Source organism: Rhizobium mongolense subsp. loessense (genome assembly GCF_900099775.1).
Classification (GTDB): domain Bacteria; phylum Pseudomonadota; class Alphaproteobacteria; order Rhizobiales; family Rhizobiaceae; genus Rhizobium; species Rhizobium loessense.
The window spans coordinates 686,664-742,423 of the sequence record NZ_FMTM01000002.1; the positions used below are offsets into that span (position 1 = coordinate 686,664).

Annotated in this window: 58 protein-coding genes and 2 pseudogenes (2 of these 60 cut by a window edge); 30 read left to right on the plus strand and 30 right to left on the minus strand. The window is 60.3% G+C overall.

Going from position 1 to position 55,760, the window contains the following annotated elements; all coding sequences use genetic code 11:
- From BLP23_RS10890 to BLP23_RS10910, 5 genes are all read left to right on the plus strand, one after another.
- Nucleotides 1-778, plus strand: partial view of a carbohydrate ABC transporter permease gene (locus tag BLP23_RS10890; RefSeq protein ID WP_092584867.1) — the 3' portion only. It extends 107 nt beyond the left edge of the window; only the last 778 of its 885 coding nucleotides appear in the window; the start codon falls outside the window, past its left edge; it ends in the stop codon at nt 776-778.
- 4 nt (nt 779-782) lie between these two features.
- Nucleotides 783-1,865: an ABC transporter ATP-binding protein gene (locus tag BLP23_RS10895; RefSeq protein WP_092584868.1), complete on the plus strand. Its 1,083-nt coding sequence runs from the start codon at nt 783-785 to the stop codon at nt 1,863-1,865.
- Nucleotides 1,866-1,895: 30 nt separating this feature from the next.
- Nucleotides 1,896-3,548, plus strand: coding sequence for a GMC oxidoreductase (locus BLP23_RS10900; RefSeq protein ID WP_092584869.1), 1,653 nt, complete (start codon nt 1,896-1,898; stop codon nt 3,546-3,548).
- A 287-nt stretch (nt 3,549-3,835) separates the two neighbouring features.
- Nucleotides 3,836-4,117 (plus strand): type II toxin-antitoxin system RelE/ParE family toxin, encoded by a 282-nt coding sequence (locus BLP23_RS10905; RefSeq protein WP_092584870.1) that lies wholly within the window; start codon nt 3,836-3,838, stop codon nt 4,115-4,117.
- A gap of 30 nt (nt 4,118-4,147) precedes the next feature.
- Nucleotides 4,148-4,447 carry a HigA family addiction module antitoxin gene (locus BLP23_RS10910; protein ID WP_058328813.1) on the plus strand — a complete coding sequence of 100 codons (300 nt, stop codon included), beginning with the start codon at nt 4,148-4,150 and terminating at the stop codon, nt 4,445-4,447.
- A gap of 564 nt (nt 4,448-5,011) precedes the next feature.
- Here the strand turns inward: BLP23_RS10910 and BLP23_RS35235 are convergent.
- The 3 genes from BLP23_RS35235 to BLP23_RS10925 form a co-directional block, all read right to left on the minus strand.
- Nucleotides 5,012-5,500: an alpha/beta fold hydrolase gene (locus BLP23_RS35235; protein WP_092584871.1), complete on the minus strand. Its 489-nt coding sequence runs from the start codon at nt 5,498-5,500 to the stop codon at nt 5,012-5,014.
- Nucleotides 5,501-5,556: 56 nt separating this feature from the next.
- Nucleotides 5,557-6,111 (minus strand): DUF2087 domain-containing protein, encoded by a 555-nt coding sequence (locus tag BLP23_RS10920; protein WP_092584872.1) that lies wholly within the window; start codon nt 6,109-6,111, stop codon nt 5,557-5,559.
- Nucleotides 6,112-6,509: 398 nt separating this feature from the next.
- On the minus strand, nt 6,510-7,019 hold the full coding sequence (locus BLP23_RS10925) for a DEAD/DEAH box helicase family protein (RefSeq protein ID WP_092584873.1): 510 nt from the start codon (nt 7,017-7,019) through the stop codon (nt 6,510-6,512).
- Between the two features lie 542 nt (nt 7,020-7,561).
- Here BLP23_RS10925 and BLP23_RS10930 point away from each other — a divergent pair.
- Nucleotides 7,562-8,098 carry a dihydrofolate reductase family protein gene (locus BLP23_RS10930; RefSeq protein WP_092584874.1) on the plus strand — a complete coding sequence of 179 codons (537 nt, stop codon included), beginning with the start codon at nt 7,562-7,564 and terminating at the stop codon, nt 8,096-8,098.
- Entirely contained in the window at nt 8,095-8,691 is a 597-nt protein-coding gene (locus BLP23_RS10935) for a TetR/AcrR family transcriptional regulator (RefSeq protein ID WP_092584875.1), read from the plus strand. Before BLP23_RS10930 ends, BLP23_RS10935 begins: the two co-directional genes overlap by 4 nt.
- A 343-nt stretch (nt 8,692-9,034) precedes the next feature.
- Here BLP23_RS10935 and BLP23_RS10940 read toward each other — a convergent pair whose 3' ends face one another.
- The 13 genes from BLP23_RS10940 to tam form a co-directional block, all read right to left on the minus strand.
- Nucleotides 9,035-9,454 (minus strand): cupin domain-containing protein, encoded by a 420-nt coding sequence (locus BLP23_RS10940; RefSeq protein ID WP_092584876.1) that lies wholly within the window; start codon nt 9,452-9,454, stop codon nt 9,035-9,037.
- Between the two features lie 9 nt (nt 9,455-9,463).
- Entirely contained in the window at nt 9,464-10,843 is a 1,380-nt protein-coding gene (locus BLP23_RS10945) for an NAD-dependent succinate-semialdehyde dehydrogenase (RefSeq protein WP_092584877.1), read from the minus strand.
- 33 nt (nt 10,844-10,876) lie between these two features.
- A complete protein-coding gene (locus BLP23_RS10950) occupies nt 10,877-11,992 on the minus strand; it encodes an AbrB family transcriptional regulator (RefSeq protein ID WP_167363869.1) in 1,116 nt (371 codons plus the stop codon).
- A gap of 22 nt (nt 11,993-12,014) precedes the next feature.
- Complete coding sequence (rraA, locus tag BLP23_RS10955) at nt 12,015-12,491, minus strand: ribonuclease E activity regulator RraA (RefSeq protein ID WP_092584879.1); 477 nt, start codon at nt 12,489-12,491, stop codon at nt 12,015-12,017.
- A 9-nt stretch (nt 12,492-12,500) separates the two neighbouring features.
- Nucleotides 12,501-13,139 carry a 3-oxo-tetronate 4-phosphate decarboxylase gene (gene otnC, locus BLP23_RS10960; protein WP_092584880.1) on the minus strand — a complete coding sequence of 213 codons (639 nt, stop codon included), beginning with the start codon at nt 13,137-13,139 and terminating at the stop codon, nt 12,501-12,503.
- Nucleotides 13,136-14,407, minus strand: coding sequence for a 3-oxo-tetronate kinase (otnK, locus tag BLP23_RS10965; RefSeq protein WP_092584881.1), 1,272 nt, complete (start codon nt 14,405-14,407; stop codon nt 13,136-13,138). The genes otnC and otnK overlap by 4 nt, the downstream gene beginning before the upstream one ends.
- Nucleotides 14,407-15,069, minus strand: a complete 663-nt coding sequence (locus BLP23_RS10970; RefSeq protein ID WP_233426668.1) for an aspartate/glutamate racemase family protein — start codon at nt 15,067-15,069, stop codon at nt 14,407-14,409. The genes otnK and BLP23_RS10970 overlap by 1 nt, the downstream gene beginning before the upstream one ends.
- A gap of 72 nt (nt 15,070-15,141) precedes the next feature.
- Entirely contained in the window at nt 15,142-16,212 is a 1,071-nt protein-coding gene (locus tag BLP23_RS10975) for an ABC transporter ATP-binding protein (RefSeq protein ID WP_092584883.1), read from the minus strand.
- A complete protein-coding gene (locus BLP23_RS10980) occupies nt 16,205-17,965 on the minus strand; it encodes an ABC transporter permease (protein ID WP_092584884.1) in 1,761 nt (586 codons plus the stop codon). The genes BLP23_RS10975 and BLP23_RS10980 overlap by 8 nt, the downstream gene beginning before the upstream one ends.
- Nucleotides 17,966-18,032: 67 nt before the next feature.
- Nucleotides 18,033-19,145: an ABC transporter substrate-binding protein gene (locus tag BLP23_RS10985; RefSeq protein WP_092584885.1), complete on the minus strand. Its 1,113-nt coding sequence runs from the start codon at nt 19,143-19,145 to the stop codon at nt 18,033-18,035.
- Nucleotides 19,146-19,290: 145 nt separating this feature from the next.
- Nucleotides 19,291-20,388 carry an isocitrate/isopropylmalate dehydrogenase family protein gene (locus tag BLP23_RS10990; protein WP_092584886.1) on the minus strand — a complete coding sequence of 366 codons (1,098 nt, stop codon included), beginning with the start codon at nt 20,386-20,388 and terminating at the stop codon, nt 19,291-19,293.
- A 101-nt stretch (nt 20,389-20,489) separates the two neighbouring features.
- Nucleotides 20,490-21,407, minus strand: a complete 918-nt coding sequence (locus BLP23_RS10995) for a GntR family transcriptional regulator (protein ID WP_092584887.1) — start codon at nt 21,405-21,407, stop codon at nt 20,490-20,492.
- Nucleotides 21,408-21,518: 111 nt separating this feature from the next.
- Nucleotides 21,519-22,295, minus strand: coding sequence for a trans-aconitate 2-methyltransferase (tam, locus tag BLP23_RS11000; RefSeq protein ID WP_092584888.1), 777 nt, complete (start codon nt 22,293-22,295; stop codon nt 21,519-21,521).
- A 56-nt stretch (nt 22,296-22,351) separates the two neighbouring features.
- On the opposite strand from tam, the gene acnA reads away from it, so the two are divergent.
- From acnA to BLP23_RS11015, 3 genes are all read left to right on the plus strand, one after another.
- Entirely contained in the window at nt 22,352-24,949 is a 2,598-nt protein-coding gene (gene acnA, locus BLP23_RS11005; protein ID WP_092584889.1) for an aconitate hydratase AcnA, read from the plus strand.
- A 391-nt stretch (nt 24,950-25,340) separates the two neighbouring features.
- Nucleotides 25,341-25,595 (plus strand): type II toxin-antitoxin system ParD family antitoxin, encoded by a 255-nt coding sequence (locus BLP23_RS11010; RefSeq protein WP_092584890.1) that lies wholly within the window; start codon nt 25,341-25,343, stop codon nt 25,593-25,595.
- A complete protein-coding gene (locus BLP23_RS11015) occupies nt 25,595-25,888 on the plus strand; it encodes a type II toxin-antitoxin system RelE/ParE family toxin (RefSeq protein WP_092584891.1) in 294 nt (97 codons plus the stop codon). Before BLP23_RS11010 ends, BLP23_RS11015 begins: the two co-directional genes overlap by 1 nt.
- 57 nt (nt 25,889-25,945) lie before the next feature.
- On the opposite strand, the gene BLP23_RS34440 is transcribed toward BLP23_RS11015, so the two are convergent.
- From BLP23_RS34440 to BLP23_RS11030, 4 genes are read right to left on the minus strand one after another with little or no spacing between them, the layout of a single operon-like run.
- Nucleotides 25,946-26,380: an HAD hydrolase-like protein gene (locus tag BLP23_RS34440; protein ID WP_267890081.1), complete on the minus strand. Its 435-nt coding sequence runs from the start codon at nt 26,378-26,380 to the stop codon at nt 25,946-25,948.
- Nucleotides 26,381-26,395: 15 nt separating this feature from the next.
- Nucleotides 26,396-26,821 carry a Rossmann-fold NAD(P)-binding domain-containing protein gene (locus tag BLP23_RS35240; protein ID WP_233426670.1) on the minus strand — a complete coding sequence of 142 codons (426 nt, stop codon included), beginning with the start codon at nt 26,819-26,821 and terminating at the stop codon, nt 26,396-26,398.
- On the minus strand, nt 26,818-28,122 hold the full coding sequence (gene fabF / locus BLP23_RS11025) for a beta-ketoacyl-ACP synthase II (RefSeq protein ID WP_092584892.1): 1,305 nt from the start codon (nt 28,120-28,122) through the stop codon (nt 26,818-26,820). Before fabF ends, BLP23_RS35240 begins: the two co-directional genes overlap by 4 nt.
- A gap of 46 nt (nt 28,123-28,168) precedes the next feature.
- The gene (locus tag BLP23_RS11030) at nt 28,169-28,747 is read right to left on the minus strand and encodes a TetR/AcrR family transcriptional regulator (RefSeq protein WP_092584893.1); all 579 of its coding nucleotides are present in this window, start codon (nt 28,745-28,747) and stop codon (nt 28,169-28,171) included.
- A 79-nt stretch (nt 28,748-28,826) separates the two neighbouring features.
- Between BLP23_RS11030 and BLP23_RS11035 the strand changes: the two genes are divergently transcribed.
- The 3 genes and pseudogenes from BLP23_RS11035 to BLP23_RS35245 form a co-directional block, all read left to right on the plus strand.
- Nucleotides 28,827-29,189 carry a hypothetical protein gene (locus tag BLP23_RS11035; protein ID WP_092584894.1) on the plus strand — a complete coding sequence of 121 codons (363 nt, stop codon included), beginning with the start codon at nt 28,827-28,829 and terminating at the stop codon, nt 29,187-29,189.
- 110 nt (nt 29,190-29,299) lie between these two features.
- On the plus strand, nt 29,300-29,758 hold the full coding sequence (locus tag BLP23_RS11040) for a nuclear transport factor 2 family protein (protein WP_092584895.1): 459 nt from the start codon (nt 29,300-29,302) through the stop codon (nt 29,756-29,758).
- A gap of 51 nt (nt 29,759-29,809) precedes the next feature.
- Nucleotides 29,810-30,004, plus strand: a pseudogene (locus tag BLP23_RS35245) (hypothetical protein); the annotation flags it as partial.
- Between the two features lie 235 nt (nt 30,005-30,239).
- Here BLP23_RS35245 and BLP23_RS11050 read toward each other — a convergent pair.
- From BLP23_RS11050 to BLP23_RS11070, 5 genes and pseudogenes are all read right to left on the minus strand, one after another.
- A complete protein-coding gene (locus BLP23_RS11050) occupies nt 30,240-31,070 on the minus strand; it encodes an alpha/beta fold hydrolase (RefSeq protein ID WP_092584975.1) in 831 nt (276 codons plus the stop codon).
- Nucleotides 31,071-31,378: 308 nt separating this feature from the next.
- Nucleotides 31,379-32,316: pseudogene (locus tag BLP23_RS11055) on the minus strand (MBL fold metallo-hydrolase).
- 123 nt (nt 32,317-32,439) lie between these two features.
- The gene (locus BLP23_RS11060) at nt 32,440-32,982 is read right to left on the minus strand and encodes a type 1 glutamine amidotransferase family protein (RefSeq protein WP_092584897.1); all 543 of its coding nucleotides are present in this window, start codon (nt 32,980-32,982) and stop codon (nt 32,440-32,442) included.
- A gap of 88 nt (nt 32,983-33,070) precedes the next feature.
- Nucleotides 33,071-35,758: an ATP-binding protein gene (locus tag BLP23_RS11065; RefSeq protein ID WP_092584976.1), complete on the minus strand. Its 2,688-nt coding sequence runs from the start codon at nt 35,756-35,758 to the stop codon at nt 33,071-33,073.
- Between the two features lie 270 nt (nt 35,759-36,028).
- The gene (locus tag BLP23_RS11070; RefSeq protein WP_092584898.1) at nt 36,029-36,397 is read right to left on the minus strand and encodes a helix-turn-helix domain-containing protein; all 369 of its coding nucleotides are present in this window, start codon (nt 36,395-36,397) and stop codon (nt 36,029-36,031) included.
- 47 nt (nt 36,398-36,444) lie between these two features.
- On the opposite strand from BLP23_RS11070, the gene BLP23_RS11075 reads away from it, so the two are divergent.
- Entirely contained in the window at nt 36,445-37,026 is a 582-nt protein-coding gene (locus tag BLP23_RS11075; RefSeq protein ID WP_092584899.1) for a glutathione S-transferase N-terminal domain-containing protein, read from the plus strand.
- Nucleotides 37,023-37,880 carry an alpha/beta fold hydrolase gene (locus BLP23_RS11080; RefSeq protein WP_092584900.1) on the plus strand — a complete coding sequence of 286 codons (858 nt, stop codon included), beginning with the start codon at nt 37,023-37,025 and terminating at the stop codon, nt 37,878-37,880. Before BLP23_RS11075 ends, BLP23_RS11080 begins: the two co-directional genes overlap by 4 nt.
- Before the next feature lie 207 nt (nt 37,881-38,087).
- Here the strand turns inward: BLP23_RS11080 and BLP23_RS11085 are convergent, their stop codons facing one another.
- A complete protein-coding gene (locus BLP23_RS11085) occupies nt 38,088-38,987 on the minus strand; it encodes a LysR family transcriptional regulator (protein WP_092584901.1) in 900 nt (299 codons plus the stop codon).
- Nucleotides 38,988-39,083: 96 nt separating this feature from the next.
- Between BLP23_RS11085 and BLP23_RS11090 the strand changes: the two genes are divergently transcribed.
- The 4 genes from BLP23_RS11090 to BLP23_RS11105 are packed head-to-tail and all read left to right on the plus strand — an operon-like array spanning nt 39,084 to nt 42,007.
- On the plus strand, nt 39,084-40,286 hold the full coding sequence (locus BLP23_RS11090) for an MFS transporter (RefSeq protein ID WP_092584902.1): 1,203 nt from the start codon (nt 39,084-39,086) through the stop codon (nt 40,284-40,286).
- A 13-nt stretch (nt 40,287-40,299) separates the two neighbouring features.
- The gene (locus tag BLP23_RS11095) at nt 40,300-41,046 is read left to right on the plus strand and encodes an SDR family oxidoreductase (RefSeq protein ID WP_092584903.1); all 747 of its coding nucleotides are present in this window, start codon (nt 40,300-40,302) and stop codon (nt 41,044-41,046) included.
- A gap of 12 nt (nt 41,047-41,058) precedes the next feature.
- Complete coding sequence (locus tag BLP23_RS11100; RefSeq protein WP_092584904.1) at nt 41,059-41,526, plus strand: cyclophilin-like fold protein; 468 nt, start codon at nt 41,059-41,061, stop codon at nt 41,524-41,526.
- Between the two features lie 40 nt (nt 41,527-41,566).
- Nucleotides 41,567-42,007 (plus strand): lipocalin-like domain-containing protein, encoded by a 441-nt coding sequence (locus BLP23_RS11105; RefSeq protein ID WP_092584905.1) that lies wholly within the window; start codon nt 41,567-41,569, stop codon nt 42,005-42,007.
- Between the two features lie 83 nt (nt 42,008-42,090).
- Here BLP23_RS11105 and BLP23_RS11110 read toward each other — a convergent pair whose 3' ends face one another.
- Nucleotides 42,091-42,471 (minus strand): winged helix-turn-helix transcriptional regulator, encoded by a 381-nt coding sequence (locus tag BLP23_RS11110; protein WP_092584906.1) that lies wholly within the window; start codon nt 42,469-42,471, stop codon nt 42,091-42,093.
- 144 nt (nt 42,472-42,615) lie between these two features.
- On the opposite strand from BLP23_RS11110, the gene BLP23_RS11115 reads away from it, so the two are divergent.
- Nucleotides 42,616-43,008 (plus strand): DoxX family protein, encoded by a 393-nt coding sequence (locus tag BLP23_RS11115; protein WP_092584907.1) that lies wholly within the window; start codon nt 42,616-42,618, stop codon nt 43,006-43,008.
- Between the two features lie 72 nt (nt 43,009-43,080).
- On the opposite strand, the gene BLP23_RS11120 is transcribed toward BLP23_RS11115, so the two are convergent.
- Nucleotides 43,081-43,977: a LysR substrate-binding domain-containing protein gene (locus BLP23_RS11120; RefSeq protein WP_092584908.1), complete on the minus strand. Its 897-nt coding sequence runs from the start codon at nt 43,975-43,977 to the stop codon at nt 43,081-43,083.
- A gap of 141 nt (nt 43,978-44,118) precedes the next feature.
- Here BLP23_RS11120 and BLP23_RS11125 point away from each other — a divergent pair, with 141 nt between their 5' ends.
- The 10 genes from BLP23_RS11125 (at nt 44,119) to BLP23_RS11170 (ending at nt 54,149) form a co-directional block, all read left to right on the plus strand.
- Nucleotides 44,119-44,880 carry an SDR family NAD(P)-dependent oxidoreductase gene (locus tag BLP23_RS11125; RefSeq protein WP_092584909.1) on the plus strand — a complete coding sequence of 254 codons (762 nt, stop codon included), beginning with the start codon at nt 44,119-44,121 and terminating at the stop codon, nt 44,878-44,880.
- Nucleotides 44,881-44,916: 36 nt separating this feature from the next.
- Nucleotides 44,917-45,756, plus strand: coding sequence for a transketolase (locus tag BLP23_RS11130; protein WP_092584910.1), 840 nt, complete (start codon nt 44,917-44,919; stop codon nt 45,754-45,756).
- Nucleotides 45,753-46,790, plus strand: a complete 1,038-nt coding sequence (locus tag BLP23_RS11135) for a transketolase family protein (protein ID WP_092584911.1) — start codon at nt 45,753-45,755, stop codon at nt 46,788-46,790. Before BLP23_RS11130 ends, BLP23_RS11135 begins: the two co-directional genes overlap by 4 nt.
- Before the next feature lie 63 nt (nt 46,791-46,853).
- Nucleotides 46,854-47,858 (plus strand): TRAP transporter substrate-binding protein, encoded by a 1,005-nt coding sequence (locus tag BLP23_RS11140; protein ID WP_092584912.1) that lies wholly within the window; start codon nt 46,854-46,856, stop codon nt 47,856-47,858.
- Nucleotides 47,859-47,882: 24 nt separating this feature from the next.
- Nucleotides 47,883-48,413 carry a TRAP transporter small permease gene (locus BLP23_RS11145; RefSeq protein WP_092584913.1) on the plus strand — a complete coding sequence of 177 codons (531 nt, stop codon included), beginning with the start codon at nt 47,883-47,885 and terminating at the stop codon, nt 48,411-48,413.
- Entirely contained in the window at nt 48,410-49,669 is a 1,260-nt protein-coding gene (locus BLP23_RS11150) for a TRAP transporter large permease subunit (RefSeq protein WP_092584914.1), read from the plus strand. Before BLP23_RS11145 ends, BLP23_RS11150 begins: the two co-directional genes overlap by 4 nt.
- A gap of 12 nt (nt 49,670-49,681) precedes the next feature.
- Nucleotides 49,682-51,172, plus strand: a complete 1,491-nt coding sequence (locus BLP23_RS11155; RefSeq protein ID WP_092584915.1) for a sugar ABC transporter ATP-binding protein — start codon at nt 49,682-49,684, stop codon at nt 51,170-51,172.
- Nucleotides 51,169-52,182, plus strand: coding sequence for an ABC transporter permease (locus tag BLP23_RS11160; RefSeq protein ID WP_092584916.1), 1,014 nt, complete (start codon nt 51,169-51,171; stop codon nt 52,180-52,182). Before BLP23_RS11155 ends, BLP23_RS11160 begins: the two co-directional genes overlap by 4 nt.
- Nucleotides 52,183-52,224: 42 nt before the next feature.
- Nucleotides 52,225-53,199, plus strand: coding sequence for a substrate-binding domain-containing protein (locus BLP23_RS11165; RefSeq protein ID WP_092584917.1), 975 nt, complete (start codon nt 52,225-52,227; stop codon nt 53,197-53,199).
- A gap of 56 nt (nt 53,200-53,255) precedes the next feature.
- Nucleotides 53,256-54,149: an amidohydrolase family protein gene (locus tag BLP23_RS11170; RefSeq protein WP_092584918.1), complete on the plus strand. Its 894-nt coding sequence runs from the start codon at nt 53,256-53,258 to the stop codon at nt 54,147-54,149.
- 231 nt (nt 54,150-54,380) lie between these two features.
- On the opposite strand, the gene gfa is transcribed toward BLP23_RS11170, so the two are convergent.
- Nucleotides 54,381-54,953 carry an S-(hydroxymethyl)glutathione synthase gene (gene gfa / locus BLP23_RS11175; RefSeq protein WP_092584919.1) on the minus strand — a complete coding sequence of 191 codons (573 nt, stop codon included), beginning with the start codon at nt 54,951-54,953 and terminating at the stop codon, nt 54,381-54,383.
- 87 nt (nt 54,954-55,040) lie between these two features.
- Nucleotides 55,041-55,760: the 3' portion of an alcohol dehydrogenase catalytic domain-containing protein gene (locus tag BLP23_RS11180; protein WP_092584920.1), read on the minus strand. 387 nt of this gene lie beyond the right edge of the window; the window shows 720 of its 1,107 coding nt (coding positions 388-1,107); the start codon falls outside the window, past its right edge; the stop codon is at nt 55,041-55,043.

Here is a 55,760-nt window from a genome sequence, read left to right on the forward strand (position 1 = left end):
CTACACGATGCTCGTCACCTCCTTGAAGACGATGGAGGAAATCCGTCAGGGTCGCATCTTCGCACTGCCGGATACCGTGAATCTCGACGCCTGGAAAACCGCCTGGTCCGGGGCCTGCATGGGCACGCAATGCCTGGGCGTGCGCGTCGGTTTCTGGAACTCGGTAAAAATCACCGTGCCCGCGGTTGTCATTTCTGTCTTCATCGGCGCGATCAACGGCTATGCTCTTTCCTTCTGGCGGCCGAAAGGCTCGGGCCTGCTGTTCGCGCTTCTGATGGCCGGCGGCCTGATCCCCTATCAGATCTTCCTTTATCCGCTGGTGCGGCTGCTCGCCAATGTCAGCCTCTACAATTCGGTGGCCGGCGTCGTCCTCGTCCATGTCATTTTCGGTTTGCCCTTGGTCACGCTGCTCTTCCGCAACTATTTCGTGGCGATCCCCGAAGAACTCTGCAAGGCCGCTCGCGTCGACGGCGCCGGCTTCTGGCGCATCTTCCTCGAGATCATGCTGCCCATGTCGGCTCCGATGGTCGTCGTCGCCTCCATCTTCCAGTTCACCGGCATCTGGAACGACTTCCTGATCGGGCTGGTCTTTGCCGGGAGGGACAATCTGCCGATGACGGTTCAGCTCAACAACATCGTCAACACGACCATGGGCGAGCGCGCCTACAATGTGAATATGGCCGCCACCATCCTCACCGCCCTTATCCCGCTCGCCATCTATTTTTTCTCCGGCCGCTGGTTCGTGCGCGGCGTCGCCGCCGGTGCAGTCAAGGGATAATGCCATGCAGTCCGCCGTTTCCGTAAAGGACCTCAAGATCGCCTATGGCGATCACACGGTCATCGAAAAACTGTCCATCGACATCGCGCCACGCGAATTCCTCGTGCTGCTTGGGCCGTCCGGTTGCGGAAAATCGACGCTGCTGAACGCCATCGCGGGTCTGCAGGACATTACCGACGGCGAGATGTGGATTTCCGGCAAGAACGTCACATGGGACGAGCCGAAGGATCGGGGCATCGGCATGGTCTTTCAGTCCTATGCACTTTATCCCCGCATGACGGTCCGCAAGAACCTGTCCTTCGGCCTGCGTGTCGCGGGCTTGCCCAAAACCGAAATCGAAGCGCGCATCGCCCGCACCGCATCGCTTCTGCATCTCGACAAGCTGCTCGAGCGAAGACCATCGGAGCTGTCCGGCGGCCAGCGCCAGCGCGTCGCGATCGGCCGCGCCCTGGTGCGGGAGGTGGACGTCTTCCTCTTTGACGAGCCACTCTCCAACCTTGACGCCAAGTTGCGCAACGAATTGCGCGTGGAGATCAAGAAGCTGCATCAGAGCCTTGGCAATACGATGATCTATGTGACGCACGATCAGGTCGAGGCGCTCACTCTCGCTGATCGCATCGCGATCATGAAGGACGGCGTGATCCAGCAGCTCGCCACTCCATCCGAGATCTACCATCACCCGGCCAATCTCTTCGTCGCGGGCTTCATCGGCGCGCCGGCGATGAATTTCATCGAGGGCAGGATCGCCGTCGAGACCAGCACACCGATCTTCGAAGGCGACGGACTGCAGATCGATCTTTCCGGCTATCCTTTTCTGACCTCCATCAAGGCCGGTCCGGCCACGCTCGGCATCCGGCCGGAACATCTCGCGCCCGACGGAGCGGCAAGGGGTTGGCCCACCATTTTGGGCACTGTCTCCGTTGTCGAGCCAATGGGCGCAGACACAGTGATCTGGTTCGATTGGGGCGGCGAAACCTTTTCCTGCCGGACGATGGGCGATGCAGCTTTTACACCGGGCTCACGGATCACGGCCGGGCTCGATAGCGCCAAGATCTCCCTTTTCGACGCCCATGGCGCCCGCCTTTAACACTGCTTTCAGTTCATACGGAAATTGTTCATGTCTCAGACTGTCTACGATGCGTTGGTGATCGGTTCCGGCGCGGCAGGCTCCTTCGCCGCCAAGGAACTGACAGCACAAGGGCTTTCAGTGCTGCTGCTCGAGGCAGGGCGTGCCGTGACGCAAGATGACTTCGATCCCGCCCGAAAGAAGGCGCCGGCCAGCAGCATCAATATCTGGGAGCGGGCGCGCGCGACAATCAAGGGGCAACCCGTCCAAGCGCGCGCGGCCTTCTTTACTGAACGCTTCAGCCATTTTTTCGTCAACGACCGGAAGAACCCCTACACGACGCCGAAGGATGCTCCATTCCTGTGGATTCGCGGCCGTCAGGCAGGCGGACGTCTACACAGCTTCGGCCGTGTCTTGCTGCGCTGGACCGACGATGATTTCAAGATCAAGTCGCGAACCGGCAAGGGCGTTGACTGGCCCCTCTCGTACGCAGAGCTTGAACCCTATTACAGCGAGGTCGAATCCTGCCTCGGGCTCTATGGCAATAAAGACGGCGTGGAGAGTTTGCCGGACGGTGTCTATACGCATCCGGCCGAGCTGACGCCAGCCGAAGAGATCTTCAAGAGAGAGGTGGAAGGCCGTTGGCCAGAGCGGAAAGTTGTATCCTGGCGCTACATCGCCCCGGACCCAGAGCGGACCCCAAAGCCCCTTCGCGAGGCGCTTGCGACCGGCCGCCTCACGATCCGCCATGACGCCATCGTTCGCCGCATCACGACGGATGACAGGGATGGCCGGGCGACCGGCGCGGAATTCATCGACCGTCTAACGGGCAAGGTCGAGACTATCCGCGCTGCACTGGTGGTGCTTTCAGCCTCCCCGATCGAAAGCGTCCGGCTGCTTCTCAATTCGGCATCGTCGAGACATCCCGAAGGGCTGGGAAACAGCTCGGGGGCGCTCGGGCGCTATTTCATGGACCAGCTTCCCTGTCTTGCCTTCGGTTCCTTCTCGAAGGCCAAGGGCTGGGCCCACGATGCTTCTGCCCCGACCGATCCGTTCTACAACCCCTCGGGCGGAATTTTCATTCCGCGTTTCGGCAAGAAGGACGCCAGCCGCGGCGATTTCGATTTCCAAGGCAGCGTGGGCAGGGCACCGACGCCGGACGATCAGCCGTCCCGGCTTGCTTTCTTCGGCTTCGGCCGCATGCTGCCTTATGCCGACAATCGCATCATGCTCGACGCACAGCGCAAGGACGCCTGGGCGATTCCCGTCCCGCACATACGTTGCGCCATGCATGACGAGGAACATGCGCTGTTGGCGCAACAGGAAAAGACCATGATCGACCTGGTGGACACGGTCGGCGGCGAGCTTGAATTCATCGGCTCGCCCACCGGGCTCAGGGAAATGGGACGCGGCGCCTTTCCGGATGACGATCCCTTCAGCCGCTTCATGTTCCGCAAGTGGTTCCGCAAAACCATGTGCATGGGAGCAGCCATCCACGAAACCGGAGGCGCGAGAATGGGCAGCAATCCCAAAAGTTCGGTGCTCAATCCCTACAACCAGCTCTGGGACGCCCCCAACGTCCTCGTTACCGACGCCAGCGCCTTTCCCGGGAGTGGCATCGCCGGCACGACACTCACCGTCATGGCGTTGACGATCCGCGCTTGCCGGAAACTTGTCGGCCGGCACCGAACAGGTCGCATGTAGAAACACGGCTAAAGTGCACTTCTACGCCGTGGATGGATACGAACTAGAAACACTGGCGGCCAGCCGTCAATGCTGCCGCGACCCAGACGACGGAGAAGGCAACGTCGGCTCTCCAGACCAAGGACGGATCCTTCTCCATAAGATGGAGCCGTCCAGATCATGAATGGACGCCGGTCTTGAGATCCCATCAGGGGTGAGTAGCGGCCTGCGAATCTGTATCGTACGATGATACATATTGGTTGACTTTCACCAGTATCACCGTATGATACAAACATGAAGAGCAAGACGTGATCAGGTCATTTAAGGATGCCAAGACCGAAGCTGTTGCGCGCGGCAGAGCCCCGAAAGGCTTTCCTTCAAACATCGTGAGGTCGGCCGTTCGTAAATTGACAATCCTGAACAGCGCTGCTGCTCTCGACGACTTGCGTTCCCCTCCGGGAAATCGACTTGAAGCCCTTAAGGGCGATAGAGAAGGCCAACATTCGATCCGGATCAATGGCCAGTGGCGCATATGCTTCGTATGGACAGATGCCGGTATCGAAGACGTCGAAATAGTTGACTACCATTGAAGGCCAGTCGTGGCACACAGGGAGCTTGAGATGACCCATATCCTTCCGCCGGTCCATCCGGGCGAAATCCTCCGCGAGGAGTACCTACTTCCTCTGAACATGAGCGCCGGTGCACTGGCGAAAAAGCTCAATGTTCCTCGCACCCGTATCGAACGTATAGCGGCGGAGCAAACACCGATAACCACGGATACCGCTCTGCGCCTCGCCAAGTATTTCCGCACAACGCCGGAATTTTGGATGAACATGCAAACCAGCTTCAACCTTAAGACAGAGGAAATAGCGCTTCATGGCGAACTGGAGTTGATCCCGGAAATCGATAGAGCAGCATAGCCGGACGCCGCCCCGGTACGGCACATTCCAGTCGATACCTTATGCGATCTTCTTGGCCACATCACAGCAACAAGCGGTGCAGGGCTCGTGGGAGCACGATTCTGTCCGCCCCTGAGGCGACGTCCGCGCTTAAGTCTGTGAACGGCGGCATTGCGCCTCCGCTGCGGTCATTCGCGGTACAGATCGACGTTCCCGGAACCAGCCCTTCTTTTGGCGCAGGGAACAGATGAAAGGGCTCATCGAGGATAAGCGTTATGGTCGGCTATCTAGAAATGACGAGAGGATTGCCTTGACGTCGGCCGGCCGTTCGACTGGGGCCATGTGCGTTTCTCCTTCGAGAACTGCTATTTTCACACGGGGATACAGGACTGACGGGCGGGAAAAGAACTGGTCCCGACTTCCGAGGACCACCAATACATCCGGTCCCTCAGCTTCAGGCTGATGATCCCCACCCCGGTACGCCAACATGGCGTCCAGATAGCGGCAGATGGTCGCGGGCGATGAAAGCCGACCTGTGATTTTCCGAGCATTGAGGCGGATACGCAGTTTCAGCAGAAAGTTGAATCAAGGGCGTCGAAAGACAGACGAGAACTCTTGCAGCAACCGTGCAGATTGACCCGAGCGTGCAAGTTCGGCTTGCCGACGCAACCGATGTCTTCCTTCTGGTGAGAAGTCATATCCCCCGGCAACGAGGGCTAGTCTCGAAACCCGATGTTGGAACCGTGAGGCGACGTTCGCGGCGACGACGGCTCCGTATGAAACGCCAACCAGTTGGCACCGCCCGCCAAACTCGTTGTCGATGATGTCCGCGATATCGTCCGCGATGGAAGAGACGGAAACATCGCCTGGCTTGGGATCGTAACCGAGAAGGACGAAGCTTCTTCCATTGGGTAGAATCCGCCCCAGACGGCTTGCGTCCCTGCGCAGACGCGACGTCTCGGGACGCATCATGAATCCCTGGCCACCGTTGATGATGAGGATCGCGTCGAACCCTTGTCCAACTCGGGCGAAGGGAAGGCGGTCTAGGAATTTTCCTGTTTTGATTTTATACATGCTGCTCACAGTCGGGATCGTCCGGCCGCTCCTGAAATGAATTCGATGTGTTCGGGTTAGCGCGCGGCGAGCCGGCGGATAGCCGGTTCGAAGTTCACGGGAACTGGTTGCTCGACGCGTCGGTAGACCCGCCCGTCACGCGTTCGGGTCATCAAACCGAGATCAATCAGCTCGCGTCGGAGAAGTGCGTGGTCTCCGAAAAGGTGCTTTCGATGAAGTAGGTCGTTGACGTCACGCTCGGACAAATCCATCGACGCGGGGATCTGCGACCAGAGAATCCAGAGAGCCAGTATCTGATCGGAGCGTTTTGATGGCCAGCGAAGCAAGATTCGGTCTACATCGAAGCAACGGACAACCCGATCGACGAGTTTCTCTTCAACGTTCTCTGAAAAAGGAGGTGGCGCCTTTTCCTCGTCTAGGTGGCTGACATTTGATGAAGGATCCGTCGCAGCACGTAATGCCTGGAAGTTTCCATGCCCTGCAGCTTTCGCGACGATGTTGAGCATCTCAAGATGAGTAGGCAACCCCTGTTGCGCGGCCAACAGCGCTCGGAGGGATTTCGCAAATGTAGATGTATCGCTCACCTGGAGCGGAATAAGAATTCTGGACATGACCTATCCTTCGGTCGCGCCGTTCCAAACGGATCATCGGTGATCGCCCTTCCGACATGGCACGGGATGGGTGTCCATATCTCGATATGAGCAGGTTTAGCTTGTTCCGAGGAACGGCGATGCCTGGGTGAACTGCGGACCCTGTCGGCCAGATATCACCAAGGACTGAAGGATTCAAGCGCGTAGGTACAGGCAGGGTCGGATCGATGGGCGTAGCGACGTCAACATCTCCGTTAAGGCTGATGCCGGCCCCAAAGCTGCTGTTCACCAGTCTCGGCATGTTCGACGGCTGCGCGCCCCCATATCGGGTCGTTATGGCACCGGTTTAGCCGTTCAGGCGGCTAGCGTTCCTGCAATAATCGAGTGCTTCCCATCCCATTCTCAATACTTTCAGGGCATCAGGTGAGTTGAGCGAGGATATCGTCGACGACACTTGGGACGGTACCCGTTGTGTCGATATTGATGCCGATGGGAAGATATTCCCGGGTATGATGGTAGCGGAGTACCAGCGCCCGCTCGGCCGGCTCAAAGCCCGGCTCATTTGGCCGCCCATCCAATCGTCGGTTCAAGGTCTCAACGTCTATATCGAGCACGAAAACCTTGTCGAAAAGGTCCAGGAATTTGTGGAAATTGCGCGAGCCGCCACAGAAGAAGCTGACAGGATGGGTGGTGTCGGCAGCAATAGCGCGGACCTTGTCGACATGCCAGATCCAGTGGGCGTATCCCCAGACGATGCGGTCCGCTCCTTCGGGTGGTCCTGCGAGTGCCTGGCCCGTCTCGGGGTCGCCGACATAGGCCAAGGCGCGGTCACCATGGATGACATGGTAGCCCCGCCGCTCCAGTTCGGTAGCGACAGACGTTTTCCCAGTGCCGGAACCGCCTTCGATCAGATAGTTCTTGATTCCCATAGGCGCCGCTTATCATGACCTTCGATCTGGTGAGAAACACTCTACCTGGGAACGCTTCGCCAACGAAATGACGGCCCTCTCACCGCTCACATACGTTTTCCAAGCGGCCAATCTTTGACCGAGGGCCGCACTTCTCGGCGCAAATGTTCTCGGTCTGAACAATTCGACCGAGCGGCTATGCGCCTCACATCGGCCGTAAATGCCGCCGTATCGTCTTCCGGAATGCAGACGTCGATCCAAGCTACGCTTTTGACGGCAACAATGCGCCAACACCAGTGATTGGGCACTCCCAAGTGCAAGGAGCGACGACCTAACCGGTAGCAGATGATTGCGAGAGGGCTGAAAAGCGCCCCCATTTCGGTCAGCCAGACCGCGTTGACAGTTATCTGGTAGCTGCCCTTCAGTTTCAGCGTCAGGGTGGTGATGATGGTTGAGAACGGTGTGCGCCATCGTCGAGTCAAATAGGGGAGGCGTATGTGCCAGGCCCGTTGACATACCTCGAACTTCGTTATTTATACGTCGTATAAATAGTGGGATTTAGGATGATCACCGGACACGTATTTATTGCAACAAGCCTCGATGGTTTTATCGCCCGTGAAGGCGGAGAAATCGATTGGCTGCTCAAGCACGATCAAGCTGGCGAGGATCATGGCTATGACGACTTCATAAGAGATATCGACGTTATCGTAATGGGGCGGGGCACTTACGAAGCGGTTCGAAGCATGGGAGACTGGTTCTATACCCGCCCGGTACTTGTTTTGTCCGAACAGCTTGCGCAACAAGAGGTGCCCTCCGAGCTCTACGGAAAGGTGCGCTTTTCGGACAAGACCCCTGAAGAAGCGATGGCGATGCTTCAATCCGAGGGCGCGAGACGCGCCTATGTGGACGGCGGGCGCATCATTCAATCCTTCCTCCAGCTCGACATGATTAGTGACATGGTGATTACGAGGGTGCCAATCTTGCTCGGTACTGGCCGCCCTCTTTTTGGGGGTGGTCAGCGCGATGTGGCGCTTGCGCACAAAGGGACAAGGTCTTTTCCATCTGGATTGGTCCAATCCAATTATGAAGTCATCAAATGACCGCAAGAGGGCGAGGTCGGCCACCAGCCGACGGAAAGATCGTTTCGCCGGAGAGCATTCTGTCTGAGGCTTTGGGGATACTCAGGGCCGATGGTCTCGACGGTTTGACAATGCGCGCTTTGGCAACGCGTGTCGGCATCAATCCCATGACGATCTATCACCACTTCAAGGATCGGGATGGGCTGATCAAGGCGCTGGCGGAGAAGGTATACGCGGACGTCTCGGCGCCTGAAGTGGGCGATATACTCGCACGAGCCCGCAGTCTCCTTGCAGCCTATTACGCTAAGGTAGTCCTCTACCCTGCCTTGACCCTGGCAATCTTTGCCCGGCCAGCCATATTTCCTGATCACGCCAAGAGGATAACCCATGAGCTGACCAGCCTTTTGAGCGAACGCACCTACTCATCAGAGCATTCGTTGCGTTGGACGCATATACTTGTCGACTACACGCATGGTGCCGCCCTTGCTGTGGCTATCCAGAATCGAAGCATCGGGCACCAATCCTCGAATGAAGCAATGCTCTCAGACTTTGAAAGCGGAGTTGCCGCCCTACTGGAAGCATTTTGGCACTCTCTCGATCACCGGAGCGCCTAGTCTACTTTCTAAGGGCCTCAGGGTCGCGAGTTGCCTCCCTCCGATCCGTTGATGAATTGCCGCTACCGCAGTTTGGATCTTGAAAGTGGACGGATCGCACCCCGCCCAAATTGAGACGCTCGGGTCACACTGGCGAAGTATCCGCTCCTGACGCTCCCTGGGCGTTCAGATCATGGGTAGTAACGCAAACACTCCACTCGACGGCCGGAAGCCGGCATCCCGGATGACCGCCGCCGCAGGCTTATATCCGCGCGCATTCTACTATAGCATTCTAGGGCACCTCGCCCTGAAGTTCAGCCTCGTGTCTCAAACCTTGGACGCCGCCTCCTCAAGGATCGTGGCGTCAATTTGACTTCGTGCTGTGTTCCGCGTCGATCGCGCGGGTCTCACCAGTCGCCATCATGGTCCTGGTCGCGTCGATGGAAGCGTAGACCCAGAAAATTCGCATTGGTTCGCTGTCGGACGCGTTGATAAAGCGGTGCGGAACGTTGGCGGGAATCCAGGTCGTGTCATTGGTGTCGAGAGGGTGACGCACGCCGTCGATCTCCGCTATCGCCGTCCCCTCGATGACCATGACGCTCTCTTCGCAGTTGTGCTTGTGCAGTCCGATGGATGCGCCAGGATCGAACGCCGTGATACCGTTGATCATGCTTATCGAACCGCACTTGCGGGTGACAAGCGGTGTCGTTCGAGCGCCCCCGCCGCGATCATTGGTTTTCAGTTCTTTCGGTCGCAAGATTGCGGGTTTGGGTGATGCGGTCATGATCGCCTCCTACTTCGTGGCCTTTGCCGGGCCGATCCACACAGTCTTGATATTCACGAACTCGCGGATGCCGTAGACGCCGAGTTCGCGGCCGTAACCTGACCGCTTGATGCCGCCGAACGGATATCTCGGATCGGACGCCGTCATGCCGTTGATGAACACGGCTCCCGCCTCGATATCTCTCGCGAGCCGCTTGCCGCGCTCGACATCCCGGGTCCATAGCGCCGAGCCAAGACCGAATTCAGTATCGTTAGCGAGGGCGATGGCATGTTCGGCATCTCGCGCACGAATGACGGCCGCGACCGGTCCAAAGGTCTCCTCGCGGAAGGCCGTCATCTCAGGTGTTACATCGTCGAGGACCGTCGGCGGATAATAGAAACCATCCAGGTCCAGCGGCTTGCCGCCAGCCTTGAGCGTAGCGCCGCTGGCGATCGTGCGCTCGACCTGGTTATGCAGCGTGCTGAGCAGGTTCTTGCGCGCCATCGGTCCGATGTTGGTGTCGCGCTCCATTGGGTCGCCGATCTTCAGGGCTGCGACGCCCTCGCAGAACAGTTCGACGAAGCGGTCGGCGACCACCTCCTCGACGATGAACCGCTTGGCGTTCACACAGGATTGGCCGACATTGATGTATCGGGCCTTCACGGCCACCTTCGCCGCCTCTTCGAGGTCCGCGTCGGCAAGCACGATGAAGGGGTCGGAGCCACCAAGTTCAAGGACCTGCTTTTTGAGCGCCTTGCCCGACTGGCTGGCTACGATTGCGCCGACTTCCGTCGATCCGGTCAAAGTAACCGCTGCGATGCGGTCATCTTCGATGATCGCCGCGACCTTCGACGGCTCGATCAGCAGCGTGGAGAAGAGGCCTTCCGGGCAACCTGCTTCCCGCATGATCTCTTCAATCGCGAGTGCGCATTCCGGTACGTTATTGGCATGCTTTAGGATCGCGCCATTTCCGGCAGCAAAGGCTGGAGCGGCGAAACGGAAGAACTGCCAGAACGGGTAGTTCCAGGGCATTATCGCTAGGACCACACCAAGCGGATCAAAGGCGACGACGCTCTCGGTCGCGTTGGAGGGCACCACTTCGTCCGCAAGATACTCCGGAGCGTGCTCGGCATAGAAGTCGCAATTGTAGGCGCACTTCTCGATCTCCGCTTCAGCCTCAGCGATGGGCTTGCCCATCTCACGAGTTACCATCGCGGCATACTTTGCCTTCCCCGACCGCAGCGACTTGGCCATGCTGACGAGAAGTCCGACCCGCTCCTCGATCGGAACTCTCCGCCAGCGCTTTTGTGCGGATGCCGCCGACGCCAGGGCGCGGTCGATATAGGCGTCGTCATGGAGTTCGTATGTCGCGATCTGGTCGCCGTTGGCTGGATTTATCGAAGTGATCATCTGGTTTCCGTTCGCGTGAATGTCAGGGCGGTCTCAAGGCTTGGGCGAATTTCGAGGTCGGATGAGCTTGAATGCTGCCGTCGCTCCGGCGACCACCAGCAGGACTCGCGCCACGTGGTGGAGGATGACGAAGGGAATCTCGACATGGAGCGACAGGGCCATAAGGCTCATCTCGGCCAACCCGCCTGGAGAATAGGCCAGGACCAGAGCCTCGAAAGTCATGTCGGAAATCAGGGACACCAGGAAGGCCGCCGCGACGGTGATCGAGAGCAACTGTGCAGTAGACCCCACGGACAAGGCAAAGACTTTGATTACGGTCCTCGGATTGGCTTTCGCGAACCGCGCACCCACGGCCGCTCCGATGACGATCTGGGCGACACAGAGAATGACGGTCGGCACGGTGAAATCCGTCACGCCGAAGTAGTGAAGCAATCCGCTGACACTTATCGGCCCGAGCAGATAGCGCGCAGGGAACCGGGCGAAGGTGCCTAGAACCACGCCCGCCACAAGAGCCATTGCGAACCAAAGGATGTCGAGAAGGCTTAGGCTGTCGAGCCCGACCCAGTTCCCAACACCTCGACCGACGGCTTGCCCGGTAATCGCTTGGAAGATGAATGGAAGACTCATCACGACGAGAAAGATGCGCGCTGAATGGACCAGGGCCATCATACGCTCGTCGCCTCCGCGCTCGGTGCCCAGCATCACCATCTCGACGAGACCACCCGGCATGCCCGCGAAGTAAGCAGTCGTGTGGTCGAAGCCCGCGAACTTCCGGAAGTAGAGATAGGAAGCGCCGCCAGCGGTGATCAGAAAGAGGACGAGCCCGACCAGCGGGATAAGCCACTCGTCGATATGGCTGAAAAGGCCCTGGTGGAACGACGATCCGAGAATAGTCCCGATCACCGCCGTCATTGGCGGCCTCGCGAAGCCGGGAACGGAAATCGGCGCGCGCGCGATCGCCGCGACCGATGTCACGAACATCGAGCCCAGCAGCCATGGCAACGGCATGTGGAGCTCCCAAAACGCGAATGCACCAAGCGTGCCGAGCCCCAATGTCGTGGCGAAAGCCACGGTGGTCCTGACAGCGAAGCGCCGTTCCGCAACTTCATCGACCGAACTCTCGTCATCTATTGAGGGGCGTTTCAACACGTCGTAGATCCCGTCGAGGGCGCTACCCTCTGTAGTCGTCCTTCGACACGAGCAGGCCGTCGTGGTCCGCATAGGCGTACTCACCGGGCACGAACTCCACACCTCCAAAACTGACTTTCTCACCGGTCCGCCCCGCGCCGTCTTTTGAAGACTTCTTAGGCGTCGTGGCAAGGCAGAAGACTCCGACCTCCATCTGGTCAATGTCGGCGCTGTCGCGGACCGAGCCGTTGATGACGATGCCCGCCCACCCGTTATCCTTGAGGATCAGCGCGATCTGGTCGCCCAGTAGAGCGAAGCGCGTGGACCCACCACCATCGACGACCATGACCCGGCCCTCGCCAGGCTTCTGCAGCTCGGCTTTGAGAAGCGCGTTGTCCTCGAAGCACTTGACTGTGTGGATGGGGCCGCTGAACAGCCGCTTGCGGCCGAATTTGATGAATGGCAGATCGCAGAAGCGGACATCTTCGCCATGCGCATCCACGAGGTCGGCAGTCTTCATGTTCAGTCCTCAATATCCCGAGAAAACGGTCCGGAGTTCTTGGACCTGGTTAGGTGTCAAAAGCCGTGTTTTCGCCGTCCGCAGCATGACGAGGAGCTTCGCGGTCTCCTCAAGTTCCTCTGCCGCATAAACCGCCGACGTGATGTCTTTCGCGGAGACGACCGGTCCGTGGTTGGCGAGCAGGATCGCCGCATAGCGGCCGCCGAGGTCACGGATCATTTCCCCCATCTTCTCGTCGCCAGGCCGGACATAGGGCAGAAGCTTCACCTCGCCGACGCGCATGACGACGTACGGGGTGAGCGGAGGGATGCAATCGTCGGGATTCGTGTCCTCCAGGCACGACAAAGCCGTGGCGAAGGTCGAATGGAGATGGACCACCGCTCCCGTCTGGGGACGCGTTTCGTAGAATGCTCGGTGCAGGAAAACCTCCTTGGAAGGCTTGTCGCCGGAGACGTGTCGGCCATCATAGTCGAGCTTCGAAATCTTCGCCGGATCGAGGAAGCCCCAGCAGGAATTCGTCGGAGTCATCAGGATGCCGTCGTCGACGGCGGCGCTGATGTTCCCAGCGGACCCAACCGAATAGCCGCGGTCGTAAAGCGACTTCGAAAGTCGGACGATGTCCTCGCGGATTCGGCTCTCGTCCGTCATTTTCCTTCCAATCTGCCAAGCGCCTTGGAAAAGAAATCGGGTGCGCCGAAGTTGCCGGACTTGAGCGCCAGCGCGATCGGGTGACTCCCGCCTGAGACGACAACCGGGACCCCGGGATCGATCTCCGGACCGATCGCCAGCGCGCCGAGATCAAGCGCGGATACCACCGCGCCCGAGGTTTCGCCGCCCGCGACCACAAGTCGCCGCACGCCCCTGGTGACGAGTTCCCGTGCGGTGTCCGCAAAAAGCTTGTCGAGGGTGTGTGCCACCTTGTCCCTTCCGTAACGCTCCTGGAGCCTCGACACTTCATCGGGTGATCCCGACGAATAGGCGAGCGGCTTCTTTCCATGGTTGGCTACAATGAACTCGACGACGTCTCTCGAAGTGGTGTCCCCCGCCATGACTTTGTCGACGTCGATCGCGAGCGTGGGATGATTGACCTTGTGGAGGTCCACCTGGCCGCGGGTGGCTCCGGAGCAAGACCCGGCCAGGATCGCCTCCGGGCCAGAAACCGAAGACGTCATCGCGCTGCTCCCCTTTGCGAGACCGCGAGCAATGAAATTCCGTGGAAGTCCGATGGCGATCCCAGAGCCACCTGTCACCAACGGTGCCTCGGAGAGCGCTTCCCCGATCGCGATGAGATCGGCGTCCGAGACGGCATCGACGATGACAAGCGTGTCGCCCGCGGTCGCGGCACGCTTGAGGTCTTCTCTGACGGCAGTCGCGCCTTGGGTGACCTTGTTCCACGCGACATGACCGACGGCGGATTTCGTTTGCAACTTGAGCCAGCGCCTTAGGTCGGCGTCGGTCATCGGATTAAGCGGGTGGTGCTCAAGTCCTGACTCGTTCAGCAGGCGATCCTTCACGAAGAGATGGCCCTGGTAGATAGTACGGCCAGCGCCAGGGAATGCCGAGCAGGCAACGACGCCCTTGACTCTGAGGGCATCTGCCAGCGCCTCGCCGACGGGACCGATATTGCCCTCCGGCGTCGAGTCGAAAGTGGAGCAGTATTTGAAGACGATCTGTGAACACCCTTGCGCCTGCAGCCACTCTAGCGCCGCGAGGGACTGTTCGATGGCCTCGGTCGCCGGGATCGATCGGGACTTGAGAGCGATGACGCCCCCTTCGATGTCGGAAGGCGCTGGCCCCTTGGGCACGCCGAGGAATTGAGCCGTCCTGAGGCCGCCTTCTCCGGCGATGCCCTTGGCGATGGTGTTGGCGATGTCGCTCGCCCCGGTGAAATCGTCCGCTATGACGCCCAGCAGCATTATCGCGCTCCTTCCACAACGAGCCGCCGCAGCTTCTGCACCGCGGCCTTGGGACTAGAGAAAACAGGAATGTCGGTCACCCGCCGGACATCATCAAGCGCCCGGGCAGTCGAAAAGTGAGCCAATACGATCGCGTCATATCCCGAGAGCTTCGACGCCGCTTGGGACACAAGCCGATTGTGGGTCTCAGCATCGCCGACACGCACAGCATCGATCGCATGCTGGACGAGAAAGCTGTCCATCCTGGCTGTGGACTTCATGGTGGCAGCCTGCTCCCGGAACTCCTCCTCCATGCCGAGCCCGGCAGCAGGGAAGGTATAGAGCATCGCCACGCGCCCGCCCGCTTCGATCGCGGCCTCAAACATGGCCTCGTTCGGCTTTAGCACCGGAATGTCTACCGTCCCGGCCGCATGTTCGATGGCGGTTCCGAATGCCGAGCATGTGAAAAGGACGGCGTCGCTGCCGATCGAGCAGGCATAATGCGTGAGTGCGGTGATGCGGCTCGTCAGTTCCGGCGTGATGTCGGCGGCCTTGGCCCGATCGGGCGACAGGCTGTCTTCGAGGATGTTCACCGCGTCGACATCGGGCCAGGACGCTGCGAGTTCCTGCCGTATGGGATCGACCGCGATCGTCGTCGCGTGAATGAGTGCAATTCTGGGCATGGCGGTCATCGGATGTTGAAGGAATGGTGGCCGTCGGGGAGGAGGATCGACGGCCACCAGTGCTGCGGGCGACTACTTGCCCGCGAAAACCCAGACGCTCTCCTTGGGGATCGTCGCCCAGACCTTGCCGGACGCCATCTGCCGGGACCCATGCGCCCTGGCGACGAAGTCTCCGCGGCTCAGGCGGTATTCCCACTTGTCGCCGAGGTAGATGCTGTCGTCGAGGTTCATCTCGACCGCGTCTGCAACGGGTGCCTCGGTCACGTTGATCTGCTCGACGCGAATGACCGCGCGGGCCTCCTGCGAACTACCGACCCCACCTTGCTCGCGGACGAAACCATCGAGGCTCCAGCCTTCGCCGCCGATCTTGGCGTAGCCGCCTTCGACCGACTGGACCTTACCGTTGATGATGTTGTTCGCGCCAAGGAAGTCCGCCGAATAGAAGCTGTTCGGGTTGGAGTAGATGTCCTGCGGCGCACCCTGTTGGACGATCCGGCCGTCCTGGAGAAGCAGGATGTTGTCTGCCGCCGCCAGCGCTTCGCCCTGATCGTGGGTGACCAGGATCGCGCAGATTTCGAGCTCGAGGATGAGCTTGCGAATCCAGTAGCGAGCCTCTTCTCGTAGCTTGGCGTCGAGGTTCGAGAGCGGCTCATCGAGAAGGAGTACACGGGGTTCGTAGACGAGCGCACGGCAGATGGCGACACGCTGCTGCTGTCCACCGCTGAGCTGAGACGGATACCGTTCGGCGAGATGGTCAAGTCCCATCTTGTCGAGGATCGCCTGGACCCTTGAGGCGATCTGCGCGGATGAAACGTTGCGAAGCTTGAGACCGTAACCGACGTTCTCGGCGACCGTGCGGTGTGGCCAGAGGGCGTACGACTGGAATACCAGGCCGATGTTGCGTTGTTCGGGCGGCAGCGCCAGTTTTTGGTTCCCGTCGAGCACCGTCTTGCCGCCGATCACGATCTGGCCAACTTCCGGAGTTTCGAGTCCCGCGATGCATCGAAGGAGCGTCGTCTTGCCGCTTCCCGACGCGCCGAGCAGAGCGACGATCGATCCGCGCTTGGCCTCGAAAGAAGCGCCTTTGAGGATTTGCAGGCCGCCGAGCCACTTCTCGACGTCTTTGACAATGAGTTCAGTCATGGATTTTCGCTCCCAGACGCAGGGCGAGCGCGAGGCCAGCACCTGTCAGAACAACCGAGATGAGGGACAGCGCGGCGATGGTGTTCAGCGCGCCCGTTTGAAGCAGGGACACCATCAGCGAACCGATAACTTCGGTTCCGGCTCCCATGAGGTAGACACCCGTCGCGTATTCGCGAAGGAAGATGATCATGATCAGCGCCCATGCTCCGGCAAGGCCGGGACGAACGATCGGGATCACGACGTCCTTCCAAGTCTGGCCGATTGTCGCACCCGTCGTGCGGGCAGACTCTTCGAGTTCCGGAGCGACCTGGATCAGCGTGCCTTGGATCAAGCGCAGGCCATAGGACAGACCTACGACAACATAGGCGATGAACAATGAGAACAGTGTCGGCCGCAGGAAGGTCAGGAACGGGACGAACAGGAAGACCCAGAAGAAGGCGAGACCGATGACAAGGCCTGGCAAAGCCCGCGGAAGCAGCACGATGTAGTCGAGCAGCGTGTTCGAAGCGCCCCAGTTCCGGTGTCCGGCGAGGCCGACCACGAGATAGATGAACACCGCCACCGCGCCCCCGACAACTGCCAGAATGATGGTGTTGATGATGCCGCGGAACAGACTTGGGACCTCGGTGAGGTGGTCGAAGTTGGAGAGGGTAAGGTGGTCGAAGAGATTGACCCCTTCGCCCCAGGCATCGACGAACGCGCGGACCGTGATACCGCCAATCGGCAGGACGACAGACACGAACAGCCAGAGGGCGATCGCAGACAGAGCGATGACCTGTCCTGTGGTGCCGAGCTTGAGGGATGAAACCCGCGCCCCCTTGCCGCCCATCGCCGCATAACGCCGGGCATTCTTGAGAAGTTTGCGCTGGAACCAGACGAGAGGCAACGTGATTAGGATCAAGACCACCGCGACGACGGCCATCAACTGGTAGGTCGGGGTGCCGAACAGGGTGGTAAGCTTGTATATGTAGGTGGTGAGAACCATCGTGCCGGACGGGTCGCCGAGAACGAGCGGAATGCCGAATGTCTCGAAGCCGAGCAGCACATTAAGCGCCGCCGCGAAGATCAGCGCCGGAAGCACCATCGGCAGCGTGACGTCGCGTGACACGCGCCAGACGGAGGCACCTGACGTCCGCGCCGCCTCCTCGAGGTCGGACGGAAGGTTCTTCATCGCCGCGGAAACGTATAGATAGACATGTGGCACATGGCTGAGTGCCGCGATGACGATCATGCCGGGCAAACTATAGAGATTCCAGGGAACGAAGCCCAGGACGTCGCGGACCGCGAGCGACAGAAAGCCGACCGGTCCGACCGACACCGTGTAGCCGAAGGCCAGCACGATTGACGAGATGAACATGGGGACGAGAACGAGGACTTCGAGCAAGCGCTTGTAGCGGATATCGGTCCTGGTCAGCAGAAATGCGAGCATGCCTCCCAGGGGCACGGCAATCGCTACCATGCCGAACGAAAAGACGGCGGTCGTTCCGACAGCGCGGTAAAATGTCTTGTCTGTGAAGACATATTGGAACGCATCGAGTCCGAAACGCGCGCGCGGGCTGAAGAACGCGCCAGTCAGGAAGCTCTGATAGATGATCAGGCCAACGGGTGCCAGGACGGCGATTGCCAGAAGCCCGATGACGATGGTGCGAAACAGGTTCGCATTGCCAACGCGTGGCATTCTTGCTGGATATTTCTTGGCCGCCTGCGCCGTGCTCATAGCGAGCGCGACCGGAGCATGGACATTTGTAGACATCGAAGCCTCTCGCGAATGATCGTGGAGGCTACGGCGCGGTTCGATACGCGCCGTAGCTGTTGCCGGATCAGCGGCCGAGCGCAGTCTTCCAATCGTTGAGGAACTGGACGCGCTTCATCTGGTCCATGTATTCGACAACGCCTTCGTCGACCGCAATCGGCTTGAGGCCGCCACCAACGAAGGTGTTGAGCGTCTCGATGTTAAGGCCAGCCGTCACGTCCTTGCGGACTGACGGAAGACCGCCCTCGGCCAGAGCGTCCTGGCCTTCCTTTGAAAGCAGGAAGTCAACGAACAGGCGAGCCGCGTTCGGATGCGGAGCGCCTTTCGAGATCAAGGCAAGACGCGAAAAGGCGGGCGTGTAGTCGGTCGCGAAATGGACGCCGAGGTTCGGGCTTTCCTTGACCCAATCGATCGCATAGGAGCCGATCACGTTGATCGCCAGCACGTTCTCACCAGAGACGACGGTCTCCTTCATGGAACCCGAGCTCGAGTAGATTTTCGCGCCGTCGCTGCCGAGTGCTTTGGCCAGGTCCCAGAAGTCCTTGCGCTCACGCGCGTCGTTCGAATGGTGGAGGAAGCCTGAACCGGACTTCTCCGGATCAAATGTTGCGACCTTTCCCTGGAGCTCCGCTTTGTTGTTGTTGAGGAACTTGATCATGTCGGCATAGGTCTTGGGAAGGCGATCCTTGCTCAGAGCCTTGGTGTTGTAGATCGCGCCGATCGGTTCGATCGTGGTGCCGTAGAGGATGTTTTTATAGGCAGCCCATGACGGAATGTTTGCTGCCTCAGGTGAGGCATACTCTTCCGCATAGCCCTCGAGCACGAGCGTCATCTGCAGGTCCATCGCCGAGCTCCAGACGACATCGGCCGTGACCTGGCTCGCAGCCGCCTCAGAGATCACCTGGTTGTAGGAACCGTTGGTGCCGAGGTCGTTGTAGGCGATCTTGATGCCGTACTTCTTGGTGAAGGCGTCCTGCAGCTTCTGGGACTGCTCGGCGTCGGTCGACGTGTAGACGGAGACGCTTCGTTCGGCCTTAGCGGCTTCGATCAGCTTGGCATAATCCTCGGGGTAGCCAGCGGGCACGTCCTGCGCCCAACTGGTAGTGGCGAACGCTGCCACTGCGACGATCGCGGCGGTCCCCGAAAGAAAGGCCCGGCGTTTGGTCTCGGTATCGATCATTTCTCTTCTCCCATGGTTCGCCCGCAAAGCTCCTCCGGGCGGATTCCCCGAGGCCAACTATTGACCTCGAAACTAGATAAATCGTGTTGAGAACAGCTCGCCGATTGCTTTTTTTATTCCACAAAAGCAATCGACAGTTTCGTAATCAGGCGACGGCTGCCTTCTTGGAAGCCCCATTGTTACGGATCGCCTTAGCGACCTGCGCGCCGAACGCGTCCGTGTTCATCGAGCCGCCGAGGTCGCGTGTCCGGGATGCCGAATTGGCGAGAACTTCGTCGACAGCACGCTCGATCTCGGCACCGGCCGCTTCGAAGTTGGCGAGCTTGCGCCGCTCGCCGAGCCAGCTCAGCATCATGGCTGCGGACAGGATCAGCGATGTCGGATTTGCGACATTCTGGTTCTCTATATCGGGAGCCGAACCGTGCTGGGCCTGGGCGCAGACAAGCCCCGTCTGCGAGTTGGCGTTGATGGAGCCGGCGAGACCGAGGCTGCCCGAAAGCTCGCTCGCGAGATCGGAGATGATGTCGGCATAGAAGTTGGTGGTGACGATCACGTCGAAGCGGCTTGGGTTACGCACCAGGTGCGCCGCCATCGCATCAATGATGAAGTCGTTGACCTTCACCTCGGGGAATTCCTCGGCCACCTTGCGGAACTGCTGGAGAAAGAGACCGTCGGTCAGGATGAAATTGTTGGCCTTGTGGACCGCAGTGACTTGCTTGTTGCGCTTCATTGCGAGAACGAAGGCTTCGCGGCATATGCGCTCGCAGGCATGGGCCGTTATCTTGCGCATCGAAATAGCGATATCGGGAGTGGGCATGAACTCGCCGCTGCCCGCAAACATGTTTCGGTCGGGGTAGAAGCCCTCGGTCGCCTCGCGCATGATCACGAGGTCCATCTTCTTGCCGCCGTTGTCGAGGAAGTCCCGCGAGCGAGCCGGGCGGACGTTGGCGTAGAGATCGAGCTTGACGCGAAAGCCAGCCGAGACGTTGACGCCGCCCTTGTCGCGGGCAGGATAGTCCATATGGGACTGCGGTCCGAGGATAATGCCGTCGTAACTCTTCGCCCGCTCGATCGTGTCGTCGCGAAGCGTCGTTCCGTGCTTCTTGAGGCTTGTGAAGCCGGTGTCTTCGAAATCGTAGCTGATGCCGAGGCCGAACGCGCTGTCGGCGGCCTTCAGAACCTCCATGGTCGCGGCTGTGATTTCCGGACCGATGCCGTCACACGGCGTTACCATAAACTTCATTGAGTGATCTCCCAAAACGGAGCGAGTTTTCCTCGCCCATCAACGTCGCGGGGTCACTATTGGCTTTTATTGCACTAAAATGCAATCCTAAAAATTCTCCGTCATGTTTTTTCTTCCGCTGCATGCGACCATGACCATGCGACGGGCGACTTTTTGCTGAGCGCGCCGCCGAGGTGTCTGCGCATCGCGTAGGATGCCTCGACGATCTCACCCCGTTCTAGAAGATCAAGGATCACAAGGTGTTCTTCGCACTGTCGGACTGTCCGGCTCCTGTCGACGCGCGAGCGATATTCCAGGAGCCGACGCATCCGGTTCACCCGGACCAACGACATGTGGAAGAAGGGATTGTTCGACATCTTGATGAGCTCTTCATGGAAGAGCGCGCCGTTGTGGAGCAAGCGTTCTGCCGGGAGCTTCTCGATATCTGTGTCGAGCATTCGTTGCTGAATGCGACGTTGCTCTTCGATGATAGTACGATCGAGCTTGAATTCCGGTTCCAGCATCGCGGCCGGCTCGATCAGCATGCGAAACCGGTAAATCTGCTCGAAGGCCTCTGGCGTTTTCGCCACCGGAAGGAACCTCCAGCCGTAACCTTGCTTTCGCTCGGCCCACCCTTCGCGGACAGCGCGCATTAGGATGTCGCCGAGCTGCGCCTTTGTGAGGTCGTACCGTTCGCGGAGCATCATTTCGGTAACTTCGCCCGGGATGCGGTCTTTCAACCAGTCCTCTGCGAGCTGCTGGTACTCGTTGGCGATCTCGAACGGCTTCGCTTCATCGCTGACAGGCTCGACGACAAGCTCGGAGGCGCCGTCCTTGACGAAAAAGCCCCGATTCTCGATTTGCTCGAGGACGCCCTGTTCGGCCAAGGTCACCAACGCCTCCCGTACGGGCGAACGAGAGACTCCGAACCGATCGGCCAGCGCTTGCGTCCTCACTGGCTGGCCCGGTTCCAATTCGCCTGCTGTGATGAGAAGGGAGATTTCGTTCGCGATATTCTGCGCAAGCGCCCGTACTGCCATGGTCGATCGGTCCCACATTTCAAGCGCACCTGCGATGCGCCCCAACGTCCCTATAGCTCAAACCTGGGCAGATGCGAACTGAATTGCACGAGAATTCGATCAAAAACCAATTCAGCTTTTCATCGCGACGATGAAAAGTCGGGGAAAAGCCAGCAAGACGGTGCCGTCCCGTTGCACCGGATAATGTTCGGCGATGATGGACTCGTAGAGGTCGAGGAACGCGTCCCGCTCCTCGTTCACCAAGCGCGCGAGGAAAGGTTTCAATCCCGTGCTCTTGAACCATTCGACGATGCCGTCGATGCCTTTCAGTGGATGGTTGTAAATCGTCTTCCAGACGTCCACGTGATCGAAATGGGGCATCAGGGCGTCGTAGTATTCGGCTGGCGTCATGATCTCGGTCCGCTCGCCGGCGGCGTCTTTGAGCCTCGTCTTCCATCGCGAGTCTTCAGCCGCCTTCCTCATCCCCACATGCGACGGCTCCATCAGATTGTCCGGCACCTGAATTGCAAGCGTTCCACCACTTGCGAGGCCCTCCGCCAGCCGAGGAAGCAAGGCGCGGTGGTCGGGGAGCCATTGCAAAACTGCGTTAGCGAATATCAGATCGTATTCGGGCGCAGACTGCCAGCTCGCGATATCGGCGACGTCGAATTTGGGTCGGGGAAGCCGCTCTCGAGCGCTCACTATCATCTCCTGCGAAGAATCGATGCCGCTGACATCTGCCTCGGGCCAACGGTGGATGAGCAGCTCGGTTGAGTTGCCGGGACCGCATCCCAAGTCGACTGCTCGCCTGACTTCCACGGTCGGAACGGCTGCGAGAAGATCGCGGGCTGGCCGAGTCCGCTGGTCTGCAAATTTGAGATACTGCGTCGGCGACCATTTTCCCGTCATGTCTAATCCTTGTTGACAACAAACCATTTTTGCTTTTTTAGCAATAAAAATGCAAAATGGAAGGACATCCTGTGTCGTGGTTTGAATTGCCTATCGCGGGGAATAATTACCGTGCCATTGACCTGCGCTCAGATTTCGGAGCCGATCTCGATCGCTTGCCGTGGCTGATGAGGATCATGCTGGAGAACTGCATCCGCAATTCCGAAGGCGACGAGCGCAATAAACTTGTCGAGCATTTCCGCAGTTGGCTGATCGGCGGCACGAGCCAGCAGGAGATTCCGTTCTATCCAGGCCGCGTCCTCATGCACGACACGACATGCGTGCCGGCGCTTGTCGATATCGCAGCGATGAGAGACGTCGTAGCGGAAAACGGCGGAGACCCGACGAACCTGGTTCCGGCGCTTCGGGTCGATGTCTCGGTCGATCATAGCGTCGGCGTCGACCGATACGGCACCAAGGACGCCATGGCGTTCAACATGCACCGGGAGATGGAACGCAACGCCGAACGGTACCGCCTGATGAAATGGGCGACGACGGCCCTGCCCGGCATCCATGTCCATCCGCCTGGCACCGGGATCATGCACACCATGAACCTGGAGCAGTTGGCGACGGTCATTTCCGTCGACGAGCGCGATGGAGTCTCGATCGCGAGACCCGACACGCTCATCGGCACCGACAGCCACACGCCGATGATCAACGGCATCGGCGTCGTCGCCTGGGGGGTCGGCGGGCTTGAGGCAGAGAGCGTGATCTTTGGGATGCCCGTCACGTTGCGCCTGCCTGATGTTATCGGAGTTCGATGTGTCGGCGCGCTGAAACCCGGCGTCCTGTCCACCGATCTCGCACTTGCGGTCACACACCTACTCCGCCGTCGCGGGATCTCGGGCGAGTTCGTGGAATTCTTCGGGCCTGGCGTATCCCAACTCTCTGCTGGCGACCGTGCCGTCGTCGCGAACATGGCTCCGGAATACGGCGCATCCAGCGGCTATTTCCCGATCGATTCCATGACCATCCGATATCTCGCAACGACGGGCCGCACCCCAGAGCATTGCATGATCGTGGAGGAAGTCACCAAAGCGCAGGGACTTTGGTTCGATTCACAAGCGCAGCCAAAATACTCCGATGTGCTCGAGCTCGACCTCTCGACGCTGACACCGGTCGCCTCCGGCCCCCAGCGTCCCCAGGATATGCTCCCGATCGGTCAGGTCGCGAACGTCCTTCGCGCCACGGCAACGGAACCTGCAAGGGGCACGGCAACAACCATTCCGCCCTATCCGATCGCGATCGCGGCGATCACGAGCTGTACGAACACTTCGGACCCGAAACTCCTCATCACCGCCGGACTCCTGGCAAGGCGAGCTCGGTCAATGGGCCTGCGCCCACCTCACTGGGTGAAGACGTCGCTTGCGCCCGGATCGCCAGCAGCCGAGCGCTTCCTGGCTCGAGCTGGATTGCTTGAAGACTTGGAGGCTGTCGGATTCGGCATCGTCGGCTATGGGTGCACTACATGCATCGGCAATAGCGGCCCTTTGCACCCTGACATGCAGGACGCTGTCGAAAGCGGATCCGTCGCTACCGCGGTCTTGTCGGGGAACCGAAATTTCCCGGGCCGCGTGCATCCATCCCTCAAGTATGGGTTCTTGATGTCGCCGCCCATGGTAATAGCCCACGCACTGGTCGGCACAATGGACCGAGACGTCGGAAGCGCGGTCCTGGCGACGCGGATGTCCGGCCAGGAAATCCGATTGGCCGACCTCTGGCCGACGGCAGAAGAGATTGACGCTTTGACGGCTGCAAGTCTTGAGATCGAAGACTTCGGCGCTTCGTTTGCGCATGCCGAACAGAACGCATCATGGAGCAACCTGGCCGCCTCCTCGGCCGACCGTTTCCCTTGGGACCCGGCCTCCACCTACATTACGCGTCCGCCTTTCGCTTCGATCGATCAGCCGAACCGCTTGGGCACTTACACCGCCCATCCGCTCCTCGTCCTCGGAGATGACGTGACCACGGACCATATCTCTCCTGCGGGGCAGATTTCGTCATCGAGTTACGCCGGCCAACACCTTGTCGCAGCCGGCGATCCGAAAGGCGACCTCAATGTCTACGCCGCACGTCGCGGAAACTGGAAGACAATGGTCCGTGGCCTGTTTGACAACAGGACGGCGAGCAACCTGTTGGTCGGCACAGAGTCAGCCCGCCAGACCATTCATGCGCCCTCCGGGACTGTCGGCCCGATTTGGGAGATCGCAGAACGCTACGGCAACGAAGGCATCGACACCGTAATTGTCGCGGGCGAGCGTTACGGCGCGGGCTCGTCGCGAGATTGGGCTGCGAAGGGGGTGGCCCTATTGGGGGTCAGGGCAATTCTAGCCCAGAGCTTTGAGAGGATTCACCGTTCGAACCTTATAGGGATGGGCGTACTGCCGATATTGATGCCGGCGCAGTTCCATCCCGAGGCGCTGACACTCCGACCTGGCGACCTCGTCATCGTGAAAGCGGAGGCGATAAGTCCACGATGCCCGGTCGAGGTGGAAGTCGCCAGGGCAAACGGAACCAGCACGCTCTTCAACGGGCGTGCCGCGGTGGAAACGGAACTCGACGTCGTCCTGCTCAACGCCGGGGGCATGATCCCGCACATTCTGGCGCAACGGTAGCGAATTTGGTCAATGGCCGTTTGGCATTGCTAAAGACGTAGATCGCGGTTCCCTTAATCACTTGGATGCCGGCATAATCACCGCCGCGGACGTGCGTTGGCAGTTGAATGGAATAGAACAGACTACCCCGCGATTCCCCAAGCGCTCGCCTTGAGCGGAATAGAACCGCGGACCCGCTATTCCAGCGCCGCGGCAAACGTTAATTTATGGAATGCCAGATCATTTGAGACGCGTCACATTCCTGGCCGCAATGACGCTCATGCGGCTGTGGTTATTCGTTCAATCGGCGAGGCCGTGAATGACTGCCCAAGCTACGCCTCCGCGTCCAAAGTGGTCGAGTTTGACAAACTTTGCCAAGTCCAGCTAAATTGGGCGCAATATGGAGGCTCGAATGGCTACGATGAATGTATCTTTACCCGACCCAATGAAAGAATGGGTCGAGGCACAAGCGAGGACCGGGCGATATTCCAATGCTAGTGACTATGTGCGTGACCTGATTCGGAGGGACCAAGCGCGCAGTGATAAGATTGCCGCCATGCAACGCTTGGTCGATGACGGTCTCAAAAGTGGAGTTGGCAACCGGTCGAGGGACGAACTCTTTGCCGCGGCAATCGAGCGCGGGGAAACGACGCGCGGCGGCAGATAATGCATTTTAGACTTTCTGTCGAAGCGGAAGAGGACATCATTGCGATCGCCGAGCAAGGTGTCCGCATGTTCGGATCCGCACAGGCGAGGCGGTATCATGACGAGCTGTTCGCGATGCTTGACCTGATTGCCGCGAATCCGCGATTAGCGCGTGAGCGAGAGGAGATTTCGCCGCCGGTTAGAATCCATCCGTTCAAAGCCCATCTCGTTGTCTACCGGATCGAAGAGAACGGGGCCATTTTCGTGATCCGAATACGCCATGGACACGAAGACTGGGCCGGCGATCCTGTTTAGACACATCGCCCACCACGCCGCAATAGTACGCTCTCGATCGTGTGAAACGCCAAATTTCTAGATCGCGGTTTTGATAGGAATCGGACCCTTGGCCGACCAAAGCCGCGGTTTTCGGAGGAGAGTAAGGTACAGGCCGCTCAAGTCCTTGCTTTGCTCCAACTCGTCTCTTTTGCCGTAACCCCAGAGCACGCCAATTGCGCTCATCCTGTTCGCGTGCGCGCCTGTAATGTCGAATTTCCGGCCGCCAACCATGACGCACCGATCCGCGACAAGACCGTTTTCCGTCATTATATGGGCGATGAGCTCCGGCTTATGGTCGATGTTTCCAGCCGGCGTTGACCCGTAGATGCCGTTGAAAAGGGCTCCCAAGCCCTTGTTTTGAATGATCGTGCGCGCGAACGTCGCTCGCTTCGATGTAGCGAGGAACAGGCGTGCGTTCTTGTGCATCGTCGCAAGTGCCTCCGGGATTTCATCATAAAGCTCGCTGAGCAGGAGCCCTCTCGACCCCTAGTCGCGCCTGTAGGCCTCAACGGCTTCCAAGACACGATCGTCGCCAAACGGCCGCAAGAGGTAGCGCATGACATCTTCGATCGGCGGTGTGCCATCGAGATCGAGTAAAATCGCAGGTGGGAGGGGAGATATATTGTCGCTCGCTTTCACAAGGGTGAATGCCAAATAGCTCATGTGCCGACGAAGTGGGCGACGGCACGAGGGCTGGTTCCGGACACGCGAAAGCCCGCGTTCTGCAAGGCCCCGGGCGGTTGCGTACCCGATGCCGGTGGATGCCCCCGTCACCAGGGCGACGCCAGGATTGGTCTTGTTTATGGAAATCACTTCTTTCTTTGTGCTGGATTGCGCTTCGAAATATCGGTCGGCCTGCCGGCCGTGGGTCTGGTGTTTGGAAAACGGGAACGGTTGGAGGCAGGCTTTCAATTACCACCCCGTCCGGTGCTCGCGTCGGTCAATTCGTTCGTCCAGCGTCGGAACAGCGCACTGGCGTTGACTCCTCCGAAGCCAAAGCCATTGGAGATCGCGTAATCCATCTCCATTGGCCGGGCTTGGCTTGCGACGAAGTCGATGCCGTCGGCGGCCGGATCCGGAGCGCTCAGATTAAGTGTCGGCGGCGCCACCTGGTCCCTGAGCGCCAGGATCGCGAAGATGACGCCAAGCCCGCCGGCGGCGCCGAGCAGGTGTCCGGTCGCCGATTTCGTTGCGCTGACAGCTATCGCGAAATCGCGCCCGAACACGTTCTTTATTGCCGCGATTTCCCCAAGATCGCCTACTGGCGTGGAAGTCGCATGCGCATTGAGATGACGAACCTCACGCGACGAAATCCCTGCTTGTGCAATCGCGATCTCCATGGCACGGCGCGCCCCTTCGCCGTCCGTGGGACCGGAGGTGACATGATGAGCATCCGCCGTCGTGCCGTAGCCGACGAGCTCGGCGAGCGGTTTCGCACCGCGCGCAAGCGCGTGGCTCATTTCCTCGATGACCAGGATGCCGGCTCCTTCTCCCATGACAAAGCCGTCCCGGGCCATGTCGAAAGGTCGTGAGGCCTCAGCCGGCGTGTCGTTGAAGCTGGTCGAAAGAGAACGAGCGGCCGCAAACCCGCCGAGACTGACAATGTTCATGCATGCTTCCGTGCCACCGCACACCGCGATGTCGGCTTCGTTTGCGCGGATAAGACGAGCCGCATCGCCGACCGCCTGGATGCCGGCCGCACACGCCGTCACCGGCGCGCCCAGTGGACCTTTGAAGCCATGACGGATGGAAATGTGACCCGCCGCGAGATTCACCAGGAAGGACGGTATCGTAAACGGAGACAGGCGACGGACACCGCGGAGGTCGACCGTGCGCACCGCCTCGGTGATGGCGGGAAACCCGCCGATGCCCGAAGCGATGACCGTGGCTGTGCGCAGGCGTTCCGTTTCCGAGCTAGGCTTCCAATTCGCCTGCGCAACAGCCTGTTCTGCCGCCGCCAGCGCAAAGAGAATGAACCGATCCACCTTTCGTTGATCTTTCGGCGCAAGGACGGTATTCGGATTGAAGCCGGCTTCGGGGTCTTCTTCCAGGGATGGAACTACCCCTCCGACCTTTGCCGGGAGGTTGCCGACCACATCGTCCGGAAGCCTTCGGATGCCCGAGCGGCCGGCCAGGAGACGCGACCAGGACGCTTCAACATCGGCGGCAAGGGGCGTGACAGCTCCCATGCCCGTAACAACAATCCGTCGCATCTATTTTCCCATCAGTTTGAGTGCGCCGCCGGCACTGACACGCCGTTCAAGCGCCGGCTGCTTCGCGAACCTGATTGGTCGCCGCATCCAGAAAGGCCTGCGCGAGGTCGGGATCGTTGATGACGCGCGATAACATCAACGCACCGACCATCGTCGAGAGAATGGCCATGGCCTTGCCATCTGACTCCTCGCCATTGGTCTCGGCAATGAAACGGCCGAGGATCCCGAGATGCTCCCTGATCCCGGCTTCGAACGAAGCTTTCACGTCCATGCCTTGTCTGGCGGCATCCGAACCCAGCGCCACGATCGGGCAGCCGTCCATCTTTTCTCCGCGATGGTCCATACTGAGATAGAACGCGATCACCTCGCCAAGCGGATCCTCGTGTTTTGCCGCAGTCGCGGCCGACCATCGGTTGGTGGCGCTTTCCATCGCTCGCCTGGACGCCTGCGCAACCAGGTCCTCCTTTGAGGTGAACTGCTTGTAAAAGGCGCCTTGGGTCAGCCCGGCACCCTTCATCAGATCCTTAAGGCCGATGCCGTCAAAGCCTCGCTCCCGAAAAAGGCGACTTGCTACATTGATCACGGTTTCGCGGTTCTCCGCGGCCTGAGTGCGAGTTACGCGCATCGTCATCTCCTTTTTTAAATTGCATTCGTAATCTAAACTCTATATAGAGGTCGAACGCAATCTAAAAAGGATTTACGAAGTGATCCGCAGAACCCTGAGCGCAACGCTCCTTGCCGCGCTATTTCTTTCGACCCCGGCTTTTGCCGAGGAAGCAACCATCGGACGCCCGATCGGAGGCGGCAGCCTGCACGCGGGACCCCTCGACATGGTGGTCTACTACGTCTCGGTCGACGGCGACCTCCTAGAGGTCACCGCCACCTTCGCCCCGAAGACCGGGGGCGATCCGCTGCGCGTCGTCATGGGCCTTGCCGACGGCGACTCCGTGGCATTTTCCATGCCAGGCCACCATGACGCGCTTTACGCGTTCTCAAGGTCCGGCAAGGAGGTGACGGTCTCGACCGAGACTGCCACACATCTGCGGGCCGACGCGACAATGCGTTGACCCGAGGTGCAGACCGCAGCCTGTGTGCTACCGGTCGCTGGTCTTGTGTCCGCGGCTCGCCACACGGTGCCCTCGATCACGCCATCGAACAAGTCTGGAGGAGAGGCCAAATGCTATACAGTTATTTTGTCGAGAAATCGATCCGACAGAGCTTCGACCACGTCAACAACCATCGCTGGGATGCGGCGGTGAAAGCAGTCGTGCCGCATGTCCATCACCGCGTTTCCGGCACCCACGCGCTTGGTGGCGAGCGCCACGACAAAGAAGCCCTGCGCCGCTGGTTTGAGCGCCTCGGCCGTGTCCTGCCCACTCTCCATCTCACGGTCAACCATATCTGGGTGAAGGGCTGGCCGTGGCATACCACCGTGTTTGCCCAGTGGGACGGAACCGCAACGCTGCGCAACGGCGACGCGTCGTACGTCAATCGTGGTCTCCACGTGTTCACCCTGCGGTGGGGAAGAGTCTATGCACTTGAGGAATTTTACGATTCACAGGCAGCGGCGCGCGGTCTTGCCGCCCAAGCGGCAGTTGGCCTCGAAGAGGCTGTCGCCGAACAGATTATAAGCTAGCAAGGAGAAGCGTAGTTAGAGGCGCCACCGCGTTACGTGACCGGGGGTACGCTCGCCGATTTCTCGCTGGTGAGCAGGGATGGCTGGCAGATCCGCTCGATAGATCGGCCATTCGGAAATTCGGCTGGAAGAGCCGATCCTGAAGCGCCGCGATCGCACACCCGTCATCACGATCCGCTCGGATATCAACGCGGCAAACTCATCTTCCAGAGGTTTCCAAAGGAGATCATGAAGGCTCTCCAGCCGCGCCGACGAAGAGTGCTGGCGTGCGCGGCCCGCGTCGATCGGACGAACCCGGCCAACGGCTTGTTCTGCTGTGATGCAACTTTCGGGCGGAGGCTGCGGAACCACCGCGGTCCTGCACTCGATATTTCAGGCCGCGCTGGTGACACCCAGCGCGTCACATTCGACGTGTCGGAACCGGCATGACGCACCGCCCAGTCAGGTGCGCAATCAGCGACCTTTCCCAGCCCCCAGACCGTCAATTCTGGAAGAAGGCCAGCAGGTCCGGGTTGACGACATCAGGGTGTGTCGTGCACAGGCCGTGGGGCAGACCAGGATAGGTCTTGAGGGTGCCGCTCTTGAGAAGCTTTGCCGACAGCGGCGCGGAGTCCGCGTAAGGCACGATCTGGTCGTCGTCGCCATGCATCACGAGGACGGGTAGCTCGATCTTCTTAAGGTCTTCGGTGAAGTCCGTCTCGGAAAAGGCCTTGATGCAATCGTAGTGCGCTTTCGCACCGCCCATCATGCCTTGCCGCCACCAGTTCTGAATGACGCCTTCCGATGCTTGGGCACCCGGGCGGTTGAAACCATAGAACGGGCCGGCCGGAACGTCGCGGAAGAACTGTGCCCGATTCGCGGTGAGCGCGGCGCGGAAGCCGTCGAAGACTTCGATCGGCAGGCCGCCCGGGTTTTTCTCGGACTTCACCATGATCGGCGGAACGGCACCGATGATGACCGCCTTCGAGACCCGACCGGGCTTGGCGCGGGCAACATAGTGAACGACCTCGCCGCCGCCCGTCGAGTGGCCAACATGGATCGCGTTCTTGAGGTCCAGCTTCTCCGCCAATTCCGCGACGTCGGCGGCGTAGGTGTCCATCTCGTTTCCGGTGTCTGTCTGTGTCGAGCGGCCATGGCCGCGGCGGTCGTGGGCGACGACGCGGAATCCCTTGTTGAAGAAGAACATCATCTGGTTGTCCCAGTCGTCGGCGGAGAGCGGCCAGCCGTGATGGAAGACGATCGCCTGGGCGTCCTTCGGGCCCCAGTCCTTGTAGAAGATTTCGGTTCCGTCGGTCGTGGTGATGTAGCCCATTGTCGTGGTCCTCTGTTCAGTTGCGATGGATTGGGTTGCGGCGGAGGCCCACTTCGGAAGCGACGCGACGGCGACCGCCGCGCCTCCTGCGAGGAGGAAGTCGCGCCGGGTGGCGTTCAGTTGTATCGTGAGGGCGGTGCCGTTCATGTCCGTCTCCCTGGGAGCGTGGTGCCTCTGTTGACGAAGAGAACCGTGCCCGACGGACGGCCGTAAAACGAGTTAAGCGTCGTAAATTGATGAAAATCAGAATTCCGCCGCAAGTAAAGGGGCCGGAATGCCTCCGGCTCTTATGCGAGAGACCACGATATTCAGACGGCGACGAAGTCATAAGCATCACCGCGCCGCTCTGCATATCCGACGCCGGGATAGGTCCAGTGGTATCCGAGCAGCTTCAGCTTTTCTGCGGCCGCACGATCCAGCAGCACCTGGCGGCTGGCGAGCGCAACTTCCGCGTCGGTATCGAAACCGAAGTGCCAGTCCGGCCTTGCGAAGAAGATCGTGTCGTTGGTGCATGCGTCGCCTGTGATCAGGAGATTGTCCCTGCCCCTGATTTCGACCGATACGTGGCCGGGCGTGTGGCCGGGCGTACTGACGATCGACATTCCCGGCACGATCTCGTCGCCCTCCCTGACAAGCGTGATCCGCTCGCCGATGGCGAAGAGGTCCCGCTGAGCGCCCTTGGCAAATCCGTGCAAAGCCGACGGCCTCCGGGTCTCGAACTGCTTGTCCGTCCAGAAATCCCATTCGGTCTGGCTCACATAGTACTCCGCGTTGGGATACAGGAGCTTGCCGTTGGATGCAGTCGTCGCGCCCGAGTGGTCGGGATGAGCATGGGTGAATACCACCTTTGTGATCTGTTCTGGAGTGACACCCATTGTCCGGAGATTGTGCGCCAGCTTGCCTGCCGTGGGTTGAAAGTTCATGCCTGACCCGTTGTCGATGAGGATCAGGTCGTCGCCATAACGTATCAAAGGATATTCGCCTGAACCGCAGCGCCTTTCTCGCCGCCGCCAAGTCGCTTGAGGAAGTCGGCCCGTTCCTCCGGCTCAGCGTCAGGGAGCAGGACTTCGGGTGGGAGGGTGATAAAGCCGTCGCTCAGCACGGTGATGTCGAATGCTCCATGCGCGAAGTTGTGGAACGAAGCGGCGAAGATGTCGCGCGGCAAGGTCATGACGGCCGCCGCCGCGGCCGAGCCGACGAGCAACTGCCTTCTGGTGGCGTGAATATCGGTGTCGAAGTTGGACATGCCTATCTCCTCTTGCATTCGTCGATTGTTGGATCACGGTCGCGATGTCCCGAGGTTAGGCGCGGGTTCGGACGCGGACGAGTTAAACGTCGTAAATCGATGAGAAGCCTGAGCGCGAGGGTGTCAGAGACGGCCGTCGCGGCGCAAATCGGCAGTGACGTTGATCAAGGCGCGGGCGGCACAGAGCGGAGAGTCATCGTTGTCGCCGAGGATCAGCAGGCCATTCCCCGCGCCCTCGGGTGCGATGAGCAGGTGCTTGCCGGGCACCAAGGCCACGGGTTTGCCAAAAGCGAGGAATTTCCTGAGGAGCGCCGCGACGCCGTCTTCTGCGTCCGTCCAAAGCCCTCCGGAGAGGCCGATGCAGAAAGCGGCCGCGAAGTCCTCGGCGACGATCTGGTCAAGCGCAAGGGTGTCGGCGAGTTCATCGCGGGCATCCCGGTCGCCCCGGAACCTCCGGACCGCTTCATCGGACATGTCGGCTGACCGCATGCCATCCGCTATCAACGGCGGGCCGCCCTTCAGTGTCGCCATGACGACCTCCGATCCGGTGTTCTTGAACGCGTAATAAGGGATCGCGATCCGTTCCAAACCTACTTCGGGATTCCCTGCCCCTTCCTCGCCATCGACGATCAGTATCAGAAAGCGGATGGCGGCTTCTTCGTTCATATCATTCTCCTGCTCTGCACTTATCATCACGCGCGCGAGGACATAGAACGAGTTCAGAGTTGTAAATCCGTGTAAATTCCTTGGCCCTTCAAGGGCTGGACGCACCGCACCTTGCGACAGACACCGCTTCGGTGTTCGACGACAGCACTGCCAGGTCCCGATCGATCCGCCTTTTCCAGGAATAAGCGCCGTCATGGCATGCGGCTTCGGCTCCAAGCGTCAGATGTTCCATCGCGCGAGAAACGGCATCATCAAGCTCCTCGGACAGGATGACTGCCGCCTTTACGCGATGAAGTTCCGGCAGGCACCACCGTTCACCGGAGCCACCGCAATGCTCGATCGCGTCATCCATGAGCCTGTGCGCCTCGGAATGACGCGAGAGCTTGGACATGGCGCTCGCGGCGACCGATTGGAAGTGGGTCATGAACAAGGTGAAGCCTGCCGACGAGAGCGTTTCCATACCAATCCTCAGGGCGCGGATGCATTCCTCCGCCCTGCCCTCGCGCAACATCAGTTCGGCCTCGAAGCATTCGGCGTAGCAGTGCCAGACGTCGAGCGAGAGCGTCTTGGTTTGCTCCCTCAATTGCGAGATGTAGTCGGCCGCGAGATCGTCGCGGCCGGACAGAAGCGCTATCGGACAGGCGGCCTCGGCCAGAACATTGGAGAGGGACAGGGTGTGGCCTACCTCGAGAGCATAGTCGACGGTCTCGCGCACTTCCTGCAACGCCTCGGCCTCCTCGCCGAGAACCCACATGGCACGCGCCAGGATGATGCGGGCAGTCACGCGCTGGTCGAACTGGAAGCGTATGGAATGCTGACCGCCCCGCAGGCCGGAATATTCCTGCAGCATTTGCCGCAGCTCGTTGCATGATTCTGCGTGGCGGCCGAGCCAGTGCAGGGTGGCACCGCGCATACGCTTGCCGATGATCGTGTCGGTGGGATCGGTCGAGGACACCGCGAGTTCACCGAATCTCTCGACGAACTCCATGCCCAAGGCGGGTTGGGCCCGGTTGATGGCATCGACCCACAAAGCCCAGATGGCCCGCAGTTGATGGTCGATATCTCCGATTTCCTCGGCGATCTTGAGCGCGGTGGACCAGGCTTGGATTCCGTATTCCGGCGCGTCGGTCGCACGCATCTGCGGCCAGCCGAGCGCGGCGTACAGTTTCATACGGCTGCGCTCGTCCAATCCAGGCCGCGATTCCAGGAAGTTGATCGCTCTGGTGACCGCCCCGAGGCACTCGTCCAGTAGAGACAACCGGAACAGAAGGGGAAGTCCCGCCACCGTGAGCTCTACTCCGAGCAGCTGATCGCCTTGCGGGCCAAACGACCAGTCGAACGCGGCACGTAGGTTCGCCACGAGCGAGGCATAGTCCTCCGACCAGTCGTCGACGGCGGCGGCGTAGAGTTCCTGCTCGGCGCGCCCGAGCCTGTCTTCGAGATACCCGGCGAGGCGGGACATCGTTCTGTTCGTGCCGTCGGCCGCCGCAAGCTTTTCGGCTGCATAGATTCGTGTCGTATCCAAGAGCCGGTACCGCGTCCCAGCTGACTGCGTGTCCGCGCTGACCAGCGACTTCGACACCAGCGAAGCCAGATCGTCTTCCGGAAGATCGCCCGACAGTAGCGTTACCGCGGCCTCGCCACTGAACCATCCCCGAAACACGGAAAGCTCCTGCAGCGCCGTCCGTTCGATCTGCGACAGCGTGTTGTAGCTCCAATCGAGAGTGGCCCGGAGAGTCTGGTGTCTTGGCAAGGCGGTACGTCGGCCACGGGTCAGGAGTCGGAAGCAGTCCGAGAGCGACGCCGCCAGACCCTGCACGCTTATCGTTTCCAAGCGACCTGCGGCCAATTCGATGGCGAGCGCGATTCCGTCCAGCTGCGAGCAGATTTCGACGACGTAGGGAGCGTCCCCGTCAGTGAGCTGATAATCTCCGAGGCAGGCGTCAGCGCGTTCAACAAACAGCTGGACTGCGGGCGACGCGAGGGCGTCATTCGCTCCGCCGATCTTCTTCGGCACCTCCAAAGGCGGCAACCGATGAACCCGTTCGCCGTCCGCTCGAAGAGGCTCTCGGCTTGTGGAGAGGATGCGCGCGGTCGGGCAAATGGCGATAATGGCCTCGACCGTGGCGGCCACGCCGTCGACGGCTTGCTCGCAACTGTCGAGCACCAGGATCAACTCACGGCTGGCAAGATGGTCGGCGATGTCGCCGACGATATCTTCGCTCCTGGCCAAGATACCTAGCGCAGAGGCGATCGTGGTCGGGATCAAGCCTGCCTGGGTGACTTCCGACAGATCGATCCAGACAGCCTCGGGCATGGCTTCGCTCGCCATCACAGCGCGCGCGACCGTGGACTTGCCGATGCCACCTGGCCCGACGATGGTCAGCAGCTGAGAACGGCGCAACTGCGTCGCGATTTGAACGATAGAGTGCTCGCGGCCGAAGATGCGGGGTGAGGAGGGGCCTCTTGTCGAGCCGAGGAAGGGCACCGCCATGGCCGGAGCTTCGGCCTTGTCGAGGGACTGTTTTGCGATGAAGGTGTAGCCGCGTCCCGGAACGTTCGCGATGATCTTGGATTCGCGCTGGGTGTCGTCGAGGGCCTTCCTCAACGCGGAAATATGGACGCGGAGGTTCGCCTCCTCGACGAAAGTGTCCGGCCAGACATGCTTGATGATCTCGGCGTTCGCCTTGAGCACGCCGGGGTGCTGGGCGAGAAAGATGAGGATATCGGCCGCCCGGCTGCCAAGCGGCACCGTCTGTCCGTCACGCAGCAGCATGCGCTGGCTCGGTATGATCGTGAACGGTCCGAAATGAATATCGCTCACCGTTTATCTCGCGAATGGATAATAAAAAAGTGCGGTAGTCGGAATAAGGGCACTGCTCGATCGGCCGCATGTTTGCAAGCAGACGCAGAGACTTGCAATAACAACAATGAGGATTGAACGAAAGTCTTATGGGTTTTCGGTCCGGTTTTGCCGGTTCCGGCTATCCTATGTTCGATCGGGACATGATCGGTTCCAACCCACACTTCTTCATTGACTACTATACTATGTTCTAGTTTTCCGCCATGCGCTGGGAGCAATACCGATCCGAGCGGCGAAGGCCCGCGAGAAGTCACTCTGGTTGGCGGAGCCGCATTTGGATGCGATCTCGGCAAGGCCATCGGCGCCGTTCGTCAGAAGGCGGCACTTTGCCGAACCGAGACGCTGCTTGGTGAGCCATTGGTGCGGTGACATGCCGACGGATTGACGGAACGCTCGGGCGAGATGGTGGACTGAAAGTCCACGTTCGAATGCGATCACATCTAGCGCTGTCGTCAGGTCTGAAGCGATCGTCTCGAACGCCCAGCGCTCTTGCCAGGAAGCGTCTCCGCCGGTTGGCCGTTCGAAACCGCTTGCATTAATGAAGCAGTTCATCTACTTTACAACCAGTTGCATATTGCAATCACTTTGGAGTCGAATCAATGAAGCTTTACTGTGCGCCCGGATTCACCAGCCTGGCCGACCATATCGCCATGCTGGAGGCTGGAATTCCATTCGACTTGGTCAAGGTCGACCTCGAGACGAAACAGATTGAAGGCGGCGGCCATTACATAGACATCAACCCGACGGGCTATGTGCCTGCCCTTATGTTCGACGATGGCCAGGTGCTGACAGAGAATGTCGCGATCCTGGCGTGGATCGCCGACCGCACTCCCGAGCTCGCACCGCAGGGTCATCTGGGCCACTACCGCCTGCTCGAGATGCTGAGCTTCATCGCGACCGAGATTCACAAGCGCTTTCCCACCTACCTGTCGCTTCCGGAGGATGTCAGGGAGCCGACCGGCCAACAATTGTTGCACTGGTTCGACTTTGTCGCAGATCGACTGGAGCAGGGCTATCTGTTCGGAGAGACCTTTACGGTCGCCGATGCCTACCTCTTCCAACTGGCGTGGGGCGCGACTCAACTCGGATTCCACCTGCCCGAGCCGTTTGGCGATTACATCGCACGGATCGGACAACGGCCCGCGGCACAAGCGGCGCTGCACCGCGAGGGCCTGGCATGAGTGAGCTTGTGATCCGCACTGATGGGGTCGAGCTCGCGACGCAGAGCTTTGGCAATCCAACTCAGCCGCCGCTACTTCTGATCATGGGCGGAATGGCGTCGATGTTGTGGTGGCCGGAGGAATTCTGCCACCGGCTCGGCGAACGGGACCGCTTCATTATCCGCTATGATCAGCGCGACACCGGTCTTTCCACAAAGTATCCTCCCGGCCGGCCGGGTTATACCTTTGATGACGCCGTCGATGACGTCTTCCGCGTGCTCGACGGCTACGGGATTGCGAACGCTCATATCGTCGGCTTTTCCCTCGGTGGCATGGTCGGCCAGGTGGCCGCACTGAAAAATCCGGATCGCGTGCTTTCCCTGACAGTGATCAGCAGCTCGCCGGTCGGGGTGGACAATTCGCTCTTCCCTGCAAGCGGCGAGGCCTGGATGGAACATATGGCCGTTGAGGTCGACTGGTCGGACCGGGCAGACGCGGTCGCCTATCTGGTCGAGGACGCGCGCCTGACTGCGGGGACGGCATATCCATTTGACGAAGCCGGGACCCGAGCCTTCATCGAACGGGATTTCGACCGCTCCGGAGGCTATCTCAACGCCACCAACCACAGCGTCCTTTTCGACGTTGGCGAGACATGGCGGGGCCGGCTGAACAAGATGACATTGCCGCTTCTCGTTCTTCATGGCACTGCCGATCCGGTTTTTCCGCTGGCGCACGGCGAGGCGCTCGCGCGCGCTGTGGCGGATTCGAAGTTCGTGAGGATCAAAGGTGGCGGCCATGAGATTCATCCCGGAGATTGGGAACAGATCATCTCTGCTATCGACGAACTTGTCAGAGGACGAGCGTCCGCCAAGTGAACGAGACAGAGGGCAAGATTTGACGTCGGTTTCCGGCCTGAGCGGTCAATATGCTATTGAAGGGATCCGAACCGACGACCAGTTTTTACGAAAACCTATTCATCTCAAAGGCGCGAGCAGCTGTCATTGCACACACCGACCGCTCAACGCCTTCGCAGTCATTGACTCGGCTCCCCCAACCCTAAAACAATGCCAACCGTTAGTTACCTACCGGTCCTGTCTCCATCGGTAGAAATCCACGAACGCACGGAAAGCCGGCGAAGCAAGGCGACGGCTCGGGTAATAGAGATGGTAGCCTTGGAATGTCGGACACCAGTCCTCGAGGACATTGCGGAGCGAGCTGTTTTCCACATGTTGGCGAACCAGGTCTTTCGGCACGTAGGCGAGCCCGATTCCGTCGAGAGCGGCGTCGATGGCCGAGGCGATATTGCTGAGCGTCAACGGCCCCTCCACCCGGACACTGAACGCACGACCGTCTTGCTCGAACTCCCATGCGTAGAGCGTGCCAGATGTTGGCAGGCGCAGATTGATACAGTCGTGGCCTGTCAGTTCCTGAGGGTTTGATGGGAACGGAAACCGCGCGAAGTATGCAGGCGCACCCACAACAGAGTACGTGACATCCGGCCCCACCCGAACAGCTATCATGTCGCGGGCGACTGCCTCGCCAAGCCTGAGCCCGGCATCGAACTGGCGCTCGACGATATTTGTGAACCCGTTATCGACGATGAGTTCTACGGTGATGTCAGGGTTGTCGCCGAGAAAGGCAGAAAGCCTCGGTCGGAACACCAGGTCGATGGCGTCATCGGGGCAAACGATACGGACATGCCCCGACGGCCGGCCCCTCAGTTCCTTGATCGCGTTGATTTCCGACGCGATGCCTTCAAAATGGTGTGTAATCCTCTCGACAAGACGCTGCCCTGCGGCTGTCGGAGCTACGTCACGTGTCGTCCTCGCAAGGAGACGTATACCGAGCCGCTCCTCCAGCGCCCTGATCGTATGGCTTAGAGCAGAGCGTGTCACACCCAGCTTCGCCGCTGCGCGCGTGAAGCTACGCTCCCGCGCCACTTCCAGGAAGGCTTTCATTTCCGCGAATTCGTCACGACGCATTGTTGAGGCTCCCTCACCACGGCATGCAGACTATACCTTCTAGTGGCTCGAAACCAACCTGACTATCTTGCTTCACAACAGAAGCGGGATGCACGAATGACCGAGATCACACTGCAGGAAGGTTTTACAGGGCGCGTGGAGACAACGCCTTGGGGCGCGGTCATCTGCCTGTCGCTCCTCACCTTTCTCCTGGTGGGGCTTGAGTTCTTGCCGACCAGCCTTCTGACCCCGATCGCCCGGGACCTCTCTGTCACAGAAGGTCAAGCCGGGCTTGCGATCGCGGCGTCCGGCTTTTTTGCGGTGATTACCAGCCTGTTCGGAAATGTCGTCTTGAGCAGATTGGACAGGAGAACGGTTGTCTTCGCCTATACTGCCGTGTTGGCGGTCTCCAGCCTCGTGGTAGCGCTAGCAGGCAGCTTTCCAGTTTTCCTGATCGGCCGAGCGATGGTCGGCATCGCGATCGGCGGCTTCTGGTCGCTTTCGACTGCTATCCTCGCACGCCTGGCATCCCGCCCCGACCTCGCAAAGGCCATCGCCGTGCTCCAGGGTGGGACCGCGTTGGCGATCGTTACCGCCGCGCCGCTTGGGAGCTTCCTCGGTAGTCTCATCGGCTGGCGAGGTACCTTTCTAATCACAGTACCCATCGGTCTCGCGGCATTGGTGTGGCAAGTCGCTGTGCTGCCGAAGATGCCGGCCGCCGCAGCCGCATCGGTGACTGAAATGTTCGGGTTGCTCAGGAGCCGCACCTTCGCGATCGGAATGGCGGCAACGGCGCTCGCGTTCATCGGCATGAACTCGCTATCGATCTACCTGCGACCGTTCCTTGAACGCGTCACTGCCCTCGACATCAACACTCTGTCCATGGTCCTGCTGGGCTTGGGCGTTGGCGGACTGGCCGGAACGCTTGCAATCGGGCTCGTGCTGCGACGACATCTGAGTGCTGCCTTGATCGGGATTCCATGCGTGCTTGCGCTCCTCGCAGTTCTCCTGGTCTGTATCGGCTCGTTCAAAGCCGTCACAGCGGCCGTCCTCGTGCTGTGGGGCTTCCTCTCAACGCCGATTCCCGTTGCGTGGAACACCTGGATGACACAGATCATCCCCGACGATCTCGAAGCTGGTGGCGGACTTCAGGTCGCGTTGATCCAGTCTGCAATTGCCGGAGGCGCTTTCGCCGGAGGGATGCTCTTCGATACCGTCGGTTGGTGGAGCGCGTTTCTGCTGGCTGCCGTCCTGCTCGCCTGCTCTGCCGGGCTCGCCGCAATGTCGCGCCCCGGCACCCAACACCAATCCAATTTTTGAACTGGAGATCATCATGTCGCAGGGGATCGAAAACAAGGTCGTCGTGATTACTGGCGCAAGCAGTGGACTGGGTGAGGCGACGGCCCGCCATCTGGCCGAGCGTGGGGCCATCGTCGTCCTTGGTGCTCGCAGGGCCGATCGCATCGAGGCTCTCGCCAGCGAACTCACCGCAAGAGGTCATAAGGCAAAAGCCGTCCAGACAGACGTGAGGGAGCGTAATCAGGTCAAGCATCTCGTGGAGACGGCAGTCCGGGAGTTTGGCCGCATCGACGTCATGCTGAACAATGCGGGCCTGATGCCTCTGGCTCCGCTTGAGCGTCTCAAGATCGACGAATGGGACCACATGATCGACGTCAACATCAAGGGCGTCCTGTATGGTGTAGCCGCCGCACTTCCCCACATGAAGACCCAGAAATCCGGACATATCATCAATGTGTCGTCGGTCTACGGTCATGTAGTCGATCCGGGAGCGACCGTCTACTGCGCCACCAAACATGCAGTCCGCGCCCTCTCCGAAGGCCTGCGCAAGGAAGTTAAGCCCTACAACATCCGCACCACGATCATCTCTCCGGGCGCAGTCAGCACCGAGCTCCTCGAGCATATCAGCGAAAAGGACATTCAGGCCGGTACCCGAGAGTTCGTCAGCAAGATCGCGGTGAGCGCCGATACCTTTGCCCGAACCGTGGCCTTTGCCGTCAACGAGCCTGACGACGTCGACATTAACGAAATCCTTTTCCGTCCGACCGCGCAGCCTGTCTGACGGAGGAAGAGCATGTCTTCGTCTTCACATCTTACCCGCCGCAAAATCTTGGTCGGAACCTTGATTTCCGCTGCTCTGCCTTTTGCATCGTTCGCACAACGGGGGCGCGATCCGGACAGTCAGGAGCCGACGGACGTTCGTATCAGGATGAGCTTTGGCGACTACGCCATGACGGCGACGCTCTATGACAATCCGTCCGCACGAGACTTCGCGTCGATGCTGCCCCTCAGCCTCAAGATCGAGGACTACGGCGGAAACGAGAAGATCGTCTACCTTCCCCGCAAGCTCACCGAAGACGGTAGCGGCCCGTTCGGCAACGAACAGCCCGGCGATCTTTGCTACTTCAAGCCCTGGGGAAACCTGGCTCTCTTCTACGCCGACTACAAGTGGGATGGCCTGATCAGGCTCGGCCGCTTCGATGACGGCTTCAAACCTCTGCTTGTTCGCGGCGAATTCCCGGTGCGCATAGAGCGGACTTGACACCACGCCTTCATCCATCCATCAAGAAGGGACTTATCTGATGAACAACTTCAAGATCACGATCATAGCAATGGCTGTGGCGGTATCGTCCCCGGCCTTCGCCAACGACGAAAAGGGCTCTATCGTTGGCGCGTGGAACATGACCTCCCTTCAGTTCACCGACGCGAGCGGCAGACAGAACACGATTCCGTATTCCGGGCAGGTGATCTTCTCGAAAAGCGGCACACTGTCCGTGCAGGCCATGAATCCGGACGCTTCGGCGGAGCCGACGCCTTACACGGCAAATGGCTATGAGGCCTATTACGGCCCGGTCGAAGTCGACGAAGCGAGAAAGACGTTTGCCATCACGGTGGGTTCATCGCTCGTTCGCAACCTTATCGGACAACGGCTCGAGCGGAATTTTGAAGTAACGGAAGACCAGTTGGTGATCACGCCGACAAATGCAGCCGAAGGCTGGCGCGTGACGTACGAGCGGCTGTAAGAGGGGAAGGACCCTCAGCGCCTTCAACACACCTCAGGCAGCCTGACGATAACCGTCTGGCTGCTTGAGAAAAGTTTGCGTTTCTATCTTGACGTAGCCTGTCTTCCTCGGGTCGTAGTCCGCACCGGGACTGTCTTGCCGTACTCGTTCCACCACGCGGTCAAGGCTTCCATGGTCGGCCCGAGACCCCTTGCCTTAGCGGTGATCTCGTAGTCGACCCGTGGCGGCACCTCGGCGAACACTGTTCGCGAAACCAGTCCATCCGCCTCCAGTTCCCGCAGTTGCGCCGTCAACATATGCTGCGTAATGCCGGGAATAGCCTTCCGTAACTCGCCGAAGCGATAGACCCGTTGGTTGAGCAACCACATGATCTCCAGCTTCCATTTGCCGGAAAGCAACGCGAAGGCTCGACGCATCTCCTCGTGCATGTTGATGCCGTCGTCATCTTTAGTATGCATTTCCATACTAGCCCATCCAAATTCATCCTACTTGCGCATATCGATCTTACACTACATTTTCTTTGCGAACACCAGAGCTGAGTTGCGCTGGAGCCACGAAAAATCGACACACACGAAACCCGCCGGGGACCCGGCGGGAAAGGATATTCTATGGCCGAAAATCACATCTACTGGATCAGCACGACGCTTCTTAGCCTGCTGTATCTCTCATCCGCCGTGACCTACGTCGTAAAGACCGAGTGGGTTCGCACAACGATCGCTGGATTCGGATATCCGGCCTACCTCGTTCAGGTTCTTATCACCGTCAAGGTTCTCGCCGTCACAGTGGTGCTGTCACGTTACAGCATGGCACTGAGTGATCTGGCGTACGCTGGCATGCTGTTTCACCTTGTCCTTTCCGCCATGGCGCACCTCGGCGTTCGTAAGCCTCTCGGCGCGCTCCCCGCGCTGCTTGGACTGATTTTCCTCGTCACCTCGTTCGCCACTCAGAACGCTGCACGCGACATCCCCTCACCCTACGCGCTGTCACAGACGGCGTACTGAAGGGATTCAGTCTTGCCATGTGCCGCGAGCAAAATGGGGCATCACGGCGGAGAAGACTGAGGCGTAGTCTACCTAACTCGAACCGGCTTCAGCCGGCAGGCATTGGCGCGTCAGCCAGTCGGCAAAGGCGCGGGCTAGTCGCCGCTGGCTGCCGGATTTGGGATAGGCGAGATAATGACCGATATAGCGGTTATCCCGACAGATCCGCTGGAGAGGACGGACCAGCTTACCGCTTTCCAGTTCGCGCCTGGCCAGCACGTCGGATTCGAGCGCGATGCCGAGCCCGTTAACGGCAGCATCGACCGCCAGGAAGCTGCGATCAAAGCTCATCGACGGAGAAGGTGGCGGTCCGAGGTCGTTGGCTTCGAACCAGTCGATCCACTGTATGCGCTTGAGATCGCTTCTGATCAGCGGCTGGTGGATCAGGTCGCGCGGGGATTTGATCTGTCGCGCGAGTTCGGGCGCGCAAAGCGGCGAGACGATCTCTTCGGAAAGAGGGATGACGATCAGGTCTTCGCGATCCAACGGTTCGCCGTAGACGACGTCGGCATCGAAGAGACCATCGACGAAGCGGGCGTAGTTCGTGCTGGCGGCCACCCGGACCTCTATGCCGGGATTTTCCTGGAGAAACTGCGGCAGGCGCGGTGACAGCACCTGCGCCGCAAAACTGGGAGCGCAGTGCAGGCGCAGCAATTGCGCCTTGTTGGATGAAATCTGCTCAACACCGCGCCGCAATTCCTCAAACGCGTTCGAAGCATGGTTCAACAGTGTCTGCCCGGCGAGAGTCAGCGAAACTCTGCGCGTCGTGCGCTCGAAGAGAGCCACGCCAAGATCGCGTTCCAACCGCACAATCGCATGGCTGACCGCGCTCGGCGAGAGGTTAAGTTCTTCGGCCGCCGCCCGGAACGAACCGAGCCGGGCGGCAGCCTCGAAAATGCGCATGGCGGAGAGTGAGGTCATTTGCAGCATGGGATTAGTGAAACAGATTCACCCATAGATGTAAACTTCGCGTTTGTCGCGGCGGTCCTGTTCGGTCAGAAATCTCGTCATGGAGTGATCCATTCGACGGTATTGCCAGATGCCGGGGAGAGGCATCGGGAGGAGAACGAGATGCTGTTAAAGGGAAAGACCGCGGTCATTTCGGGCGCGGCGAGCAAACGCGGTATCGGCCGGGCCACGGCCGAGCTTTTTGCATCACATGGCGCACGCGTCGCTATTCTCGACATCAATGCCGAGGAGGCGAAGGCAGCCGCCAGCGACCTTACGCCCGTCGACCATGGTGCTCATATTGGTCTGCGCTGCAACGTGGCCGATCGTGCCTCCTGCGCGTCGGCAGCCGGCGAGGTGCTCGCTGCCTTTGGCGTGGCGAATATCCTCATCAACAATGCCGGCATCACCCAGCCGGTAAAGACGCTCGAGATCTCTGAGACGGACTGGCAGCGCATCGTCGCCGTCAATATGACGGGCGTCCTCAATCTGAGCCAGGTCTTCATACCCAATATGCGCGCTAACGGCGGCGGGTCGATTGCCTGCATGTCGTCAGTTTCGGCGCAGCGCGGCGGGGGCATTTTTGGCGGTCCGCACTACTCCGCCGCCAAGGCCGGCGTTCTCGGCCTCGCCAAGGCGATGGCGCGGGAGTTCGGTCCAAACGGCATTCGCGTCAATTGCGTGACGCCCGGCCTCATCCAGACCGACATCACCGGCGACAAGCTTTCGGCCGACATGCGCGCCGACATCATCAAGGGCATCCCGCTCAGCCGATTGGGCGAGGCAGGCGACGTGGCCAACATCTATCTCTTCCTCGCATCCGATCTCTCGGCCTACGTCACCGGTGCGGTCATCGACGTCAATGGCGGCATGCTGATCCACTGATCCGCCCGCGAAGAGTCTGACAAGGATAGGAAAAGCATGGCCCAGGTCGGTCACAATATCAGTCTTCCCGAACGGGCCCGGCGCATTCGCCGGCACGCCCTGCGCATGGGCGAGGTTCAGGGCCAGGGCTATATCGCGCAGGCGCTTGGCATCGCCGACGTTCTGGCGGTCGCCTATTTCCATGCCACGACCTACAGGCCGGAGGATCCGGAATGGGAAGGCCGCGACCGCTTCCTGCTGTCGATCGGCCATTATGCCATCGCACTCTACGCGGCGCTGATCGAGGCGAAGATCGTTCCGGAGGATGAACTCGAGACCTATGGCACGGATGACAGCCGCCTGCCCATGTCGGGCATGGCCGCCTATACGCCGGGCATGGAAATCACCGGCGGATCGCTCGGCCACGGCCTCGGCATAGCGGTCGGCATGTCGCTCGCGCTCAAGCGCAAGAGCTCGCGTTCCTTCGTCTACAACCTGTTTTCCGACGGCGAACTCGACGAGGGATCGACCTGGGAAGCGGCGATGTCTGCCGGGTCCTACAAGCTCGACAACCTGATCGGCATCGTCGACGTTAACCAGATGCAGGCGGACGGTCCGTCGCTCGGGGTCATGAACTTCGAGCCGCTCGGGCCGAAGTTCGAGGCCTTTGGCTGGTTCGTCCAGCGCGTCGACGGCAACGACATCGATGCGCTCGTCGAAGCCTTCGACAAGGCGCGCCATCATTCTGAGACGCAGCCCAGGATCATCATCTGCGATACGAAAATGGCCAAGGGCGTGCCCTTCCTTGAAGCGCGTGAGCGCAACCACTTTCTGCGCGTGGAACCGCATGAATGGGCCGAGGCGATCCGGATCATCGACGCGGGAGCAACGGCATGAGACGCTCGAAATACGAACGCCCGACGCATCTGATCGGCAACGCCGACAGGCCACGGCTGACGACGTCGGCGATGATCGCCTCCATTGCCGGAGCCAACCAGCCCACCCGGCCCGCACCCTTCGGCCACGCGCTCTCGGCGCTGGCGCAAAAGGATGACCGCATCGTCGGCCTTTCGGCGGATCTCGCAAAATATACCGACCTGCATGTCTTCCGCGCAGCCCATCCCGACCGCTTCTATCAAATGGGCATGGCCGAGCAGTTGCTGATGATGTCGGCGGCCGGCATGGCGCGCGAAGGCCTGCAGCCCTGGGTGACGACATACGCCGTCTTCGCCTCGCGCCGGGCTTATGACTTTATCTGCCTGGCGATTGCCGAAGAGATGCTGGACGTCAAGATAGTCTGCGCGCTGCCCGGGCTCACCACCGGCTACGGCCCCAGCCACCAGGCGACCGAAGACATCGCGATGTTCCGCGGCATGCCGAACCTCACCATCGTCGATCCCTGCGACGCGAGCGAGATCGAGCAGGCGGTGCCCGCCATCGCCGCCCATCGGGGTCCGGTCTACATGCGGCTTCTGCGCGGCAACGTGCCGCTCGTGCTCGAGGAGTACGGTTATCGGTTCGAGCTGGGCAAGGCGAAGCTGCTGCGCGACGGGAGCGATACGCTGATCATTTCGTCGGGCCTGATGACGATGCGCGCGCTCGAAGCGGCCGAAGAACTCCGCAAGGACGGTGTCGATGCCGGCGTGCTGCACGTTCCCACGATCAAGCCGCTCGACGAAGCCACGATCCTTGCCGAATGCGCCAAGCAGGGGCGGCTCGTCGTCGTTGCCGAGAACCACACTGTCATCGGCGGTCTCGGAGAGGCGGTCGCCGCCACCTTGATGCGCTCGAACCTGCGCCCCGCCGCATTCCGGCAGATCGGGCTACCGGACGCCTTCCTCGAAGCGGGCGCCCTGCCGACCTTGCACGACATGTACGGGATATCGACCGCGAAGATCGCGGCGCAAATCAGGGGATGGCTAGACCGCTAGGTCGCACGGTTGCCGCGTTGAGGAGCGCGGCGGGCCGCAACAGTTCCAAGTGGAGGAGAAAAGATGAAGTTCGAGATCAACAGACGCCAGTTTCTGGCAGCGTCGTCAACCGTGCTGGCCGCGCCGGCGATCGCCACCATGGTTCGGCCCGCGCGCGCCGGCACGACGCTGACCCTCGGTCACGGCGCCGCACCTGGAAATCCGAGAACAGTCGCTGCGGCGAAGTTCGCGGAATTGGTGGCTGACAAGACGGCCGGCCGCGTCACGATTAACGTTGCCGGCGCGGAGACGCTGGGCAACGACTCAGCGATGCTCACAAGCCTGCGCACGGGTGCTCTCGATTTCACTGCCAACAGCCAGGGCGCGACGTCCGCGCTCGTCCCGGAACTTGCAGCACTCGGCCTTCCCTTTCTGTTCGAGAACACCGCAAAGGCAATGCAGGTTCTCGATGGTCCAGTGGGTGGCGAGTTCGTCAAGCGCTTCGAAGCCGTCGGCGTTGTGCCGCTCGACTGGTGGGACAACGGCATCCGTCATCTCACCAACTCCAAGCGCAACGTCGCCGCGCCCACCGACGTAAGCGGCATGAAAATCCGCACGCCGGCCGATCCGATGACGATGGACATCTTTAAGGCCCTGGGGGCTGCGACAGAGCAGATCGCCTTCTCCGAACTCTATGTGGCCCTGCAGCAGGGCGTGGTCGACGGACAGGAGAACCCGCTCGCCAATATCGACAGTTCCAAGCTCTACGAGGTCAACAAGTACATCAGCCTGACCGGTCATAAGTGGGAATCGACGCCGTTCCTGATGTCGCAGGTCGCTCAGGCGCGACTGGGCGGTGACCTTGAGGCGGTAAAGGCGGCTGCGAAGGAAGCCGGTGAGCTCCAGCGCAAGCTTTCCGCCGAAAAGGACGCCGAGGTCCTCGCAGCGTTCCGGGGCAATGCGGCAATCGAGGTCACCGAGGTGGACCGGCAAGCCTTCGCCAAGGCAACCGCTTCGGTCGCCGAGACCTGGAAGCAGAAGCCTTTTGGAGATTTTGTCGCCCAGATCGAATCCGCCGCCAAAGGCTGAGGCCTTTCTCAACGGGAGCACCCCATGAAAAGCCTCTCAAGTTTCATAGAAGCCACGGTGCGGGCCATCGTCTGGTTTGCGCGGCAGGTCGTCATCTTCAGCGGGATAGCGCTGATGGTCTTCATGACGGCGAACGTCTTTGCCCGCTATGTGCTGACCGGGGGAGGCTTTTCTTTCGCTCAGGAGCTGCCGGTGCTGATCTTTCCATGGTTCATCCTGGGCGGCATCGTGCTCGCCGCTCATTCCGGCGGCCATATGGCCGTCGAATGGATCTACGACAAGCTGCAAGGCGCTGCCCGTTCCACCGCCTTCGTCGTCGCCAATGCCGTCAGTGCCGGGGCTTTTCTGGTGCTGGGCTATCAGGCCTACCGGGTCGGCGAGATCGCTGGGATCGAACACAGCCCGGTCCTCCAACTGCCCAATAGCATGGGGTATTTCGCTCTCGCCATAGGTTCCGTGCTCGTGGCAATCGTTACGCTCGGCGTTGTCCTGCGCGTGCTGCGCCTCGGTTGGGAGTCCCGGACGAACACCGAGAATGGAGAGGTGGCGCTATGACCATCTTGATGATCATCGTCTTCTGCGTGCTGATGATGATGGCGGTGCCGGTCGGCTACGCCCTTATCATTTCTGCCGGCATCGCGGTCCTGTTCAACGGCTATCTGCCGCTGTCGATCGTCGCGCAGCAGATCTATGACCAGACCCAATCCTTTCCGATGCTCGCGTTGCCGTTCTTCATGCTGGCCGGCACGCTGATGCTCGGCGGTGAGCTCGGCCGGCAACTGCTGGAGCTGGCATCCCATGCGATGCAGCGCTGGCGTGGCGGACCCCTATCGACCACCGTCGTTTCGTCCGTCGTGTTCGGGGGAGTATCCGGCTCTGCGGTGGCCAATGCCAGTGCGCTCGGCTCCGTGCTCATCCCGTGGCAGAAGAAGCATGGTTTTCCACCCGCGCTTTGCGCCGCCAACAATGCCACGTCGGCCGTCATCGACGTCCTGATCCCGCCGTCGATTCCGATGATCCTCTTTTCGCTGGTGAGCGGCGTCAGCGTCGCTAACCTCTTCATCGCCGGCATCCTGCCGGGCATCCTGATGGCCGCGAGTTTCGTCTTTGTCTGCTGGTTCATCTCAGTGAGGCGGGGTTATGCCGCGCAGGCCTCGGCAACCAGCAGGCGGCAACTGGCAACGCTGGCGCTAAAGAGCCTGCCCGCCGTGCTCCTGCCGGTTCTGATCATCCTCTTCCTGCGGTTCGGCCTGGCCACGCCGACGGAAGTTGCCGTCCTGTCGGTCGTCTATTCGCTCGCGCTCAGCCTGGCCTACTATCGCGACCTGACGTGGAAGCGCTTTTGCGACAACGTGGTCGAGGCGGGCGTGGCGACCGGCGTTGTCATGCTGGTGATCATGGGCAGCGCGGCCGTGGGCTGGGTGCTGACCTTCGACCAGGCACCGCAGCAAATGGCCGACTGGGTCGCCGCCAACATTTCGAGCCCGATCGTCATCATCCTGATGATGAACATCCTCATGCTCATCGTCGGCATGCCGCTCGACATGCCGCCGGCCATCCTGCTGCTTGGGCCGATATTCGTACCGCTCGCCGATGCGATCGGACTGGACCGGGTCCAGCTCGGGCTGATGATGGTGATCAATCTCGGCATCGGACTTTACACGCCGCCGATTGGCACGACGCTCTTCATCTCGTCGTCGATCGCAAAATCACCGCTCGGCGAGACGACGCGGGAGCTCTGGCCCTTCTTCGCCATGGCAATGGCACTGCTGCTTGCAGTGAGCTTCATGCCTGCGCTCACGCTCTATTGAGGACCATGCGCCATGACCGAGGACCAGAAGAACATCGTCTCAGTCCGTTCCCTCACCAAAGCCTATGGCGCGACCGCAGTGCTGAAAGGGATCGATTTCTCGGTGGCCCGCGGCGAAATACATGCGCTCCTCGGCGGCAACGGCGCGGGCAAGTCGACACTCATCCGCATCATCACGGGAACGGCCACGAAGGACGGTGGCGAACTCTTCTTCCGCGACGCCTCGGGCAACCTCCTCAGCGAGACGGACGGTCGCCTCAAGGTCGCCGTGGTCCATCAGGAACTGGCGCTTCTCCCGCATTTGACCGTCGCGGAGAACATCGCGCTGCCACACTTCCGCAAGGGATCCCGCCTCTACGATCGGCGCCTGGCGACAAGACAGGCGCATGACGCCTTGTCGATGATCGACCGCGACTTCGCGGCGGTCGCGCTAAACCGCCTCGTCGGCGATCTCAGCCTGCACGAGGGGCAGATGGTGGAGATCGCGCGAGCCCTGTCTTCGGGCGCCGAACTCATCCTGCTTGACGAGCCCACCGCCAATCTCACCGCAATCGAAACGGAGCGATTGTTCGGCGTCCTGCGGCGACTTGCGCGGGACAATGGCCTCTCGGTCGTCTTTGTCTCTCACCGCATGAAGGAAATCCGCCAGATCGCCAATGTCTGCTCAATCATCCGGGACGGCAGGACGGTGGTGAAGAGCGTGCCGACGGGCGACCTGACTGACCGCGCGATCGTCGAGCATATGGGCCAGGCTCACGTTATGGCCGCTCCACGGGCCATCAGGGTGGCGCAACAGTCTATGGCAGGAGAACCGCTGACCATCACCGAAGACGGCTTCTCCGTCGTGTTGCAGCCGGGGACTATCCTCGGCGTTGCCGGTGCCCCGGCAGGCCCCGAGACGCTGATCGCCGCCCTCGTCGGGGCGGCCCACGCCAAGCGCTGGACGGTGACGCGCGCGGGATGGCCGGCTCGTTTCCGCTCCCCGCATCAGGCGGCGCGACTCGGCGCGGGTTTCGTAACAGGCGACCGGGCGCATCGCGGTATCCTTCACTCCCTGCCGATCATCGACAACGTGCTCGCATCGCGTCGCGTTACACGGGGTTCGCTCTTCGCCAGGAAGCACGAAGGGGTCGAGTGCCTCGACCTGATGCAGGCGCTCAAGGTGAAGGCGGGCTCGCTCTGGCACCTGCCGAATACGCTGAGCGGCGGCACGCAGCAGAAGCTGCTTCTCGCCCGCTGGCTGAATCTGCCCTCTCGCCTTCTGGTCCTCGAAGAACCCACGCGTGGCGTCGATATCGGCACCAAGCGGGAAATCTACCAACTGATCCGCGACATGGCGGCAACCGGAACCGCGATCGTCTGGTGGTCCACGGAAAATGCGGAACTGCTTGAAGTTTGCGACCGCGTGCTGGCCTTCGACACTGAAGGGCGCTCGTCTGGTGTGATCGAACGCGACCAACTCAGCGAGGACAGGCTCGCGACACTGACAGGAATGGCGGCATGACGAAAACCATCATGGACCAAGCCGGGGCAAGTATCGAAACGCGACCGGCAATCCGGACCCGGGAAAGTCTCCTTTCCAGTTACCGGACGGAATTGGCGATCGCCGGGGCAATCGTCCTTCTTGTGCTGGCGGTCGGAACCCAGGTGCCGCAGGCGCTGAGCTGGGGAAACTTTGCCAACATCACCCAGGCGGGCGCACCGCTGATCATCATGTCGCTCGGCGTGCTTCTCGTGGTGATCACCGGCGGTATCGACCTTTCGGTCGGATCCGTCTTTTCGCTGACGGGCATGGTCACGGCGCAGGCCATGGCCATGGGTTTCGGCGGCGTAAGCGCCGCCCTCGCCGGGCTTGGAGTCGGCCTGGTCTTCGGCTCGATCAACGGCTTTCTTGTCACCGTGGCGGGGCTTGCGCCTTTCGTGGTGACGCTGATCACCTTCGCCGTTGCCGGCTCGCTTGCCTTCATCGTCACCAATGGACGGTCCATGCCGATCGGCGATCCGGATTTCTGGCTGCTCAACAGCGGCAGCCTTGTCCCCGGCGTGCCGAACTACATCCTGTTCTGCATCGTGCTGCTCGTCGTCATCGAAATATTTCTCAAGAAGATGGTCGCGGGGCGCTGGTTCTACGCCGTTGGCAGCAGCGCGGCAGCCGCCCATCTTCTTGGAATTCCCGTCAAGCGGACGCAGTTCTTCGCCTATGTCGCCTCGTCCCTCCTCGCATCCTTCTCCGGTTTGCTCACCATCTCTTACATTCTCAACGCGGAATCGACGGCGGGCTCCAGCCTGATGCTGCAGGCGATCGCTGCTGTCGTCATCGGCGGGGCCAGCCTGCTCGGCGGCACGGGAACGGCGGTGGGCGCCGTCCTTGGGGCCCTGATGATCACGGTCATCCAGAACGGCGTCAATCTCATCGGCATCAACAGCTTCTGGCAGGGATCGGTCACCGGCCTCGCCATCCTGGTCGCGGTCCTGATCGATCGTTTCAGCAAATCGCGGCGCGGTGCCGTGTAATCCGTCCTGGGGAGACCTGGACGTCAAGAGGAGGAAGAAGGCATGAAGAAGAAACTGAACGGGTGGCTGGCGATGGCAGCGAGCGTCGCGCTGGCGGCACTGTCGAGCGTGGCGCATGCGGAGGAGAAAAAGACGGTCGCCTATCTCGCGCCATCGCTCGACATTTCCTACTGGCAATGGGTCGGCTTCGGCGTGAAGCAGAAGGCGCAAGAGCTCGGCATGGACTATGTGGAGTTCACCTCGGAGAATTCGCCGGCCAAGCAGATGGACAATGCGCGTACGGCCGTGACCAAAGGCGTCGATGCGATTGTCATCGGTCCCGTGAGCTCGACCAGCACGCCGCCGCTGCTCGCCTACCTGAAATCCCAGAACATCCCGATCGCGTTTGCCGGTATCGGCCCGCAGCCCGGCCAGACGGACTACACGTCCTCTGTCACCGCCAACAATTACGAGACGGGGAAGGCGCAGGGCAGCTTCGTCTGCGCGCTCGCGAAAGAGCGCGGCGGCAACAAGGTTGGCATGCTGTCCCTTCCTCAGGACCGCGAGAACGCCCAGAAATATCTCAAGGGGGCTAAGGAGGCGTTTGCGGCCGATGGCTGCGAACTCGCTCAGATGCTCGAGACGCGCGGTCTCACCGTGAACGAAGCCGTGACGCAGGCCAATGACATGCTGACTGCCCATCCGGACATCAAGGCGATCTATGGCATGTATGACGAGGCCGGAACCGGCGCGGCGAAGGTTCTCGAGACCCGTGGCTTGACCGGAAAGATCGGCATCACGGTCGCCGACGGGAGCCCGACGACCATCGCGCTTCTGAAAGCCAACGCCATTCAGGGCATCTTCTTCCAGGAAGCGGTCGGCCAAGGCATTGACGGCACGCAGCAGGTGTTCAATGCACTGACAAACGCAAAGGTCGAGAAGGATCTTGCTCTCGTCATGCCGCTCGTGACTGCCGACAAGATCGACACGCCCGAGGCCAAGGCCGTGATCGCGCGCGTTTTCCCGCCGAGCAACTGACCAGGAAAAGGCGGGAGCGGCCTGGATCGTCGTTCCCGCAACCCCGAGGAGGAACCATGTCCGACATCGCCATTATCGACCCCCATTTCCACCTGTGGGATCTGGAGACAAACTACTATCCCTGGCTTTGCGACGGCGTGAAGCCATCCGCCTTCGGGGACTATACCGCCATCAACAAGACCTACTTGATCGGGGATTTACTGACCGACGCGAAGGACCAAAACTTGGTCAAGGCGGTCCACCTCGATGTCGGGTTCGACCCGAAGAACCCGGCCGGTGAGACCAAGTGGCTCCAGAGTATCGCCGACGAGCATGGTTTCCCGCACGGCATCGTCGGCTATGCCGACTTGCGCAAGCCCGATGTCGGCGACCTGCTCGACGAGCATATGCAATACGCGAATTTCCGTGGCATCCGCCAGTCGATGAACTATCACACCGACGCCGCCAAGACGTACCTGGCCGAGCCCGAGGTGAGCCGAACGCCGGAATGGCGCCGGGGCTTCAGGGAACTGGCGCGCCGGGGACTTAGCTTCGACCTCCAGCTCTATTACTGGCAGATGGAAGAGTTTCTCGAAGTCGCTCGCGATTTTCCCGACGTCCAGATCATCCTCAACCATACCGGCATGCAGGTCGACGGCCCCGCGCATTTCGACGGCTGGCGCAAGGCCATGCATAGGCTGGCGCAGGCGCCGAACGTCGCGTGCAAGATCTCGGGTCTCGGCATGGGTGACTGGACCTGGAACACCGAGAGCATACGCCCCTATGTCGAGGAGGCGATCGGCGCCTTCGGCGTTGAGCGGGCAATGTTTGCCTCGAATTTCCCTGTCGACAAGCTGTTCTCGAGCTATGACGCGATATGGAACGCTTTCAAGGAAATCACCCTCGGTTACTCAGCTTCGGAACGCTCGGCACTGTTCCACGACAACGCCGAGCGGTTCTACCGGCTTTAGCAGCCGCGATTGTACCGTGATAAAAGTCTGCCGACCCATCCTGGTCGGATGATCAGCGGATTGCCTGAAAATGCCAGGCGTACTTAGATCATGGAGAAATGCACGATTTTACATACCCAATGGACCACAGCAACGGGCAAACCAAGCCGCAGCAAGGCAAGCGCATCTCAAATCAAAAGTGCAACTGTACTGCTAGTTTGGGAGCCGGACCGCTGCCCGGCTCCTTGCGATCTAGGCTGCGAGGACGCCGCTCTTCTTTGCCGCCCAAGTGGCGATGTAGTCCATCAGGCCAGGTGAGAGGCAGTCATAAGGTGCAAGGTCCAGCTCGACGAGCCGCTCACGGATTGCGTCCATCTCTGAAGGGTCATACCCTGCCTCGATGATTGAGGACACGAATGCGGCAAATGCCGGTTCCGCCCATCCTTCTTCTTCGAAACGCTCTGGATGGATGAAGGACAAGCCGTTGAACGGATGATCCCGATCCACCGGCCCATACATATGGACACCGCACTCCTTACAGGCATGTCGCTGGATGAGCGCATTTGGATCGACGACCGCGAGCTTATTGCCGTTCTCAACGACTTCCACGGCTTGCGTGGGTACCACTGCAACAATGGAGAAATTTGCGCCTACCGGTTTCCAGCACTTGGTGCAGCCGCAGGCATGATTATGGGCGATATCGCCGTTGATCTTCACCTTAACCGGCTTCGTCGTGCACTCGCATGTGAGAGTGCCTCCTGCGAACAGGCCGCTGCCCTTCTTCAATCCCCCATCGACATCGGGGTGTATGCCGACATTTGCCATCTTCTTCCTCCTATTTGGCCGGACACCGCGCCGCGTTCAGATCGGCAGGGGGCCGATCAGCGATTAGGTCGCTCCATTGGAACTCCGTTACAGTTCGACCGCGTAGTAGGTGAAGCCGCCTTCGTCCTTTCCGACGCCAGAAATAGCTTCATTGATCCTCTCCAGCGGCCACACCATCGGCAGCATTACCGACATGTCGATGATCCCTGCTTCGACCATCGCAGCAATCTCCATGCCTTCGGCGGCCGTAAACCATACCGAGCCGATCAATTCCATCTGCTCGTCCATCCACCACTTGACGTCGACGGGCAAAGCCCCCGACGTGCCGCCGATGTTGACGATGCGGCCTCCTCGTTTGACGCCACCCATGGCGTCCAGCATGGAGTCGAGCGGCGCCTTGGCGCCGAGCGTATCAAGCATCAAGTCCGCTCCGCTCCCGTTGGTCTGCTCCTTGACGAAGGCTCCGGAAGATCCCTTCACGTTCGAGAAGGTGATGATCCGGTCCGGCGCGATCGCGTTCAGCCGCTCGAGCAGCGTCTCGCCTCTGGCCACGGCGTAGATTTTGGCAACGCCCATCGCCAATGCGAACAACGTCGCACCCAAGCCTAGCGTCCCAGTGGCGCCGTTGATGATCAGAGTCTTGCCCATGAGTGGACCGCATTTTTTGAGGGCGGCGTAGGAGGTGCCGAGATAGCCCATACGGGAACCCTGGACGAACGTCATGTTGTCGGGGATTTTGATGGCCTGCGACTGCGGGGCGAGCATGAATTCGCCAAATCCGCCGTAAGGATAACGGGCGAACATTTC

Bases quoted from the DNA above. Each gene is read 5' to 3' on its own strand.
- BLP23_RS10895 (WP_092584868.1), top strand. From the start codon at position 783: ATGCAGTCCGCCGTTTCCGTAAAGGACCTCAAGATCGCCTATGGCGAT.
- BLP23_RS10900 (WP_092584869.1), top strand. From the start codon at position 1,896: ATGTCTCAGACTGTCTACGATGCGTTGGTGATCGGTTCCGGCGCGGCA.
- BLP23_RS10910 (WP_058328813.1), top strand. From the start codon at position 4,148: ATGACCCATATCCTTCCGCCGGTCCATCCGGGCGAAATCCTCCGCGAG.
- BLP23_RS35235 (WP_092584871.1), bottom strand. From the start codon at position 5,500: ATGTATAAAATCAAAACAGGAAAATTCCTAGACCGCCTTCCCTTCGCC.
- BLP23_RS10920 (WP_092584872.1), bottom strand. From the start codon at position 6,111: ATGTCCAGAATTCTTATTCCGCTCCAGGTGAGCGATACATCTACATTT.
- BLP23_RS10925 (WP_092584873.1), bottom strand. From the start codon at position 7,019: ATGGGAATCAAGAACTATCTGATCGAAGGCGGTTCCGGCACTGGGAAA.
- BLP23_RS10930 (WP_092584874.1), top strand. From the start codon at position 7,562: ATGATCACCGGACACGTATTTATTGCAACAAGCCTCGATGGTTTTATC.
- BLP23_RS10935 (WP_092584875.1), top strand. From the start codon at position 8,095: ATGACCGCAAGAGGGCGAGGTCGGCCACCAGCCGACGGAAAGATCGTT.
- BLP23_RS10940 (WP_092584876.1), bottom strand. From the start codon at position 9,454: ATGACCGCATCACCCAAACCCGCAATCTTGCGACCGAAAGAACTGAAA.
- BLP23_RS10945 (WP_092584877.1), bottom strand. From the start codon at position 10,843: ATGATCACTTCGATAAATCCAGCCAACGGCGACCAGATCGCGACATAC.
- rraA (WP_092584879.1), bottom strand. From the start codon at position 12,491: ATGAAGACTGCCGACCTCGTGGATGCGCATGGCGAAGATGTCCGCTTC.
- otnC (WP_092584880.1), bottom strand. From the start codon at position 13,139: ATGACGGACGAGAGCCGAATCCGCGAGGACATCGTCCGACTTTCGAAG.
- otnK (WP_092584881.1), bottom strand. From the start codon at position 14,407: ATGCTGCTGGGCGTCATAGCGGACGATTTCACCGGGGCGAGCGACATC.
- BLP23_RS10970 (WP_233426668.1), bottom strand. From the start codon at position 15,069: ATGCCCAGAATTGCACTCATTCACGCGACGACGATCGCGGTCGATCCC.
- BLP23_RS10975 (WP_092584883.1), bottom strand. From the start codon at position 16,212: ATGACTGAACTCATTGTCAAAGACGTCGAGAAGTGGCTCGGCGGCCTG.
- BLP23_RS10980 (WP_092584884.1), bottom strand. From the start codon at position 17,965: ATGTCTACAAATGTCCATGCTCCGGTCGCGCTCGCTATGAGCACGGCG.
- BLP23_RS10985 (WP_092584885.1), bottom strand. From the start codon at position 19,145: ATGATCGATACCGAGACCAAACGCCGGGCCTTTCTTTCGGGGACCGCC.
- BLP23_RS10990 (WP_092584886.1), bottom strand. From the start codon at position 20,388: ATGAAGTTTATGGTAACGCCGTGTGACGGCATCGGTCCGGAAATCACA.
- BLP23_RS10995 (WP_092584887.1), bottom strand. From the start codon at position 21,407: ATGGCAGTACGGGCGCTTGCGCAGAATATCGCGAACGAAATCTCCCTT.
- tam (WP_092584888.1), bottom strand. From the start codon at position 22,295: ATGACGGGAAAATGGTCGCCGACGCAGTATCTCAAATTTGCAGACCAG.
- acnA (WP_092584889.1), top strand. From the start codon at position 22,352: ATGGAAGGACATCCTGTGTCGTGGTTTGAATTGCCTATCGCGGGGAAT.
- BLP23_RS11010 (WP_092584890.1), top strand. From the start codon at position 25,341: ATGGCTACGATGAATGTATCTTTACCCGACCCAATGAAAGAATGGGTC.
- BLP23_RS11015 (WP_092584891.1), top strand. From the start codon at position 25,595: ATGCATTTTAGACTTTCTGTCGAAGCGGAAGAGGACATCATTGCGATC.
- fabF (WP_092584892.1), bottom strand. From the start codon at position 28,122: ATGCGACGGATTGTTGTTACGGGCATGGGAGCTGTCACGCCCCTTGCC.
- BLP23_RS11030 (WP_092584893.1), bottom strand. From the start codon at position 28,747: ATGCGCGTAACTCGCACTCAGGCCGCGGAGAACCGCGAAACCGTGATC.
- BLP23_RS11040 (WP_092584895.1), top strand. From the start codon at position 29,300: ATGCTATACAGTTATTTTGTCGAGAAATCGATCCGACAGAGCTTCGAC.
- BLP23_RS11050 (WP_092584975.1), bottom strand. From the start codon at position 31,070: ATGGGCTACATCACCACGACCGACGGAACCGAAATCTTCTACAAGGAC.
- BLP23_RS11060 (WP_092584897.1), bottom strand. From the start codon at position 32,982: ATGAACGAAGAAGCCGCCATCCGCTTTCTGATACTGATCGTCGATGGC.
- BLP23_RS11065 (WP_092584976.1), bottom strand. From the start codon at position 35,758: ATGCTGCTGCGTGACGGACAGACGGTGCCGCTTGGCAGCCGGGCGGCC.
- BLP23_RS11070 (WP_092584898.1), bottom strand. From the start codon at position 36,397: ATGAACTGCTTCATTAATGCAAGCGGTTTCGAACGGCCAACCGGCGGA.
- BLP23_RS11075 (WP_092584899.1), top strand. From the start codon at position 36,445: ATGAAGCTTTACTGTGCGCCCGGATTCACCAGCCTGGCCGACCATATC.
- BLP23_RS11080 (WP_092584900.1), top strand. From the start codon at position 37,023: ATGAGTGAGCTTGTGATCCGCACTGATGGGGTCGAGCTCGCGACGCAG.
- BLP23_RS11085 (WP_092584901.1), bottom strand. From the start codon at position 38,987: ATGCGTCGTGACGAATTCGCGGAAATGAAAGCCTTCCTGGAAGTGGCG.
- BLP23_RS11090 (WP_092584902.1), top strand. From the start codon at position 39,084: ATGACCGAGATCACACTGCAGGAAGGTTTTACAGGGCGCGTGGAGACA.
- BLP23_RS11095 (WP_092584903.1), top strand. From the start codon at position 40,300: ATGTCGCAGGGGATCGAAAACAAGGTCGTCGTGATTACTGGCGCAAGC.
- BLP23_RS11100 (WP_092584904.1), top strand. From the start codon at position 41,059: ATGTCTTCGTCTTCACATCTTACCCGCCGCAAAATCTTGGTCGGAACC.
- BLP23_RS11105 (WP_092584905.1), top strand. From the start codon at position 41,567: ATGAACAACTTCAAGATCACGATCATAGCAATGGCTGTGGCGGTATCG.
- BLP23_RS11110 (WP_092584906.1), bottom strand. From the start codon at position 42,471: ATGGAAATGCATACTAAAGATGACGACGGCATCAACATGCACGAGGAG.
- BLP23_RS11115 (WP_092584907.1), top strand. From the start codon at position 42,616: ATGGCCGAAAATCACATCTACTGGATCAGCACGACGCTTCTTAGCCTG.
- BLP23_RS11120 (WP_092584908.1), bottom strand. From the start codon at position 43,977: ATGCTGCAAATGACCTCACTCTCCGCCATGCGCATTTTCGAGGCTGCC.
- BLP23_RS11125 (WP_092584909.1), top strand. From the start codon at position 44,119: ATGCTGTTAAAGGGAAAGACCGCGGTCATTTCGGGCGCGGCGAGCAAA.
- BLP23_RS11130 (WP_092584910.1), top strand. From the start codon at position 44,917: ATGGCCCAGGTCGGTCACAATATCAGTCTTCCCGAACGGGCCCGGCGC.
- BLP23_RS11135 (WP_092584911.1), top strand. From the start codon at position 45,753: ATGAGACGCTCGAAATACGAACGCCCGACGCATCTGATCGGCAACGCC.
- BLP23_RS11140 (WP_092584912.1), top strand. From the start codon at position 46,854: ATGAAGTTCGAGATCAACAGACGCCAGTTTCTGGCAGCGTCGTCAACC.
- BLP23_RS11145 (WP_092584913.1), top strand. From the start codon at position 47,883: ATGAAAAGCCTCTCAAGTTTCATAGAAGCCACGGTGCGGGCCATCGTC.
- BLP23_RS11150 (WP_092584914.1), top strand. From the start codon at position 48,410: ATGACCATCTTGATGATCATCGTCTTCTGCGTGCTGATGATGATGGCG.
- BLP23_RS11155 (WP_092584915.1), top strand. From the start codon at position 49,682: ATGACCGAGGACCAGAAGAACATCGTCTCAGTCCGTTCCCTCACCAAA.
- BLP23_RS11160 (WP_092584916.1), top strand. From the start codon at position 51,169: ATGACGAAAACCATCATGGACCAAGCCGGGGCAAGTATCGAAACGCGA.
- BLP23_RS11165 (WP_092584917.1), top strand. From the start codon at position 52,225: ATGAAGAAGAAACTGAACGGGTGGCTGGCGATGGCAGCGAGCGTCGCG.
- BLP23_RS11170 (WP_092584918.1), top strand. From the start codon at position 53,256: ATGTCCGACATCGCCATTATCGACCCCCATTTCCACCTGTGGGATCTG.
- gfa (WP_092584919.1), bottom strand. From the start codon at position 54,953: ATGGCAAATGTCGGCATACACCCCGATGTCGATGGGGGATTGAAGAAG.